Raw genomic sequence first — 48,357 nt, forward strand, 5'->3', positions numbered from 1 at the left:
ACCAAGCCAATCGCTCGGTACGAATCACAACACCATATTTCGTGCCCAATGCTGATTTACTCGAAACGTTAAAGATGACAGCACAACGAGGCATTGACGTTGAACTCATTATTCCACATAAAAATGACTCTATGATGGTGCAATGGGCGTCACGCGCTTTTTATAGTGAGCTCTTGAGTGCAGGGGTCAAGATTTATGAGTTTTATGGTGGTTTGCTGCATACAAAATCTGTCGTAATTGACGACCAATTCTGTTTAGTTGGCACCGTAAACATGGATATGCGCAGCTTGTGGCTGAACTTCGAAGTGACCCTCGCCGTTGATGACGAAGAGTTCACCAAGCAAATGTCTTGGTTACAAGATAGCTATATTAAGCAATCTCACACTGTTGTATTGGAAGAATGGGAGAAAAGGAGCCTATTTTCTCGGTTCTTAGAGCGAGTGTTCTATCTCTTCAACCCACTCCTCTAATACCTCAAATACACAGGCTAAAAAACCTCCAGCGCTACATGCATCCTGCTGGAGGTTTGTTCTTTTAGCTCCCTATCTACACGATACCTCTCGACAGCATTACCTGTTCATCTTGGCTGTTATTGGCTGATATTGGCTGATAGTTGACTTTTCCCTTGCATAACCTACGTCGTCCATGTTTTAAATATTCAAAACCGCAATATTTAAGACAGGGAACTTTTATGTCAGAGGGAAAAAAAACCAAACTCATTACCGCTGGCCGCGATAAAAAGTGGACAAATGGTGTTGTAAACCCACCCGTTCAACGCGCTTCAACCGTGGTATTCAATACCGTTGCAGAAAAGAACCAAGCCACCATTAATCGTGCAAACAAAACATTGTTTTATGGTCGCCGAGGCACCAACACGCACTTTGCTTTCCAAGACGCAATGGTTGAGATTGAAGGTGGAGCTGGTTGCGCGCTTTACCCTTGTGGAACGGCAGCAATTTCAAACGCCATCCTCTCTTTCGTTGAAACTGGCGATCACATTCTAATGGTGGACACTTGTTACGAACCAACTCGTGACTTTTGTAACACCATCATGAAGAAAATGGGCATCGAAACCACCTATTATGACCCAATGATCGGTGAAGGTATCCGAGACTTGATTCAGCCGAATACCAAAGTCCTTTTCTTGGAGTCTCCTGGTTCAATAACCATGGAAGTCCAAGATGTGCCTACATTAGCGCGCATTGCCCACGAGCAAGATATCATCGTGATGCTAGACAACACATGGGGAGCAGGCGTGAACTTCTCTCCTTTCGAGCATGGCGTAGACATTTCCATTCAAGCGGCAACTAAGTATATTGTTGGACATTCAGATGTCATGCTAGGTACTGCTGTGGCTTCTGAAAAGTATTGGGATCAGCTTCGTGAACAAAGCTACCTGATGGGTCAGTGCGTTTCTCCTGACGGCGCATACCTAGGTCTTCGAGGTATTCGCACGTTGGATGTTCGCCTAAGACAGCACGCAGAAAGCAGTTTAAAAGTCGCTCAGTGGCTCGCTTCTCGCCCAGAAGTTGATCATGTCCGCCATCCCGCTTTAGAAACAAATCCTGGCCATGAGTTTTTCAAACGAGACTTCACAGGTGGAAACGGCTTGTTTTCATTTGTTCTCAAAACGTCTTATCCAAAAGCGACGACGGCTCTGCTTGATGGTATGAAACACTTCAGTATGGGTTACTCTTGGGGCGGTTATGAAAGCCTCATTCTAGCTAACGAACCTAAGAGCTTTAACAGCCTGAGAACCATAGCTCACCCACACTTTGAAGGTACTTTGGTTCGTATTCATATTGGCTTAGAAGACGTAAATGACTTGATCGCTGATTTAGAGGCTGGTTTTGCGCGTTATAATGCCTTAATGCTTGAAAAAGAAGCCTCCCTATAACAATGATTGAATCGCCCTGCATTGCGGGGCGTTTTTATAAGCCCCTGACTTAATTAGAATTAACCAACATTCACCCGAACCATTAATTAATGTTAATCATTTGTGTTGTTTTTCAATTGAGCAGTCACAGAATGAAATAATGTGCCACAAATAGGCTTTCCAAATTTAGGGTTTCTCTCCTACTTTTTATCATTCATAAGAGGTCATACCACAAGGAGATAGTTTTGAAACTCAAATTTATAGCGCTAATGCTTTTTACCTTAGTTACCGTCCCAATAACCTCCGTATACGCTGCAACAGGTTATACCCAAACCAAGTATCCGATTGTTCTGGTTCACGGTTTGTTTGGTTTTGATACCCTGGCAGGCGTTGATTACTTTTTCGGAATACCACATTCCTTAACAAAAGATGGCGCTACGGTTTATGTTGCACAGGTATCCGCGACCAATAGCAGCGAAGTTCGAGGGGAGCAACTGCTTGCTCAAGTAGAAACCTTACTTGCAGCAACAGGCGCAGAGAAAGTCAATCTCATTGGTCACAGTCATGGTGGTCCAACAACGCGCTATGTTGCCTCTGTCCGTCCTGACCTAGTCGCATCAGTTACGAGTATAGGAGGCGTTAATAAAGGGTCTAAAGTGGCAGATTTAGTTCGTGGCACCGTATCTGAGGGTTCGGGTAGTGAGCAGCTCGCGGTAAAACTGGCGCAAGGTTTAACCACTCTTATTAATCTTCTATCAGGCGGTTCTGATCTCGACCAAGACCCTTTAGCCTCACTAGCAGCATTAACCACGGAAGGATCATTAGCGTTTAACCAACACTATCCAGAAGGAGTCCCTACCAGTGAATGTGGTAATGGTGACTTGCTGGCTTCAAATGGCGTTTATTACTACTCATGGACCGGATCATCCACTTTTACAAACGTTTTCGATCCGACCGACGCTGCCATGATGGTACTTGGCTTAGCCTTTGATGGGCCAAATGATGGCTTAGTTGGTGCGTGCAGCACACATTTGGGCAAAGTCATACGTGATGATTATCAAATGAACCATTTGGATGAAATTAACGGCCTACTCGGTATTCATCATCTTTTTGAAACCGATCCAGTCACGCTTTATCGCCAACATGCAAATCGTCTCAAACTTCAAGGTTTATAAGAGGTCATCACAATGAAGAAAGTCGCTCTCACCACTTTTATCCTGCTCTCGATATTTGGCGTGGGAGCGCTTTCTCTGTTGCAAAGCGACAAACAACAAGAGATAACCTCTAACCATTCGCAATCTCAGCAAGATATAGCCGCCGATGTCTCTTCTCCAAAAGATTTCTTCGAATATTCTCTTAGCCGGCTGGGCGAAGAAGATCTCGATACGATCAAAGCGGAAGTCAATGATGACACTTTAGCAAAGCAAACTCTGAATATTGATGCCACACTTTTTCAAGCCTACCTTTCCTACAAGCAAGCACTCACTGCATTAGAGCCTTTTGAGCACAACCACCTAACGCTTGAACAGTTAACCATGCTGAATGAAGCAATACTGAACTTACAGCTTCAATACTTTAACGAGGTGCAGATAACCCAATTGTTTGACGAAGAAAACCGACTTCGCCAACTTGCTTTAGAAAAGCTGACGATTAAAACACAGGCATCGGATATCGAGAGTCAAGCACACCTTCTCAATCAAGCGTTATCAGAACAACCGGATTACATACGAGAAAGTGAACGCAATAACGCATTAGCAAAGCAGCTCGAGCAAGCTTCTCAGCTTGATTCACAAGACAAGTACATCGCCCGTGTTGCTCTGGTAGGAGATGCCGGAGCGCAGAGGCTGCAAAAGCTTGATGAGCAAAGAGCATCATTTGAGACTCAACTCGCCACTTATTTAAAGCAGCGTCAAAATATTCTGAATAGAGGTTTTCTAGGGCAAGACGAAAAACAGGCAGAAATCATTGCTTTAAGAAAACAAAGCTTCGATGCCACTCAATGGCGTCGAATCGAAGCTTTGGAACGTATTCATGATAGCCAGAACTAACAACATTAGCTTAATAGCCAAACGTCACTTATTCTGCTTTTTAGGACATCCAACGATATGGTCATCCACCATGCCGACGGCTTGCATGAAAGCATAACAGATGGTTTCACCGACAAACTTGAAGCCTTTCTTTTTTAGGAATTTACTCATGGCTTTGGATTGCTCTGTCGAAGCTGGTACGTCACTCATATGTTGCCATTGATTGACGATTGGTTCACCGTCCACGAACTGCCACAACGCGTCTGATAAACTCCCGTATTCAGCAATTAACGCTTTGGCCGCTTTGGCATTACTGAATACCGAGTTAATCTTTCCGCGATGTCTCACAACATCGAAGTTTTCCACGATGTATTCAGCGCGTTCTTCATTTCTTTGTTCCAACGCATCTAGATCGTAATTCTCGAACGCTTCTCTGTAACCTTCGCGCTTTTTAAGGATGGTGATCCAACTAAGACCAGCTTGCGCACCTTCCAAAGTAATAAACTCAAACAGGACTTGGTCGTCATATACTGGCACGCCCCATTCGGAATCATGATATTCGCGCTCTAATGGGTGATTCATCGCCCACGCACACGTTTTTTGTTCTGTCATTATTCTTCCTTAAAAAGCGCCTCTAACTGATGAGCTAGAGGCGCGATATTTTTCATCGTTATATCAGTAGCACTAAACCTGTTTCGGTACTGCCACTTTATGGAACAAACGATACAACACTGGCACGACAATCAGTGTCAGGACTGTCGCAAAACCCAAACCAAACATAATCGTAACCGCCATTGGTTTGAAGAAAATATCTGGCAACAGTGGGATCATACCAAGGATCGTCGTGATAGCAGCCATACAAACGGGACGGACGCGACTTACCGCAGCATCAACGACCGCGTCATAAGCCTCTTTACCGGACTTCATTTCAATTTCAATTTGGTCCAGTAATACGATGCCATTTTTGAGCACCATTCCCGATAAGCTTAAGAAGCCGAGCAATGCCATAAAACCAAACGGCGTGTTGAGTGCCAACAAACCTGTGGTGACGCCAATTAACGCCAGCGGCACGGTAAGCCAAACAATGAGTGGCTCTTTGATAGAGTTAAATAGGAATACAGTGATCAAGAACATGAACAAGTACCCCATTGGCATGGTAGTAAACAGCGACTCTTGAGCATCACCAGAAGATTCGTATTCACCACCCCACTCTAGTGAATAGCCAGGAGGCATTTGAATCGCTTCGATTTGGGGCTGTAAACGTTTTTGCAACGTCGATGCGGTTTCTTCACCTAGAATATCAGGGTCTGCCATCACAGTGAGCATACGCTTACGGTTCTTACGTACGATGATAGGATCCTCCCAACGCATGTCGTAACCCATTGTGACTTGTTGAAGTGGGATAAACTCACTCTGTGCTGGACTCCATATTTTCATGCCTTCGATGTTACGAATATCAATACGTTCATCTTCAGGTAAGCGAGCCACGATAGGCATGAGCGTCGTGCCGTCTCGGTATAAGCCTATCGTCATTCCAGAGAATGACATGGACAAGAAATCATCGACGTCCGATTTGGTAATGCCATAGCGACGTGCCTGACTCTCGTTAAACTGAGGTTCAAGAACTTGGGTTCGTTCACGCCAATCATGCCTGATATTTGTTGCCTGAGGGTCGGCGTACATGATGTCCTTGACCTGAGCGGCTATCGTGCGAAGGACGGTTGGATCTGAGCCAATAATGCGAGCTTCAATTTTTGCACCACCACCAGGGCCTAACTCAATCTGTTTGAGCTTGTAATTGATTTCTGGGTAGTTGGCTTTTAAATACTCTCGAAACTTCGCCATTAATGGTTTTAACGCTTCGTAATTTTCCATACGAGTGGTTATCTCACCATAAGCCGCATAACTTTTCTCTGGCGCGTACGTTAACATGAAGCGCTGTAAGCCTTTACCCGCGGTCGTCGTGATATGGTCAACATGCTCTTGCTTAGCTAACCAACTTTCTAACTCTTTAAGCGTTGTGTTAGTTGCTCGAATATCAGTTCCTTCTGGCATCCATACATCTAACTGAAAAATCGGCGTTGTCGAAGATGGGAAAAACGCTTGCTTCACAAAGGTGAACCCGTAAACACTTGCCGCTAATCCCGCAATCAGCACCACAACGGTAAACCAAGCACGACGCATACAAAACTGAAGAAACTTTTTATAAATAACGAAAATAACCCCGTTATATGGATCATTTTCTTCCCCTTCACCTTGTTTAATCTTCTGGCCTTTAAAGAAGATGTCAGCAAAGAATGGTGTCAACGAAATAGCGGTAAACCAGCTCAACATTAAAGAGATCAGCAGAACCGTAAATAAAGTGCCACAGTATTCGCCCGTCGAGTCTTCAGACAGTCCAATTGGCGCAAATGCAGTTACCGCAATCACAGTTGCCCCAAGTAATGGCCACTTTGTTTGGGTAACAATGTCGGTCGCTGCTTGGAGTCGAGTTCGCCCTTTTTGAGTACCAATCAAAATCCCCTCAACCACAACGATGGCATTGTCCACCAGCATACCTAACGCGATAACCAAGGCACCTAATGAAATCCGCTGTAAATCTATCGCGAGATACTTCATGAAAATGAACGTACCCAGCACCGTCAGCAGCAAGATTAAACCGATTAGTAGCCCAGAACGTAGCCCCATAAAGAACAGAAGTACGATAATGACGATACCGACAGCTTGAGCCAAGCTCACAACAAAACCGCTAACCGATTTATCCACTTCTTTCGGCTGACTATAGATTTCCGAAATTTCGATACCGACAGGTTGCTGGTACTTTAGCTCGGCAAGGCGATGATCAAATGCTTTTCCGACTTCAACGACGTTGACGCCTTCAGCAAAAGAAACGCCGACGTTTAGTGCAAGACTTCCGTTAAAATTAATAATATTATTCGGGACTTCTACGTAACCACGTTTTATTTCCGCCACATCTTTCAAGAAAATGAGCCCCTGAGCGCCCGACTCAGTAATTAACAAATCACCCAGCTCCTCCACACTCTGGAACTCGCCAGTCGGCTGAATTCTGATGTACTCGTCACCAATTCTGATCGCTCCTGCGTCAGAAACCACGTTTTGCGTCGAAAGAAGATTAAACACGGTATCCGGAGCAAGACCTATACTGCTCAGCTTTTTCATCGATACTTCGATGAAAACTTGTTCTTGCTGTTGCCCGGATACCGAAACTTTACTCACGCCATCAACCAGTTCGAGCTCTCGGCGTAAGTAATCGACGTAATCTAGTAGCTCTTTATAGCTATAACCGTCGCCAGTCACCGCTAACAAAATCCCGTAAACATCACCAAAATCATCGATCACTTGAGGTTCATTCACACCTGGAGGCAACGTCCCTTTAAGGTCGTTCACTTTACGGCGCAACTCATCCCAAATTTGTGGTAGATCATCAGGGCCATAATTGTTCTTCATCGTGACCGTGATTTGAGATAAGCCTCGGCTAGAAATCGAATTTACTTCATCAACATAAGTAAGCTGCTGAATCGCTTTTTCGATTGGGTACGTCACTTCTTCTTCGACTTGTTGCGGTGTCGCACCAGGGTAAGAGGTCACTACCATCGCATCTTTAATAGTAAAAGCAGGGTCCTCAAGACGCCCTAAACCAAAGAATGCGGCGATACCACCAATCAAAAATATCAGTGCGACCATCCAACTGATGACGCGATTTCGGATGAAGTACGCAGCAATACCGGTCACATCATCATCACTTTGAGGCACTGATTTATTAAGATCGCTCATAGACCGGCCTCCTGCGTAGCCATTTCCTGTATCACTTCCACTTTCATGCCATCCCTTAATCGAGAAACACCGGCAATCACAACTTTGTCTTTGAGCATGAGACCATCAAGGATTTGAATGGACGTTTTAGATGCCTTACCTGCTCGCACCTGTTTGCGCGATACCGTATTGTCGTCATTCAGTACCCAAACAAATTTGTTTTCGCGCCCCAGCTCGTCACCATCCGCATTAAAAATGGCTTCGATAGGAACATTAATTCCTAGGTTGAGATCAAGCCCAACATTCTCGTCTTTAGAAGTTACCTCAACAGCCATACCATCTAGGATGTACTCTTCTTCCGGCATAGGAAGCGACAGTGTGACAGTAAACGTACCTGTTGTTGGGTCGGGTTCGGTTGTAAATTCTTTTACCGTCGCGTTATATTCGTTACCACTGGGCACGCGCACTAATGCTTTGATCGCGGTAAGCCTTTCTTCCGTTGGCGGTTGGTTCACATAGAGGCGGTCAGGAAGCTGAATCAACACTTCGACTCGCTCCAAGCTGTGAATATTAACGATATGCTGTCCGACTTGAACATTTTCGAATTGGTCGATATTAACTCGCGAAATAACCCCATCCACGGGCGCTTTTAAGGCAGTAAATGATAGACGAAGTTTGGCTAACTGAAGCTCAGCTAAGGCGATTTGTCGTTGTGCTGCAATTTCATCAAACTGAGACTTAGCTAATAGGCCTTTATCAACCAAAGGGCGTGAGCGGCGATACTGACTGTCGACAACAGAAAAACGCGCACTCGCATTATCTACATCCAACTCATAGTCCGTGGGATCTAGCGTTGCAATAACATCACCCTTCGTGACTTTGTCGCCCTCTTTTACCATGATGCTGCTGACTTCTCCTGCCACTCTGAAGCTCAAATGAGAGCGATCCGCTGCATTCGCAACCGCAGGGAAGTACAAGTTGTCATCCACCTTGTTTCCCGCTAATGACGTAACTCTAACTCGTGGCGTTTCGAGCTCTTTTTCTGGCGCCTTATCCCCACAGCCAACGAGAAAAAGCGTTGAAAGTAAAGTCGCTAGAGAGATGACTCCTTTCATATTACAACCCTCTTTCCTTAATCCACGCTCTTACCTTAATTCCGGGTTCAATTACACTGACACCCGAGATAATGATTTGGTCGCCATCGTTAAGCCCAACTAACACTTGATTTTTGTCATTCATCTCAATTGCGGCTTTGGACACAATGCCTTGCTCATCGACACGCCAAACGTATGTTTTGCCGTTCTCTTCTAGCAACGCGGAGTTAGGAATCTTTGTCGCTCCTGCACTTTTGGACAGGAGGTAAGCATTGCCAGACATTCCCGGCAAAAGGCCTATTTCTGCTGGCCGCTCCATGACCATCGTGACTTTGTAACTGCCCGTTTTAGGGTCGGCTTCTGTATCGATTTCCTGAAAGGTTAAGTCAAAGGCTCGCTCGGGGAACGCATCAAATATCATTCTGGCAGAGACATCGCTCCCCTGCGTGTAACGATTTAGAAGATAGTCTGGGATTTGGAATATCACTTTGAGGAATTGGTTGGACTGAATATTCATCACCCCTTCTTTCGCGGCAACATATTCATGGTTTTCTGCTGGAATGTACGAAATAGTGCCATCATATGGCGCGACAAGTTTGGTATATCTTAAGTTTGCCTTTGCTTGATTCCATTGAGCTTTTGCTGAGTTGTGATTCGCTTTTGCCTCATCAAAATCTTGCTCAGATACTACTTGGTCTTTACGTAGCTTTTGGTATCGCTTGTATTGCACATCTGCGAGCAAAAAATTTGCCCGAGCTTGCTGTTCGAGCAGAGAATATTCATCTGGGTTTAATGACGCCAAAACATCACCTTTACTAACGACTTGACCTTCATTCACTTCTATCGTTTGAAGAAGCCCAGGAACTCGAAATGTCAGTACTGCTCTATCGCCAGCTTCCGTCGTGGCAGGAAAATGTCGCTCAAACTGGGCATTGCCAACAGATACTGTAAATAGCTTCGCAGGACGCGATTCAGGTTCAGGAACAGGAGGAAGTTCTTTACCGCACCCCGACAAGACAGCCGAGATGGCAATAGGAATGAGCAATTTTCTCATTACATTCATCCATAAAAATTGGGGGATTATTTTTAAAGTAGATGAATTTTGAACGAACTTCCAGAGCAGAAAAGATTAATAGTGCTTTAAAATTAGTAATTTGTGATAAAAAAGCAGGCTTTATGCCTGCTTCAGTTAAATCTTCTTTGGATACAAAATGCCTAGAGCTTACTGAATTCTCTGTTCACCCTATATGTATCAGACGTAACATAAGCTTCCATGTTACGAATTTTGCCATCAAGACGGTCAAAATCCCTTTCCAACACACTGAGCAGTTGATCAGGGCTTTGCCCTTTCTGCCAAGGCTTACTTTTGAGCGTATGCTCTTGCTGAGCTCTGATATTTTCAGAATACGTTAATGGTTGCTTTTCTAACATAAACGCCATCGCGATGTACGCTAACAATACCAAAAACGTACCACCTAACAGCGCTGCAGAAATCACTACAATACGAATCAACCAAACTTCTGCACCAAAGTAGTTGGCAATTCCGGCGCAAACACCGGAGATTTTGCCATTTACTGGATCACGATACAGTTCTCGATTATTCATACTTTCGTCTCCATGTTGGTGACTCAGCATCCAAGATGCGCTCCAATGTATCAACTCGGGACTGCATCGCTTCCGCTTTTTCAGATAGTACCTGAAGGCGCTCTAAATCTTGGCTCGACAGTGCACTATCTGTTTTGCGTTTGCTGCGATAGTGTAAGAAGAGCCATAGTGGAGCGACAAAGATTAAAAAGACAATCACTGGTCCTGCTATAAAAAATGCCGACATAAATGGCTCCTTTCTTATTTATCTTTCGATGACATCTGTTCTTTCAGTTTTGCCAACTCTTTTTCAATTTCGTCTTGTGCCTGCAACTCTGCAAACTCTTGTTTTAGCGATTTAGCATTACCAGTTTGAGCATACAGGTCTGCTTCCGCTTCCATTTCATCCACTTTACGTGAGTACTGCTCAAATTTCGCCATCGCTTCATTAGTACGGCTAGTGTGCAGGTGTTTTTGCACATCACGACGGTTAGATGCAGTTTGGTTACGAATTGCTAGTGCTTGCTGTTTTGCGCGCGTTTCAGCAATTTTGCTTTCCAACTTACCAATCTCGCCAGTAAGCTTATCGATCGTTTCTTCCACTAAGGTTTGCTCAGTGTGGAGGCCCTTAATCACTTGCTCTAGCTTTTGCTTTTCAATTAACGCTGCACGAGCTAGATCTTCACGCTCTTTAACTAATGCTAAGCTCGCTTTTTGGCCCCATTCGCCAATTTGCTCTTCTAACGTTTCAACCTTACGAGCCAACTCTTTCTTGTCTGCAATCGCTTTAGCCGAGTTAGTACGCACTTCAACAAGTGTGTCTTCCATTTCTTGAATGATAAGACGGATCATTTTTTCAGGATCTTCCGCCTTGTCCAGTAATGCACTGATGTTTGAGTTAACGATATCTGCAAATCGAGAAAAAATACCCATAACGGAACTCCTCTTTTTTCCTATTAAAACTCGACAAGGTGGTGATTAACCTTGTGTCTCCCTGAATATATAACAAGTAACGTGCCAACTTATAATTTTCTTTTAAATCAGATTGTTATTCATTTTGTTGTCGTTACACACTATTGTGCTATGATGTTTTTCACCAACTGTTGGTGAAATTTACCAACTCTATCTCTAAATCATGGCTCGGCTGTTAAATAAGAAGGACTTTATGAAGCAAAACCTGATTGGTGAATCACCTGCTTTTCTCGCTGTACTAGATAAAGTATCACAACTTGCACCCATTGAGCGCCCTGTCCTCATCATTGGTGAACGAGGTACGGGTAAAGAACTCATCGCTCAGCGTTTGCATTATTTATCAAGACGTTGGGATAAACCACTACTATCACTCAACTGTGCGACATTAAGCGAAGGGCTAATAGATTCCGAATTGTTTGGACATGAATCCGGCTCCTTCACGGGCTCTAAAGGTAAACATAAAGGGCGTTTCGAGCGTGCCGAGGGCGGTACTTTGTTTCTTGACGAACTGGCAACCGCACCACTTTTAGTTCAAGAAAAGCTATTACGTGTCATTGAATATGGTGAATATGAGCGAGTTGGCGGTCATACCGCTCTCAATGCGGATGTTCGACTTGTTTGTGCAACCAATGCCGACCTACCAAAATTGGCAGAGCAAGGTGATTTTCGTGCAGATCTGCTCGACAGGCTAGCCTTCGATGTCATTATGTTGCCGCCTCTTCGCGAGCGCAAAGAAGACATTCTCTCTTTAGCAGAGCACTACGCGATGAAAATGTGTCGTGAACTGCAACTGGAATACTTTGTCGGTTTTACCCCAAAAGCGCAGCAGTCGCTTATTGAATATGAATGGCCCGGTAACGTCCGCGAACTAAAAAACGTGATTGAACGTGCGATTTACCAACATGGTCTGAATGCTCACCCAATTGATGAACTGGTTTTCAATCCTTTTGAAACGGTTTGGCACAGCGCGCTTGGCCATAGTGCAAAACAAGCAGAACAACAAGAAGAGGAAGCATCAAGCAACACCATCCAATTCCCTCTAGACTATAAACAATGGCAAGAGGAACAAGATATCCATTTACTCAATCGTGCATTGGAAGAAGCCAAGTTTAATCAACGACAAGCAGCCGAGCTACTTGGCTTGAGCTATCACCAATTACGAGGGATGGTTAGAAAATATGGTTTGGTCGGACAAAGCTAACTTGACCGAGAGTACTCAATCAATACACGAGCTCGTGACTGCGCTCTAATTCGCATGCATTTATGGCATAACACCTTACAGTGTATGGATTTTATGTTTGGAGCGAGTTCACAAAGGTGATAAATTAGCGAGATCATTTTCGCTTGTTAGCTTTGAAAGAGTAAGATCAAACGAAACGAGCAAGATCCAATGAACATTTCATATTATGAATGCTTTTATAAGATTATCGCTGAGCCTTATTGGGATTAGCCTACTGACCGCTTGCGGCGATGAAATTGACCACAATGATATTCGCAAAGCTGGCTTTGTGTTTTGCGGACAGGGTAAGCCGACCACGTTTAACCCTCAGCTTATTGATAGCGGTATTACCGCAGAGGCTCTGAGCCCGCAGCTGTACGATACGCTGCTCACGCTCGATCCTAAATCACATCAGCCCGTGGCAAGCATCGCCGAGAGTTGGTCAGTAAATGAATCAGGGACGGAATACACGTTTAAGCTTAAACGTGGTGTTCAATTCCAAACCACGCCTTGGTTCACACCCACTCGCCCATTGAATACAAAAGATGTGGTATTTAGCTTCAAGCGAATCATCGATGTAGACCATCCTTTTCACCAAGTAGGTGGTGGTTTTTATCCATGGTTTGCAGGGTTAGATTTTCAAAACCTACTCCAAGACGTGGTTGCAATAGATGAGCATACGGTAAGGTTTACGTTATCTCAGCCAAACTTTTCTTTCTTGGCCAATATTGCCACCAGCCATGCGGTTATCTTGTCTGCGGAGTATGGACAGCAATTGGCAGCAAAAGATCATAAAGAAGAAATCGACCAACTTCCTATCGGTACCGGCCCTTATCAATTAAAAGAGTACCAAGTGAACGATTTGATTCGATTAGAGCGTCATTCTAATTACTGGAAGTCACCAGCAAAAATGGAACAAGTGGTGTTCGATATCTCTCACAGAGGCACGGGTACATTAGCTAAACTTTTAAGAAACGAGTGTGACGTACTCTCTTCACCTATTTCGAGCCAAATACCTGTCATTCAAGAAAATGACAACCTTGAGCTGACGGCTACACCGGCTAACAACGTTTCCTTTATTGCGATAAACACAGAAACCACCGCGCTGAGTGATGCTCGAGTTCGCCAAGCACTTAACTTAGCGATCAACCGTCAAAATATTTTAGATTCGGTTTACTACGGAACTGGCTCCCAAGCTTATACCTTGCTACCACCTAATTCATGGGCTTATCAAAAAGACAGTGTAAAAATTCGTTATGACCGGAATTATGCATTGGCACTACTTCGAGATGCAGGCTACGAAGACGGCCTAGAATTGACCATGTGGGTACCACTTGAACCACGTGCTTTTAACCCAAGCCCTCGTAAGACTGCGGAGTTAATCCAAGCGAATTTTGCCGATATTGGGGTTAAATTAACGCTACTGACCGATGATAGGTTTGAACGTGTGGATTTGGAGAACATCAACGATATCGATTTACTTTTAACTGGTTGGATTGGTGATACCGGGGATCCTGACAACTTTTTCCGCCCTTTATTATCTTGCGAGTCTGACCGCGTTGGCCTTAACGTGTCCATGTGGTGTAACGATGACTTCGATTTCTTGCTCGATTTGGCGTTAGAAACTCAAGAACCGCGTTACCGTTTGAACCTATATCGCCAAGCACAGAACATTTTGAATCAAGAGTTCCCGGTTATTCCTCTGGCGCATGGCGTGCAGTTCCGTGTGCACGACAAATCGCTGACAGGCTTCAAATCAAGCCCTTTCAATGCCCAACCGTTTGATAGAGTTGAGAGAATTCACTGATGTTTTGGTATACCGTTCGACGCTTTAACCTATTTATCATCACTTTGATGATCCTTACATTAGTGGGTTTTTCTCTGCTTCGCCTTGACCCTCTCTCGCACTGGGCAAACGTTGATTTTTGGTCTGGTTGGCAAACTTACTTAATCAACCTTTCTCAGCTTGATTTTGGCATAAGTAAAAACGGCAACGCGATTTATGACGAGCTCGCCGTCGTATTCCCTGCCACTTTGGAACTGTGCTTTTTTGCCTTTTTGGTGTCCCTTTTGATCGGTATTCCACTTGGAACCGTGGCTGGGATGAAGCAAGGTAAATGGCTCGACACCAGCATTTCATTCATGTCGATGTCTGGTTATTCCGCCCCAATTTTTTGGGTAGCTCTGCTACTTATCATGGTCTTTTCATTGGAATACCAACTCTTTCCCGTTGCGGGACGGTATGATTTACTTTACGAAATTGATCATGTAACCGGGTTTGCCATTATCGACGCATTCATGGCGAAAGGCGAATACCGCGCTCACGCACTGCAAAGCGTTATTGAGCATATGGTACTGCCATGTTTGGTGCTCGCTTTGGCTCCAACCACCCAGGTTGTCGGACTAATGCGCTCCTCGGTAGCGGAAGTGATGAGCCAAAACTACATCCGTGCAGCGAGAATCAAAGGTCTTTCGAACCGCGAAATCGTAACTCAACATGTATTGCGGAATGCGATACCGCCTATCATTCCCAAAGTTGGTGTTCAACTTTCGAGTATGATTACCTTAGCTATCATCACGGAGTCTATTTTTAACTGGCCAGGTATTGGTCGTTGGCTTTTAGATGCGCTAGCAAGCCAAGACTATGCATCTATCCAAGCTGGCGTGATGGTACTTGCGACTTTGGTTCTTACCGCTAACATACTCTCGGATTTGATTGGCGCGATGATTAACCCTTTAGTTCGAAAGGAATGGTATGCTAACAAATAACGTTTATCAGGAAGAGCGCATTCCAACACAGTTTGAGCGTTTTTGGCGAAGCTACCGCGCCAACGGACTAGCCATGTTTGGCTTGTGGTGCTTGGTGTTTATCGTCCTTATTACCATTTTTGCGCCCCTACTTGCACCATTTGACGCCCAAGCACAGTCAGGTGAGTTGCTTGTGCCGCCATCATGGGCCCCTGCAGGAACGGTTGATTACTTTTTGGGGACCGATGACTTAGGTAGAGATATTCTTTCGCGCCTGATTATGGGCTCTCAGCTAACATTTGGCGCTGCTGTCGCCATCACCGCAATTGCTGCCGTTGTAGGCTGTTTAATTGGCGTATTGGCAGGTATGACGAAAGGCTTACTGTCGAGTACTCTCAACCACTTGCTCGATACCGTCATGTCTATCCCGTCGCTCTTATTAGCAATCATTTTTGTAGCATTTCTCGGCTTTGGTGGGTTCAATATTTTACTCGCAATCTGCTTGGCATTGATTCCGCGTTTTATTCGCTCTGTTTATATCGCAGTCCACACCGAAGTTGAAAAAGACTACATAATGGCGGCACGCCTTGATGGCGCTAATGATTTCTACTTACTGTGGAGTTCAATTCTTCCTAACATTCTGACGGTCATTGCCGCTGAAATCACACTCGCGCTGTCTGCTGCGATTTTAGATATTACGGCACTGGGTTTTCTTGGCCTAGGTGCACAGGCCCCAAGCACCGAGTGGGGAGCAATATTAGGTGACTCTGTCGAGCTTATTTATATTGCACCTTGGACAGTGACCCTACCCGGCCTGACCATCATGTTTACTGTTATTACCCTAAACTTAGTAGGTGAAGGTGTACGTCAAGCGCTTAATGCGGGGATCGAATAATGCCGTTGTTAGATATTCGACATTTGACCATTGAGATCGAAACACCTCAAGGGTTGGTCAAAGCCGTTGACCGAATGAGCCTAACTTTGAACGAAGGCGAAATTCGTGGTCTTGTAGGTGAGTCTGGTTCAGGGAAAAGCTTAGTTGCAAAAGCGATTGTCGGGGTAAGTAAAGATAACTGGCGCATCACCGCAGACCGTATGCGCCTTGGCAATATTGACTTGCTTCAGCTTACACCAAAAGAGCGTCGGCGCGTCATTGCTCGTGATATTGCGATGATTTTCCAAGAGCCTTCAACTTGTCTTGACCCTTCAGAGGAAGTCGGGCGTCAATTGATTGAATCCATTCCATCTCGCGCATTTGAAGGGAAATGGTGGGAGCGATTTAAATGGCGTAAAAAACAGGCCATCGCGCTTTTGCATAAAGTGGGTATTAAAGATCACAAGCGTTTAATGGGTAGCTACCCTTATGAACTGACTGATGGTGAGTGTCAAAAAGTCATGATTGCCATGGCGATAGCGACCAAACCAAAGTTGCTGATCGCAGATGAGCCAACCAACGACTTAGACCCGATTACTCAATCGCAAATTTTGCGTCTGTTGAGCCGCATGAACCAACTTAATAACACAACCATTTTGCTTATCGGCCACGACTTAGCGACCATAACACAGTGGGCAGGACGTATTACGGTAATGTATTGTGGTCAGTCGGTGGAGTCTGCCGATACCAGTAAAATCATTGCGGCACCCAAGCACCCGTACACCGATGCCTTGCTTAAAGCGATGCCTGACTTTAATGATTGGGTACCACACAAGCAAAAACTCCAATCCCTACCGGGCTCGATTCCGCCATTGCAGCATCTGCCTATCGGTTGTCGCCTCGGACCACGTTGCCCATATGCGCAGAAACAATGTGTAGAAATTCCACACACCAGACGAATTAAGAATCATAAATTTAACTGCCACTTTCCATTGAACACGGAGAAAAAGTCATGAGTGCGTTACTTGAAGTCGATAATTTATCGAAGCAATTTGTTACGCGCTCCCGTCTGTTCAAACGTCAGGTTAATGAGGCAGTTAAACCGGTAAGCTTTACTTTAGAGCCAGGACAAACTATTGGTTTTATTGGTCAAAACGGGTCAGGAAAATCCACACTAGCTCGTATGCTTGCTGGCGTTGTTGAACCAAGCTCCGGAGAGATCCGTGTGAATGGCGAACGATTGGAGCACAAAGATTACGCGACACGCTGCAAGCTCATCCGCATGATTTTCCAAGATCCAAACACATCGTTAAACCCACGTATCCAGATTGGTCGTATTTTAGAAGGTCCGCTAAAGCGAAATACCAACATGCCGCCAGATGCGCGCATGCAGCGTGTAAAGAACACCCTGCTCCGCGTAGGATTGCTGCCTGAGCACGCCTATTTTTATCCACAAATGCTAGCTGCCGGTCAAAAACAGCGCGTATGTTTGGCTCGTGCACTTATTCTTCAACCTTCCATCATTGTCGCTGATGAGGCGTTAAACGGTTTGGATATGGCAATGCGCTCGCAGATCATTAACTTATTCCTCGAGTTGCAAGAAGAGATGGGATTGTCATTTGTGTACGTGTCTCAGCACATTGGCATTGTTAAGCATATTACTGATAAAGTGATGGTGATGCATGAAGGTGAAGTGGTCGAGTTTGGCGAGACCAACCAAGTACTGACTCATCCCGAGCATCCTATTACTCAAAGACTAGTCGAAAGCCACTTTTATAAAGCGCCAAGCCATCAAACAAAATAGCTTATCAAAAATGTAATCGTGCAAATGTAAAGAAGCCTGCTTTAACGCAGGCTTCTTTATTGCATGGGGACTAATCAAAAAACTAACGGCGGCTCGCTTGTTTGCGTAGTTCAAAATCAAACTCGTCAGGAAACAATACGACCCCTTCTTCATTTTGATTTGGGAATACAACAATCGATAGCTCGTCATCCTCTAGACCAGAGGTCCAACGGCTGTGCCACTTGTTTAAAGAGATCGCTTCTGGCTCGCAATCTTCCCAATCACCATTCGCCCATTGCAAAGCAAACTCTTCGTTTGGCCATACTGGTACACAATCATCATCTTCTGTATTTAACATGACACAGCCATGTTCGTCTTTCAGAATCCAAACCTTACGATTCGCCACAATCTCTTTTACGCAGTACTTTAAACGTTGCTCTTCGTTGTAGCGATTAATGGTATCCATCTGCTCTTGGGTCAGTTGCTCAGACATATTCGTCTCCTATTTCCCATAGAAAAATGCCCGCAGCTAAGCGGGCATTTAAAGTATATGCTAGAAAATTAAGCTAGTTCAGTTTGAAGCCAAGGCCAACCTTGCTTCTTACGGCTTAGCGTGTTTTCCATCATTAGCATGCCGTCTTTTTCGTGCTTAACAAGCTTCTCAGCCCACTCACCTTTGTATAGAAGACGAGTTTGAGCAGTCGTGATGTCTGTTAGCATTACAGCAGCGAACGCTAGGTTATCTTTCTCACAACGAGATTCTAGGTCTGCTTCTAGTGCTTCGATCATACCGTCAACTTGCTCAAGAGTTGCAAGTTCAACCTGACCAACCACTACGTCACGACCGTTGAATGGGTAACCTTTAAGGTCTTTCTCAACAAGCTCAGCCGCTGATAGACCTTCGATGTTTGTTTTAGCAATTAGAAGATCTTTAGTGAACGCGTCCACATCTTGTACGTCTGCGATTGCCGCTAATTCAGCAACGGCATCTTTGTCTTTTTGTGTACAAGTTGGAGAAGCAAAACCTACTGTGTCAGATAGAATTGCTGACATCATTAGCTTAGCAATTTGTGGAGTAATCGCGTGGCCTTCAATCTTGAACATGTTGAATAGAACAGTGTTGGTACAACCAACAGGCCAGATCCATGCTTCCATTGGGTTTACTGTCATCACGTCACCTAGACGGTGGTGGTCAACAATACCCGCAATTTCAGCTTCTGCGATATCGTCTGGTGCTTGTGCTAGATCTGAGTAATCTACTAGCCAAACGGTCTCACCCGCAACTGATGTGCGAAGCTCAGGAACTTCAGCGCCAGCAACTTCTAGGATGTGCTGAGTTTCACGGTTGATTTCGCCTTGGCGAATTGGCATAGCTTCAACGCCACGCGCTTTTAGAAGTTCAGTTGCAACGAGTGCACTACAAATACTGTCACTGTCTGGGTTCTTATGACCTACAACTAGAATCATGTTTCTTCCTATTCAAGTCAATTTTATACGCCGCCTAATACAGTTAATTAGGGCGTGTTTGCTCACAAAGGCCGATACTTTACCTGATTTCAAAGAGTTTGACACGAAGAAAAGTTCACAATGCTATTGCGAATAAATCTCATTTACATATAATGATAATTATTCCTATTTGCATTTGAGTAAACGATGAACGCGACCCAATTATTACACTCTGCACAACAGTTGTTTCAGCCTACTCAGTTTCGTTTAGCTTATAAGCGATTGCTGATCCCTATCGTCATGCTCATTTTGCTAGGCAATGAAAATACACGTGACGTAGCCGTACAGACGCTATCCGACTCATTCTGGGCAGTGTCATGCTATGTTGCTGCCACATTGGCTATTTATCATTATCTTTCAAACTTTATGTCGAAAACCAATCGAATTACCGAGCTATATCATCGCTCGCGTAATCATCAGGTTTTCTTTGCTTCTTTGTTGGGTGCTTTGCCTGGCTGTGGTGGCGCTATTGTTGTGACAACGCAATTTATTAGTGGCCGAGTGGGATTTGGTGCGATTGTCGCGGTACTTACTTCAACAATGGGTGACGCTGCCTTTTTACTTCTTGCCGCCAAACCAAGTGTTGGATTAGGCGTGGTTGGATTAGGCATTATCGTGGGTACTCTTTCAGGGTTAGTCGTTAATGCTTTTCATGCTGATAACTTTCTGCGACCAGAACCAAAAGAAGCACCTCAGACACATGCTTGTTGCCAACACCAGACAGACCGACACACGCCTCTTGAACAACGTGCAATCAATCTACAAGGCGCATTTTGGAAATGGCTTATTGTGCCTGCTAGTGTCGTTGCTGTGTTAATGTCTTTCCAAATAGATATTAATCAGTTGCTATCTTTGAAAGCCAACACCATTGAATGGCTGGGCGCTATCTTCGCGGTGATCACAATGTCGTTGTGGGCTATGACAAAAGAGCTCGGCGATTATCAGTCAACGGTCTCTGAAGATGAAAAAATTGTGGACTCGCATCCAATTCAAAAAGCGGCTCAAGACACAAACTTCGTCAGTGCTTGGGTGATCGTCGCTTTTCTGGCGTTTGAACTGACGACCTATTTTTCTGGAATCGACCTCGTAGAAACCTTTTCTCATTGGGGGATATGGATGCCATTAGCTGGCCTAGCCATTGGTATGTTGCCTGGTTGCGGACCGCAAATTTTAGTCACTAGCCTGTACATCTCTGGTGCAGCGCCACTTTCGGCGCAATTGGCAAATGCGATTTCTAACGATGGTGACGCCCTATTCCCCGCCATTGCTATGGCACCGAAAGCTGCTTTGGTCGCGACTATTTATTCGTCCATTCCTGCGTTTATTGTTGGATACGGGTATTACTTTTTATTCGAGTTCTAACGCCCAGAGCATCAAAACGAGAAAGGAGCCGCAATAGGCTCCTTTCTTGATCTTGGTATTAGGCGATTTACTTCACGTTATGCTGTAACGATCGCTTTCGCATTGAGCCCTTTATCCACGCTCACCATTAACAACTGGCAAGGTTCTTGGTTTAGCTTTTCCCCTGTCCAGTAATCATACCAGTCCACCGGTTGATCAGACGTCAGCGTAAATTCCATCGCTCCGTAACTCGCATAATTAAACAAACAATGGAGGTCATTCTTCGTCGTTAGTTTTAAAAACGTGTGATTTAAACTCAAAGCGGTAAACTTTGCAGATTGCTGGTTACGTTGTTGACGTAACATGAGCTTAGCCAGTGTCTTCTTAGCAAACGGCGTAATCTCAGGGAGTGGGTCGCCAGACAGCAGCAAACCACCACTCGCTAATAACACCGTGCGATGAAATTCATACTCTTCTCTGGATGCAGATTGATTAGCTAATGAAGTGAATGTCGCGCAATCCGGGTCAATTTGCCACAGTTTTCGGTGCTGCCAACTACGGTAAAAGGTTTCTCTGGCTATCTGCTCGAATCGACGACTATGACGCTCTACATCGTCAGAAACACGCATTGCATCCACAAGCCCCAGAGATGGCCACATTGGCGCGTTGCAACCTAAAAGCCACGCATCACCAGCGCCTTTGGCAATCGCTTCCATTCCTAAGCGATACGCCTCAACGCCTGTAATACCAGATTGTTTACGAACACCTTTTAAGGTGCCCCAATAGTTCGCGTCTAGCTTGAACAACTCAACGCCCCACTCTTGTCTCATGACAGAGACTACATTCGTCAGATGGTCTTGCACTTCTGGATTTGAGGTATCGAGTATGTACCAAGGTGTGCAGCGCCAACCACCGTATGTGACATCTTCTGCTTTAAGTAAGCTTCCATCTTTGTGGCGAACAAACCAATCTGGATGCTGTTTGAAGATCTCCGACTCAGGCTGAGCAATAAAGGGCGCCATCCAAATCGCCGGCTTTTTGCCTTTTGCACGGATACTATGAATGAGCTCTTTTACGCCACCAGAAAACTTATCTGATGGGGTTAACCAATCGCCCATAAAGGCTTGATAGCCATCATCCAGAAGTACCCACTCCAGGTCTTCGAGCTTATCTTGCATGCAATCAACGTTCTGCATGATGTTTTGCTCTGTCACGTCTGCGTAGTACGCGTACCACGAACACCAACCAACAGGCGCATCTTGTGTCACACCTTGGCGAACAGGATGATGCTTTGCAATCATCTCGCCATAGGTTTGATAAAGCTCGGACACCGATTGACCACAGAGTACCGCCACGGATTCAAGTTGATTACTTTCCCAATCCGCCACTTGAGTCAACTCACCATCAATTGCGGCTGATAAAACCCAATGCCCATCACGCAGCACAACATCAAAATAGCCTGCAAAGCGATGACATGATGTGAAGCCAAATAATGTGTAGCCCGCTGAACCTTCCACCACTAAATAGTTGTAATAACGCTTAGGTGCATTTTTAGGGTAGATTCGATAAGAAGGATTATTGTCTGGGCAGCGACCAATATCAACGGGGTGATTGATCGTTCCCGCCGTTTGCGCCAACATTTGAAAACCATCCCCAATTACGTTGGCCTCGTGCTCGTACAAAAACGGCATTTCGAATAACACTTCACGGTCCGTAAAGGTTTTATTGTGAAGGCCAGCAAAAGAAAAATGTAATTGATTACCCTCGACTTCAACTTGGAAGTCATTGTTATTCACAGTGATCTCAGTGTGATTTGCTAATTGAATGCTCTGAGCCATAAAGAGTCTACTCACTTAATTATTATTGTTTAGCTTGGCGCATTATCTCCTGCTTGTCTCACCCAATTCGTTACCATCATCACGAATACCAGTCTCGTTTAACGTTATGAAGTTACTATTGAGACAACGCTCACTGAAATTTTGATAAAAAAATACCAGCCCTGAGGCTGGTATTTGGATTTATGCAAACTGCACTAATTAAGCAACTTCGATCGGACCACCAAATGAAGTGACTGGCGGCACTTTACCTGTGAACTTCTCGAAGTCTACGATACATGTGTTCGCAGAAGTCGCCTGTGCAAGCTCAGAAGAACCGATGTCTTGCGTTAGGGTGTTAGGATCACCGTAGGTACAGATTGCGCCTTCTTTCTCGTTTAGAGGACCGTACCATGCACCTTCTTCGATACGAATAACGCCACGTGGGTAGCTGTCAGTCAAAACAGCACCAGCTAACAGCTGACCACGACCGTTGAATACACGTACCAAATCACCATCTTTGATACCTTTTGCTTTGGCATCCGCTGGGTTGATGTAAACCGGCTCACGACCTTGTACCGCGTAAGTCGCGCGGAACTCTTCAGACTCACACATTTGAGAGTGAAGACGCTTATCAGGGTGGCAAGACTGCAACCAGAATGGGTATTTATCTGAACCAGGACCACCGTGTGAACGCTCTGATTTTTCGAACCACATTGGGTGCTCTTGACAGTGTTCGTAACCGTAACGGCCGATCTTGCGTGATGTAATCTCGATGAAGCCAGACGGTGTACCTAGTGGGTTAAGCTCAGGGTCTTTACGGAAGTCCGCATGACGAACCCAAGGTTTACCTTCACCGAAGTCTAGTACGCTCTTCTCCCAGAACTCGTTGAATTCTGGCATTTCAAACTTACCTTCGTTCGCTTTTTTACAATCGTTGTAAAGGCTTTCGATCCATTCCATCTCGCTCATACCACGAGTGTATTCTTCGCGGCGACCAAAACGCTGAGTGAGTTCACTCATGATTTGGAAGTCAGGCTTAGATTGGAACAATGGATCAACGAGACGATGCATCGCAATCAGACCTTTGTTCGAGTATGAACCGTATACGTCGATGTCGTTACGTTCCCATTGCGTACACGCCGGTAGAACGATATCTGAGAAACGACATGTCGCAGTCCAAGCAAACTCGATCGTTACAACCGTTTGAAGTTTGCGGAACGCTTTCTTCATGCGGTTACGATCTTGATGGTGGTGCCATGGGTTACAACCCGAGATAACCATCATCTTGAAGTCTGGCAGTTTCACTTTACCGCCGTTGTAGTTGATCTCTTTGCCAGGTTCTAGCAGACAGTCGATCCAACGTGCAACTGGGATAGTACGACTGTAACCGTTAAAGTCGTTGTTGTCCCACATCGGTTTCATACCTTGGTCAAGGTTACGAGGGAAACCACCAGGGCCCGCGAAACCAGTAGAAGGCACACCGATACTTGAGTAATGGTGACCGTAAGAGATACCACCGCCAGGTAGACCGATTTGACCAACCATTGCAGCAACCACAGCCGCTGCCCAGTATGGCTGCTCACCGTGCTCTTGACGCTGGATACACCAACCCATCAGGATCTGTGTACGACCGCTGACTAGCATGCGTGCGAATTCACGGATCTTGTCCGCTTTCACGCCACAAATCGCTGCTGCCCATTCGGGCGTCTTCTCTACTTTGTCTTTTGTCTTACCTTGAACGTATTGAATGAACTCTTCAAAGCCTAGACAGTAAGTATCAATGAATTTCTTATCGTACAGGTTTTCGTTGTACAACACGTGTGCCACAGCGAGCATGAACGCTACGTCTGTCAGCGGGTTGATGTACAAGTGATCGTTCTCTAAGTAGCGCTGAGTTTTGTTCTTCACTGGGTCTACAGATAGAACGTTGATCTCACCTTTCGCCACTTTTTCTTTTAGTTGTGCAAGGTACTTAAACGACTCATGCGTTTCACAGTTCCAACCTACTTGAAGGTTTTTCACTGGGTCGTTAGCCCAAAGAACGATGTTGTCAGAGTTTTCTAGGATCTCAGACCAAGACGTACCTTGTGCATAAACTTCGGTTGAGCCTAGCACGTACGGCATAATGGTTTGACCTGCACCCGTCGAGTAGTCACCTACTTTAGTGATGAAGTTGCCATGCATACCTACTGCACGTTGCATGTGCGCAGTACAGTTGTTAAATGAACCCGTTTGGTTCCAACCTGTTTGACCTGCATGCAGCGCCCATGGGCCGTAGTCTTTTTGAATACGTTCTAGTTCACGGTAGAACAAGTCTAGCGCTTCATCCCAAGTTACTCGGATGAAACGGTTGTTACCGCGAGTATCCGCGCTGTATTTGTGTTTCTTCAACCAATCTAGACGAACCATTGGGTAACGAACACGTGAAGGGCTGTAGATAATACCCTTAATGCCGTTCAACATTTCTGTTGGGTTTTTGTCTAGCTCTAGCGGCTTGATCTCTTGAACTTTACCCGCGTAGATGTGGGCGCGGAACGCGCCCCAGTGAGAACCGGTTACTTTCCAAGTACCTGTTGTCTCAACGGCATTTGCAGAGGCGGACGCCAATAAGCTAGGACCAATTACTGACGCTGCACTTGTGGTTGCTACACCTTTAAGAAAACTTCTTCGTGTAATAGCCATTTAAAATTACTCCAATCCGACGCTTATTAGTGGTGACCTTCAGCATAATCTGAAGAGTGTTTCTGTAGATACTTCAAGATCAGTGCTTCACTGTCTGTATCTAGGTTAACGAACGCCAACATACCGTCGAACATACCTGGCCAGGTGTTCGCGTCGAAGTGCGCTTCCGCAGGTTGAGTGTGACATACAGAACAATTGGTCTTGTAGGCTTCACGAGATTTTTCCCAAACAGGATTGATGTCGTTCAGCATAGACTCTTTCTTAATCCATACTTTCGCCGCTACTTTTTCCCAAGGAAGGCCTGTTAGCTCATCCACTTTTTTCTCACCAGTCGTCACAATGTTGCTGTCTGTTGCTGCTTCTTTCATCAGAGACGCAGTCGCAATGTTCTTACCGAAGTCTTCTTGAATTACACGACCAAAACCTTTTGCTTTGCGCCAACCGTCAATTTCGATCTCAACAAACTCGCCTTTGTCTTCAAGAACTTTAACGGTCGATGCAGGATTAAGAAGACCAGCTTCTTTACTGCCTTGCGCATCAAAGTAAATTGGTAGGTGACGAACGCTCACGAGTTGCTGACCAACGCCGTAATCCGTGTTAGAAGTCATACCCTCTAGATCACCCACGATACCGCCAATGCTGTCCATGCCTGCTGGTAGGTTGTGCGCAATACCCTTGTGACAGTCAACACAGCTTTGATCTTTCTCAGCGGCTTGCTTCATTTGGATACGAGCCGTAGGAGACATTTGCTCGAAATCCATCGATTCGTAGTTGTGACAGTTTTTACACTCCAGAGATTTGTTTGCCGAGAAACGATCCCATTCGTGTTTAGCAAGTTCGATACGACGCTCTTCGAACACACCCGGTTCGTCGTAGTTGCCAAATACTTGTGCAAATACTTCTTTAGAAGCTTGCATCTTACGAGCGATCTTATCTGTCCAGTTATGTGGAACGTGACAATCAGGACAGGTAGCACGAACACCAGAGTGGTTTTTCCAGTGCACCGTTTCTTGTAGCTCAACGTACACGTTGTCACGCATTGTGTGACAACTAATACAGAATTCTTCTGTGTTGGTTGCTTCTAGAGCGGTGTTAAAGCCACCCCAAAAGATAACACCAGCAATAAAGCCGCCCATAGTCAGCACACCTAGGCTGATATGTACAGCTGGGCGCGTCATGGTACGCCACAGTTTAATGATTAATGATTTCATTATTTGCTCTCTTAAAATCTTTTCAAAAGTGTGGTTATGAGCTCACTGGCTTACATGCCGTGCGCGCCTGGAGGTCCAAAGAAGAAGACTTGCAACATCCAAACGATGAACCCGTAGCCGCCAACAAAGGCCACACTCAGAATTGGGAAGAGAACAACTGCAATGAAGAGGAACGACTTCCACTCCAGGGAGCGTTTTTCACCACTCTCAATTTTATTAACATCACTCATACATTTGCCTATTTTGTATCTAGTGTTATTGAAAAGCCCGCGTAACCAAGCTTAAGTTTTTTACAATCTCTAATGGAAAATGTTAGACCATACTAATAGTAGGGTTCAATCAAATAAGCGACCTCAGACCTTGTAATTCAACACTTTTTTGAGCTCATCCAGAGATATGATGGATTGATGTTATTTATTAAAAAACATGAACAGATGTGACAAAATAAGTCTTTTAAGGAGTTGTTAAATAAACAACATTTAAGAAACATCGATCACATTTAAATCGTAATTACCATGCCATAAATCGACTTAAAAACTCCGAAAAAGATAACCACTTGTAAACAGAATGCTGCGTATTAATGTCTAAAATAGCACTCAAGGTTTACTTTAAGAACAGCAAAAAGTGCACATAGTGGTTCATATAAAGGGGAGGCTTAGATACAATTATTCGCGTATTTTCAAGGAGCGATTATGGATAACGTGGTGGATATAAGCTGGGTCAAACTGGCACTGTTTGGTTTGATTTTATTGGTCCCCTTCTTTATCAATGCCCGCTACAAATTAGGGATAGCAAAAGACACGATAATCAGTGTTATCCGAATGACATTTCAGCTCATATTGATTGGCGTGTATTTAGAATATCTTTTTCAATTAAACAGTTTACTTGTCAATATACTTTGGCTTGCCATCATGCTACTGATTGGTGCCAGCTCAATTGCGGGAAAAGCTCAGTTACCTAAAAAGCCACTTATGCTTCCGCTACTAACGGGCCTTACCTGTGGTCTAATACCACTTCTGATTGCAATTACAGCAGGCCTAGTGCAACCATCCCCTATTTACAATGCGCAGTACATGATCCCACTTGCTGGTATGTTATTGGGTAACAGCTTGAGTAGTAATATCATCGCTCTTCAGAATTTGTTTACGGCTTTTGAGCAGAGACAAGCAGAATATGAGGCTGCAATCTCACTTGGAGCCTCTCCTCGCTACGCCTCCTTCCCCTTCATTCAGGAGGCTCTTAGAAAGTCCCTTGCCCCGACTTTAGCTTCTATGGCCACTACAGGGCTGGTTACCTTACCGGGTATGATGACCGGTCAAATTCTAGGTGGCGCGAGCCCGATGGTTGCGATTAAATACCAGTTAGTAATTATGCTGGCTATTTTCGTTATGTTGAGTGCCTCCGTAACCATAACGTTAGAAATGACATTGCGCTGGGTACAAACCAAAGAAGGCCGAATCAAGATAAAAATCGAGCAACCCGAATCGACCAAAACTCACGGTTAGTTGGCGCTTGTGGGTAAAGCCCGTTAAACAACTTATGTTGCCAAGTCGAACGTACTTATAACTGAATAACTCAACTATTCTTCGAGCACTCATCAAGACGCTTTCAGATGAAAAGTCAGGCAGAATTCTTTTTGATATAAGCCTCTAATTTTATGAAATTTTCTTTGCAAGTTTAGATACGCACGACCTTTGATACAGGTTATCCACAGAAAATGTGGATAAGCCCCCAAAACCCATACGCAACCAGAAACATAGCAACATAAGTGATCAATCGAATCGTCATGCATTGATCACGTGACTGACATGTTCTAATTTTAAAGTAAAGGCAGTGACCACAAACTTGGAGAGACGTACATGGATGTCTTAATGATCAAAGAAAATTACGATGAACTCCTGTCCGATGCACCTCTGGATTGGCTCGTTCAAGAACCAAAGGAAGTAACTTCTCATTGGCTCCCAACCGATTTTGGCATCAACGAAGAGTTGATTTAGCATGACTCGACTTATTTGACATTTGCAGAGACAAATAAAAAGAAAGGCGAACCATCTGGTTCGCCTTTCTTGTGATCTTCTAAACTTATCGCAAATGGTTATCTCCATCGCGTAGATAAATCATCCAATACCACATGCCAACAAATACGCCACCACCAATAATGTTTCCTATCGTAACAGGAATTAGGTTGTTTACGATGAACCCCATCATGTTTAAGTCCGCGTAGTTTGCAATATCTGCCCCTGTCATTTGCCAAAACGCTTCTGGCGCAAAGTACTTAATACCAATCGCCATAGGTACTTGGAACATGTTCGCAATACAGTGCTCAAAACCTGCCGACACGAACATAGCCACAGGCAAAATCATGACCGCTATTTTATCTGTCAATGTTCGCCCACTAAACGTCATCCAAACTGCAATACAAACTAATACGTTACACATGATGCCAAGCGCAACAGCAGCAAAGAAACCATGATGTAATTTGTGTTGGGAGATCGCCATCGCGTTAAGACCAACTTGGCCATGATCAAACATATATTGCTTGGTAACTAGCATACAGGCCACGAGCAAAATGGCCCCAACCATATTGCCAAAGTAAACCACCAACCAGTTTTTGATAAGTGCTTGCCAAGAGATTTTTCCACTCGCACGCGCAACTAGTGTCAGTACAGAGCTAGTGAAAAGCTCGCCGCCAGTAACCACCACCAAAATCAAACCAAGGCTAAATGCCAGACCACCAATGAGTCGTGTAATGCCCCAAGGCAGCTCGCCTGCGCCTGTCGTTACTGTGGTATAGAAGATGAAAGCAATACCAATATGAAGCCCCGCAGAAATGGCGAGCAGAAAAGATTTGATTGGAGCTTTCGTTGCTTTGCCTACCCCCACTTCAGCTGCGCGTTCCGCAGCTTGTGGCGGTAATAGTGAGTCAAACTGATTAAAGTTCATTCTGGTGTAACATTTAGAAACATTTAAAGAGGCGCGGATAATCGCTCTATTTCCCTATTTTTTCAAGTGCTATTTGGCGTGTTTACTAAAATCGTTGTTATTGGGAGATCAAGCAATAAATAGCGCCTATCATTCGCTACCGTAAGTATCATTGATACTTAACAAGTATTCGACCTTTCGAACAAAGATCCTGCGTTATATCAGCCTGATAGCGCCATACTTAACACTTCTTGTCGTTGAATGTTGCCCAACGCTACTTTTCAGACTAGCTTGGTAAAAAAAGCGCAAAGGAATCATTTATGAAATATTCAGCTGAACATATCGCCGAATTGAATCTACTTCTTCAGTTCGACCTAAGTAGTGCTGCAACTGGTATTAAAGTTCATACAGACGCGTCAGAAGAAATGCAGGCAGCCGTTGCTCGTCTATATGAGAAGCAACTTTGTACACAGCCTGACGGTGGTTATCTAACAGACGAAGGCATTGAAGTTGCAGAACATGCAGATAAGATTTTAAGAGTTTTGTCTGTGTAATTTGAACAAAAAACGCCACCGAACTCGGTGGCGTTTTTTAGTCCTATATTTTTCCTGTCGATGCCTGCGGCAATAATCGCTTTTTCATTTTGCTAAATGGTTGAACCTTGTCATACAACCAGTTAAAACCAGTAGCATAAAATAGGAAGAAAACGAGGAAGCCGGCTTCCAGCATCAGAGCTTGAAGAAGCGTAATTTCTAAGAACCAGGCAATCACAGGTAGAGAGATAAAGATCAATCCTCCCTCGAAACCAACAGTGTGTCCAAGCCGCATCGCTAAACTTCGCTCAGCTCGATTGCCACCAAACCACTTATCAAAGTACAAGTTGTAGATGTAGTTCCATATCACGGTATACATGCTCAACCCGACCCCAACCAACGCAAGATCACTAGAGCCCTTTCCAGTGATCAATGAAGCCGCTGGTACAATAATCGCGAGTGCGATTAACTCAAAAAGTACTGCATGAAAAATTCGTTCGTTACGAGTCATATTTCTCTGTCCAAATAGTTCTACTCAATGCTTAGAATTTTATCTATTATTTAGATAACCAAAAGTTAGATACCATCGGTTTAAGCGATATGTTTACCATCGAACAACTGCAAGCTTTTATTGCTACATCAGAAGCAGGATCATTTTCAGGAGCAGCTAGAAAACTGGGGCGAGCTCAATCTGTAGTGAGCCAGCACATCATGAATATGGAGATCGACTGTGGCGTTGAGCTTTTTGATCGATCAGGCAGGTACCCTAAATTAACTGAGAATGGCCTCGCGCTCGTACCTTATGCACAAGCAACAATCAGCCAACTCGACCGCCTAAACAATAGGGCATCGCAGCTCTTTTCCACGCCAACGAACAAATTAGTCTTAGCTATTGATGAAGGGATTCCTCTGACTCGCTTGCCGGATGTGCTAAAGAAGTTAGAGCAACGCTTTCCACACTTACAAGTTGAATGCTTAACGGCATCAAGCCCTGATATCATTGAATTGGTTAAGTCGGAACGCGCCACGACTGGGATTATTTTGAGTGATTTACAAATGCCAAGGCACATCGATTTCACCAATCTTGGCAATATTGCATTTGATGTCTATGTCTCTTCAACACATCCTTTAGCAAAGCAGCAAATCACTCACATTGATCAACTAAAACAACATCGTCAATTGGTCATACGATCCAAAAGTGCAGAGCCATGTGGTCTCAATCAAGCATTTAGCCCAGATATCTGGTACGCTGATAACTACTATATTTTGTTGGAATTGGCGAATAAAGGGTTTGGTTGGTGCTTTCTACCACAGCATTTAGTCGCGTATTCACCTAATACATTAAAAAAAGTTGGGGATGATTTCACAAAACTGGCTTGGCAAGTCAATGTTGACCTTATTCAGCACCAGAAATGGCATTCAGATCCCCTCCATCAACAAGCCAAAGCAGAACTGCTCAACCTATTCGGGCAGACATAAGTAAGTAGGAAGACCCAAATGGCAAATACATTGATCGTAGGTGCAGGCTGGCTCGGAACTCCGCTAGCAGAAACATTGATGAAAGATGGCCACTATGTTGTTGTCACTCGTCGTAGCCAAACTCGATTAAAAGAGTTACCCACCTCATTAACTCACTCCGCATTGTTCGATTTCAATCAATTGAACGCCACAGCACGGCTAGATGAGCTGCTCAAACAGCATCAAATTACGCACGTTATCGGTGCTTTTCCTCCAGGATTTCGTAAAGGACGCGGTCAAGAATATGCACAGCAATGGCAAATACTTGCCAACGCAGCTAAGCAAAACAACGTTGAAAAACTTCTCATGATCAGCTCTACAACGGTTTACCCTAACCTTGCTTCCGATATGGAAGAAGCTGACGCGTCAATCTCTTTAGCAGCCGAAAGCCCTTATTTCTCTGACAATGCACGTATTATGCTTCAAGCAGAGCAGCATGTTATCGACTCGAATATTAGCTTTGTTATTCTACGTTGTAGCGGATTAATCGGGCCAGATAGACACCCATCTCGCTTTGCAGCAAGGCTTCAACAAGTTAGTCGTAAAGCACCAGCTAATATGCTTCATCAAGATGATGCTGTCTCGGCTGCGAAATTTGCCTTAGGCAATTTAAGCAACCAAGTCATTAATGTTACGACACCTCATACTGTCAGCAAGGCTGAGTTCTACCAAGCTGCCATAAACAAAATCGGAAGTGAGATACCTCTTCCACCCGTCACAGAGCAAGCTGACAAGCGTATTCTTGCTGACAAACTACTCTCACTTGGTTATCGATTTCACTTCAATTCAACTTTGGATGCGCTATGAGACTCTATAGACATATAGAAACGCTTTGGGATTACATGCAACTTAAACATGAACTGAAGCCTGCGGACTGTTTGTTTGTGATGTGCAGTAATGATGTGCGTGTAGCGGAGCACGCTGCCAAGCTCTACCACCAAAAGTTGGCACCTTTGATTGTATTTTCAGGGGGTGAAGGTCGCTTCACAGATGGACTGTTTGAAAAAAGCGAAGCAGAAACCTTTGCCGAGATTGCAAAGTTGTCGGGCGTTCCAAGCAAAGCAATTTTGCTCGAGACTAAATCCACAAACAGCGGAGAAAACGTCCGCTTTACTGAGCAACGATTAAAAGAGGAAGGAAAACAATGTTCCTCGTTTATTCTGGTACAAAAACCGTTTATGGAGCGTAGAGCAATCGCGACATTTGAAAAACAGTGGCAGTCACCCTACACTCAGCTCCAAGTAAGCTCTGCGGCTCTTCCATTTTTTGAATACATTAATGAAGACATGCCATTAATGATGGTGCTAGAAGCACTAATGGAAGATTTCTCTCGCGTAAAAAGCTATCCAGAGAAAGGATTTCAAACCGAGCAGAACATCCCTCAGCAAGTCGAATCTTCTTACCAGGTTTTACTCGAGCGGTTTGGTTTTGACTTAGTCTAACTTTTTCTAACCGACAACAAAAAGCCACCAAGTTCGGTGGCTTTTATGTATCAATACGGCTTATTTACCGAGCGCTTCTTTGTAATGTTGGCGGCATACGGAGACATACTTATCGTTACCGCCGATCGCAACTTGATCGCCTTCTTTAATTGCCACGCCGTGTTCATCGGTACGAATAACCATATTCGCTTTGCGGCCGCAATGGCAGATTGTTTTGAGCTCAACCAGCTTGTCCGCCCAAGATAATAGATACTTACTGCCTTCAAAAAGTTCGCCTAGAAAATCGGTGCGAAGGCCGTAACACAATACTGGAATATGCAACTTATCAACGACTTCAGTAAGTTGATAAACTTGTTCTTTCGACAAGAACTGACACTCATCAACAAGAATACAGTGACGTTTTTCAACCTCATTCAGAGCTGCGATCTCCTGATACAAATTGGTATCCTGACGAAATAAATGTGCGTCAGATTGAAGACCAATACGAGAGCTCACTTTACCGACACCAAAACGATCATCTAGCGCAGCCGTAAAAATAACTGGCGTCATGCCGCGTTCTTGATAGTTGAAAGAGGATTGAAGAAGCGTTGTTGATTTACCCGCATTCATTGCTGAGTAATAGAAATACATCTGAGCCACAGAGCATTACCTAAAGTTAAAGTTTTAATTTATGGAAATGGAAAATAAAAGGGCTGAATTATCAGCCCTTTAAAAATGAAAATTCAATTACTTACGACGCCACGTTGTGCCTTCTGGACCATCTTCCAGAACAATGCCCATTTCGGTCAGCTTGTCACGAGCCATATCTGCATTCGCCCAATCTTTCGAAGCACGAGAGTCGTTACGCAGCTTGATCAGAGCTTCGATTTCAGCCACTTCATCATCGTTACCCGCATCACCTTTTAGGAAGGCTTCAGGATCTTGGTGAAGAATACCGATCACGTCAGCTAGTTCACGCATTAGCGCACCGAGTTCGCTCGCTTTCTCTAGGTTTTCTGTTTTCAGACGGTTAACTTCTCGCGCCATGTCGAACAGAACTGAGTACGCTTCTGGTGTGTTGAAGTCATCGTTCATCGCTGCAGTGAAGCGAGATACGTACTCTTCACCACCAGCAGGCGCCGCGTTTAGGTCTAAACCACGTAGAGATGTGTACAGGCGCTCAAGCGAAGCACGTGCTTGGTTTAGGTTATCTTCGCTGTAGTTTAACTGGCTACGGTAATGACCAGACATTAGGAAGTAACGCACTGTTTCAGCATCGTAGTGACCAAGAACGTCACGGATAGTAAAGAAGTTACCTAGAGATTTAGACATCTTCTCACGGTCTACCATTACCATGCCGCTGTGCATCCATGTGTTCACGTATTGTGTATCGTGTGCACAGCATGATTGTGCGATTTCATTTTCGTGGTGTGGGAACTGAAGGTCAGAACCGCCGCCGTGAATGTCGAAGTGGTTACCTAGGATTGAAGAGTTCATTGCTGAACACTCTATGTGCCAACCTGGACGACCAGGACCCCATGGTGACTCCCACGTTGGTTCACCCGGCTTAGACATCTTCCAAAGTACAAAGTCTAGAGGGCTGCGTTTTGCTGTTTCGATATCAACGCGCGCGCCAGCTTGAAGCTGATCAAGGTCTTGCTTAGAAAGCTTGCCGTATTCGTTGAACTTACCCACTTCAAACATTACGTCACCGTTATCTGCAACGTATGCAAAACCGCGCTCGATTAGCTTCTCAACCAATTCGATGATTTCAGCAATAAACTGTGTCGCACGAGGTTCAACGTCCGGACGTTTCATGTTCAGCGCATCAAAATCAGCGTGCATTTCACCAATCAAACGCTCAGTCAATGAATCGCAAGACTCACCATTTTCTGCGGCACGTTTGATGATCTTATCGTCGATATCTGTGATGTTACGTACAAACGTCAGATCATAGCCCAAGTAGCGAAGGTAACGTGATACAACGTCAAAAGAGACGAAAGTACGACCGTGACCAATGTGACAGAGATCGTAGATGGTAACTCCACAGACATACATACCGACTTTGCCAGCTGTAATTGGTTTGAATTCCTCTTTCTGTCTTGTGAGTGTGTTATATATCTTTAACATGATCTCTATCTATGATTGTGAATGAATAAAAGAAGATGAGTATATCAACTCCAACCTAGTTAGGTAATAGCAATTAACCGATAAAACGATAATCGGCTAAACTTCAAGCACAAAACGAAGAATTTCCTCTTCCTGAGTTTTTAAAGCACTAGAACTTAGGCTAGAATCTCGGGCTCAACACAACACAGTAAAGGAAAGTAGCATGATCACCCTTCACACTAATTTTGGTGACATCAAGATTCAACTAAACGAAGAGAAAGCGCCAGAGACAAGCGCAAACTTCCTTCAGTACTGCCGCGACGGTTTCTACGACAACACGCTTTTCCACCGTGTTATTGACGGCTTCATGATCCAAGGTGGTGGTATGGAGTCTGGTCTACGTGAAAAAGCGACTCGTGCACCTATCAAGAACGAAGCAAACAACGGCCTAAGCAACAAAGTGGGTACACTTGCTATGGCACGTACTATGGAGCCGCATTCAGCAAGCTCTCAGTTCTTCATCAACGTAAACAACAACACATTCCTAGACTTCCGTAGCGAAAGCCTAGACGGTTGGGGTTACTGTGTGTTCGGTGAAGTAATCGAAGGCATGGACATCGTAAATAAGATCAAAGGCGTTAGCACTGGTTCTTACGGCATGCACCAAGACGTACCTCTAGAAGACGTAGTAATCACTGGTACAACAATTGAAGAGTAATTCTTAGGAATTATTTTTAAAAGATAAGTTAATGGGGAGGCATAGCTTCCCCTTATTTCTATGACGACATTATTTATTTCCGATCTTCACCTTACCCCATCACGTCCTGATATCACGGAATGTTTTGTGACGTTCATGCGAACAGAAGCAACAAAAGCTGATGCACTTTATGTACTCGGCGATCTGTTTGAGTTCTGGATTGGTGACGATGACAACACCCCTTTTGCAGACCAAATCCGTGCAGAATTTAAAGCACTGACGGATGCGGGTGTGCCAACTTTTTTCATCCAAGGCAATCGAGATTTTTTACTCGGCAAACGCTTTTGCAAAGAAACCGGTATGACATTACTCGACGATGTCTGCACGATTGATCTTTATGGTCAAAAAGCCGTAATCCTACATGGCGATACGCTCTGCATTGACGATGTGAAATACCAAGAGTTTAGAAAAACCGTTCACAAGCCATGGCTACAATGGTTGTTTAACCGTATTCCTTGGTTCATTAAGAAGAAAATTGTCTCAAAAGTTCAATCCGATATTCGTGATGATAAAATGAGCAAGTCATTAGATATCATGGACGTCAACCAAAATGAGGTCGAGAAAGTGATGTCTCAGAACTGCGTCAACTTAATGATTCATGGTCACACACATCGCCCGAACACACATTTTTTTGACGTCGATGGCGTTAAAAAGACCCGAATTGTTTTAGGGGATTGGTATACGCAAGGCTCAGTTTTAAAAGTAAATTCTGATAGTTTTGACCTACAAACGAGACCGTTCATACAGAATTTGCGTTAAGCATGTAGAGCGTGTAGAAGATTCACGCTCAAGTCGTAGATATTTTGTAAAAAATCGCTATTATCATAATACTAAGTTAAACAGAACGAAGTACCTAATTGAAGTATTCTTACGTAGCTCGCCAACCGATTCTGGATAGAGAAAAACGAACCATAGGTTACGAACTCCTCTTTCGAGACGGCCCTAAAAATACCTTCCCTGAAGTAGAACCAGAGCTGGCTACTAGTCGACTGCTATCCGATCATTTTTTGTCGACGCATTACAACACATTAGGAAACAAACTTGGCTTTGTTAACTTTCCGCATCAAAGCTTGGTGAACTTGGTCCCAACTTTGTTCCCTAAAGAATCTCTCGTCATTGAAGTCCTTGAAGACTGCGAACCGACAGAAGAACTGTTAGAAGCCATCAAGCACCTTCATGAGTGCGGATACAAAATTGCTCTGGATGATTTTGTTCCGACGAAAGCTTGGAAGCGTTTTCTTCCATACGTTTCCATGATCAAGTTTGATATTAGACTTGTGCCGATCAAGAAAGCTGCCATTTTTATTCAGGCGTTGAGCCCATTTAAAATCGACTTTCTTGCGGAAAAGGTAGAGACCTATGAAGAGTTTGAGCAAGCTCTAGAAGCCGGTTTTAACTATTTTCAAGGGTATTTTTTTAGCAAACCTGAGATGATCCAGAAAAAACGGTTGAACCCCGCGTTTCTTACCGTCATCCAACTTTGTAAAGAGATTGCTGATAAGCCCATCGACTTCAATGAGGTTGAACGTCTGTTTTCGATTGATGTGACGCTGTCATACAAGCTGCTTACTTACGTAAATTCAGGATATACATTAACGACTAAGATCAAATCGTTCAGACAGGCGCTTATTTATCTGGGTGAAGAGCGACTACGACGCTTTATTTCCTTAGTTGCAATTGCGTCCGTTCAAGAAGATAAACCTGACTCTCTTTACTCTTTAGCGATTCAGCGTGCACGAATGTGTGAACTGTTACTTAGTCAAATGAACACTAGGTATGACCCTGGGCAGGCTTTTTTGACAGGCATGTTTTCTTTACTCGGATCTTTGCTCGATCAACCGCTCTCGGATGTCATTGAAGATATCCCCGTTGACGAAGATATAAAACTCGCATTAACCAGTCGAAAAGGCGTACTTGGTCACTTACTTTCGATGACGATCGCCTACGAACAAGCGGACTGGGAGTTAGCCGAGCGATATTGCACCGTTCTTAAATTAACCGAACCTCAATTAGCAGACGCTTTTAATCAATCGACGGAATGGGCTCAAGAACTGCTGTCTCAAACGCCCTAAATCGCTATAATGCCTCACCTCCAGCCTCGCAATTGTGAGGTTGTTTGTTTTTACCGCTTAATTAATCGAGATTTCATTTTATGGCTTCTTCTTGCCCTTGCGGATCTAACCGCACCTACCAACAGTGTTGTGAAATTGCCCACAATAACCACGCTGACGTCACCACTCCAGAGCAGTTAATGCGCTCTCGTTACAGTGCGCATGTGTTAGGTCTAGTCGATTACGTGGTGAACACGTACCACCCAAGCTGTAATGCAGAAGAGCAACGTGAAGACATTGCCCAATCTATCGACAGCGATTGGTGCAAACTTGAAGTTGTAAAAACAGAAGCTGGCAGTAATGACAATGAAGGCTTTGTAGAGTTTAGCGCTTATTTTGATGAAGACGGCAAACGCTACTGCATGACAGAGCGTTCTCGCTTTGTAAAAGAAAATGGGCTTTGGTACTACATTGACGGCACGTTTCCAGAAGAAGAGCTAGAAGAAGAACCAGAACAAGATCCTCGCCTAAACCAACCAGTGAGTAGCCTAAAAGTAGGTCGTAACGACCCGTGTATCTGTGGAAGCGGTAAGAAATTTAAGAAGTGTTGTGGGTAAGATCATCCACTCCTAGCTTATTGAGCTCGATTTAATTGGATTCTTGACTTCGCCTAGGTTCGTTGGAGTGACGTTAATATATGTACCTATTTGAAGTAAATAACTCTACTGCAAGTACCATTAGAAAATATACCGTCATTCTGAACAGCGAGGGACGAGCGTGATTCAGAATCTAATCGCCACCAGCACTGTTGCCGGTTTTTGCCCCGAATCAAGAACACTAAAGTAAAAAGCCCCTAGGCTCGAGAGCATAGGGGCTTTCACTTATCGCAAGCTTACTTATGACGCTCTTTCAGTTTATTCACTACGTCATTCATCGATAAGCCTTGGTCTTGAAGCAATACCATTAAGTGGTAAATCAAATCTGCTGATTCACACACTAACTCCGACTTATCGCCCGACGTCGCCGCAAGCGCGACTTCAACGCCTTCTTCGCCCACTTTTTGCGAAATACGCTTGGTGCCACGGGCATAAAGACTGGCAGTATAAGAGGAATCTGGGTCGGCACTCTTGCGGGCAGCCAGTAACTGCTCAAGTTGATGAAGCCACACCATTTGTGACTCCTCTTGAGGGTCCACATCCCAGCAAGTTGTGTTACCCAGGTGACACGTAGGGCCAATGGGATTAACTTTCACCAGTAGCGTATCGTTGTCGCAATCGAGCTGCATGTTCACCAATTGCAATACGTTGCCAGAAGTCTCACCTTTCGTCCAAAGACGTTGCTTGGTGCGAGAGAAGAACGTCACTTGACCTGTTTCACCCGTTTTTGCCAACGCATCTTGGTTCATGTAACCCATCATCAGCACTTGGCTTGATTGGAAATCTTGTACGATGGCAGGTACCAGACCATCCACCTTTTCCCAGTTGATTCGCTCAGCTAGCGAACTTACTTCGGCGGCTTTCACACTCATAGTCGTACCTCAATGCCTTGTTGTTTCAAATACTGCTTTAGTTCACCAATATTGATGACTTGCTTGTGGAATACCGATGCGGCAAGCGCGCCATCCACATTTGCTTTTTGGTAGGCTTCTGCGAAGTGCTCCATGGCACCAGCACCACCCGATGCAATCAATGGCACGTTACACACTTCACGCACCATATTAAGTTGTTCAATATCGTAGCCGTTACGCACGCCGTCTTGGTTCATCATGTTCAGTACGATTTCACCAGCGCCGCGTTTTTGTACTTCTTGCACCCAATCACGCGTTTCCCATTGAGTTGCTTTGGTGCGTTCTTCATCACCGGTAAACTGGTAAACCTGATACTTACCTGTCTCTTTGTCGTAGTATGAATCGATACCAACGACGATACATTGCACACCAAACTTATCAGCAAGGTCAGTAATCAGTTGCGGGTTCGCCAATGCAGGTGAGTTGATGGACACTTTGTCTGCACCAAACTCAAGAATGCGCGCTGCATCTTCCGCTGATTTAATACCACCAGCCACACAGAAAGGAATATCAATCACTTCTGCAACGCGAGCGACCCAACTTTTATCGACGACACGACCATCACTTGAAGCGGTAATATCGTAGAACACAAGCTCGTCTGCGCCTTCTTCTGCATAACGCTGTGCCAGAGGAACGATATCGCCAATAATTTCATGGTTACGGAACTGAACGCCCTTTACCACTTGTCCATCACGAACATCAAGACATGGAATTATTCGCTTTGCCAACATGCAAACGCCTCCTCTGCTGTGAACTTACCATCTAACAGTGCACGACCAACAATCACACCAGCCACACCGCTGCCTTTTAGCGCTTCGATATCTGCTAATGAGCCAATGCCACCTGAAGATTGAAACTGCACTTGTGGGTACTGTTTGCATAGGTCAACGTAAAGCTCTACGTTTGAGCCTTCTAGCGTACCGTCACGAGAAATGTCCGTACAAAGCACGTGCTGCAAACCTACCGTTAGGTAATCGTTGATCAGAGCTTCGATAGTCACGCCTGAGTCTTCTTGCCAACCAGAGATCGCCACTTTACGCGTGCCGTCTTGATCGATGTTGATGTCTAGCGCGAGAACGATTTTCTCTGCGCCGTATTTTTCCATCCAACATTTCACAAGCTCTGGCTGTTTTACTGCTGTAGAACCAACAACAACACGCTGAGCACCAGCTTCTAGCAGGTCAATCACGTCTTGCTCTGTACGTACGCCGCCACCGATTTGGATGTTCGCTGGCGTGCTTGCTAGTAGCTTTGCAATCAAATCAAGCTGGCGTGCTGTCGTGTCTTTCGCGCCAGTTAAATCCACCAAGTGCAGCCAGTTAGCACCCGCTTGGTGGTACAAGTTGAACTGCTCTGCTGGGTCGACTTTGTACTCGGTTACTTGGCCGTAATCACCTTGATAAAGGCGAACCACCTGTCCTTCAATTAAATCAAGAGCTGGAATAATCACACTAAATCCCTTTTATAATTCTAAGAAGTTTTGAATAAGCTTCGCGCCCGCTTTTGAAGAACGCTCAGGGTGGAATTGCACGCCGTAGTAGTTACCGCTTTGTACTGCTGCTGTGAACGGGTTGCCGTACTCGCATTCCGCAATCGTGTAATCCCCAACAGGCATTGCAAAGCTGTGCACGAAGTAGAAGTACTCACCTTCTTCAATACCTTTGAAAAGTGGATTACCTGCTTTTGCAGACACTGTATTCCAACCCATGTGCGGCAGCGGTAAATCGCCGGTTTGTAGCAACTTCACTTCGCCATCACAAAGTCCAAGACACTCAACCAACTCGTCGGCTTTCTGCCCTTTCTCTTGAGACACTTTGCCCAACAGTTGCATGCCTAAACAGATACCTAGCAATGGCTTTTCTACCTGTTTTACCAAGCTGATAAGATCGCGCTCTTCTAGATTCTTCATCGCTTCGCTGGCGGTTCCCACGCCTGGTAGGAATAGCTTATCTGCCGACAATACAACTTGCGGATCTTTTGAAATAGTTACGTCATAGCCTAGGCGTTTAATAGCAAACTTCACCGAAGAGACGTTGGCACAGCCAGTATCGATAATGACAACTTTCTGTTCTGTCACTGTTTTTCTCCTTGCTAAAGTTAGCCTTAAAGCACGCCTTTACTACTTGGTAGCTCAGTGCCTTCTACTTTGATTGCTTGGCGCAAAGTACGACCAAACGCTTTAAACAAGCTTTCAATGATGTGGTGATCATTGTTGCCCGCAGAAGACAGGTGCAGCGTACACGCTAATGTGTCAGTCAGAGAACGGAAGAAGTGAACCACCATCTCTGTTGAAAGATCACCCACTTGCTCACGGCTGAATTGCGCGTCGAACTTAAGGTAAGGACGACCTGATAGGTCTAGTGCGCATTGCGCCAAACACTCATCCATTGGCAAACTAAAGCCAAAGCGACCAATACCACGCTTGTCACCCAGTGCTTCTTTCAACGCTTGACCCAACGCAAGAGCGGTATCTTCTACTGTGTGGTGATCATCAATGTGCAGGTCACCTTCTACTTTGCACACCATCTGGAACCCGCCGTGTGTCGCGATTTGATCCAGCATGTGGTCGAAGAAGCCAAGACCAGTAGAGATGTCATTGCCGCCTTGTTCGTCAAGATTAACGAATACTTTGATGTCCGTTTCTTTTGTGGTGCGAACCACTTCAGCAACGCGTGCCTTCACCGTGAGATCTTTCAGGATCTGTTTCCAACCCATGGTTTCTGGGTTGTATTGAATGCCACGAATTGCCATGTTTTCTGCAAGTTGAAGATCAGTTTGACGATCGCCAATCACAACAGAATTTTGGAAATCCACTTTGCCACCTTGAAGGTACTCTTTTACCAAGCCCAATTTAGGCTTACGGCAAGAGCAGTTATCTTCATCAAAGTGAGGACAAATCAGCACATCATCAAACTTCACACCTTGAGATTCAAAGATCTCCATCATCATGTTGTGTGGTGCATCAAAATCTTCTTGTGGGTAGCTGTCGGTACCCAAACCATCTTGGTTCGTGACCATCACTAGACGGTATCCTGCATCCTGCAACGACAACAGGCTTGGGATAACAAATGGCTCTAGCTTTAGTTTGTCTAAACGGTCTACTTGAAAATCAATCGGCGGCTCGACAATTAAGGTGCCATCACGATCAATAAAAAGGATTTTTTGTTGTTTGCTCACTCGAACTTCCTTATTGCTATTCTTTTGGCGCTCCCGCTATTGAGCGAGAGCGATAAATTCTGTCTCTATTTATGCGTAGTAGTTTCTGATAAATCCAAGCGTTTTTTCGCACTCGTCACGGTTACCCACACTGATACGCACACAATTTTCAATTGGCGAGTTACGCAAAATAATGCCCGTATCCCAAGCCGCTTTGAAAAGGTCATCGCCATCTGGGAATTTCACCAATAGGTAGTTCCCCCACCCTTCAAACACTTCCAAGCCCGGAATCATTGAAAGGCCAACTTGCAAGTAAGCACGGTTTGCATTCAAATCGAGAACTTGAAACTTCGCTCGCGCTAAACCAGCTTCCGAAAGCGCCTGAGTCGCAATTTCTGCCACTGGAACTGGGACTGGGTAAGGTGCGATAACTTTAAGAAGTACATTAATCAGCTCTTCGTTCGCAAGCGTAAATCCACAACGCAGACCTGCAAGCGCAAAAGCTTTCGACAGAGTACGCAGAATTGCAAGGTTCGGGTATTGCGCCAGCAAATCTACCGTTGACGCTTCTGGACAAAAATCAATATACGCTTCATCCATCACCACGATTGCACGGTCTTTTGTCATCTCAAGCAGAGAGACAATATCTTCACGCTTAACTAAGTTACCTGTTGGATTGTTTGGCGAACATACAAAAACCAGTTTCACGTTATCCAGATTGGCTTCGATACCTGCAAGGTCTAGTTGCCAATCTGACGCTAGCGGCACAGTTTTTCTCTCTACACCAATGGTTTCTGCACTAATGGCGTACATACCGTAAGTTGGTGGACAGTAAAGAATCGCATCTTCGCCCGGCTCACAGAATGCACGAATTAATAACTCAATACCTTCGTCTGCGCCGCGAGAAGTCAGTGTTTGTTCTGGTTTCACACCCGCATAGGCTGCGTAAGCAGAAATCAGTTCTTTCGGCTGACATTCGTTGTAACGATTGAGACGAGCAAAGTCTGTTTTGTATTCATTGTTAAATGGTGATTCGTTGGCATTTAGCCATACGTCACCCGTACCACCGATTCGGCGAGCCGACATATAAGGGGTAAGCTGTTGGACTTGTTTACGCGCTAGCTTTTCCATCTCATTACTCTCTTATTCTTTCTTACTTGCTAATTTTTCTACGCGGATAGTAACAGCACGTTTGTGAGCGTCCAGACCTTCTGCTTCAGCCATCGTGACTACCGTTGGTGCAAGGTTCTTTAAACCATCAGCAGAAAGCTCCTGAACCGTCATTCGTTTAGAGAAATCCGCCAAACCTAAGCTTGAATAAGTACGTGTGTAACCGTAAGTAGGAAGAACGTGGTTAGTCCCCGATGCGTAATCTCCCGCAGATTCAGGCGACCAATCCCCAAGGAAGATAGAGCCTGCATTATCAAGTAGAGGTAGAAGCTCACGAGGGTTCTTAGTCTGAACAACCAAGTGCTCAGGACCGTAGTAATTGGAAATAGAAACTGACTGCGTCATCGACTCGGAAATAATGATCAAGCTTGATGCCAGAGCCTTTTCTGCGATGTCTGCACGAAATAGCTCCTTAAGCTGACGTTGAACCGCATCCGTCACTTGATCAGCAATCACAGGAGAAGGAGTCACAAGTACCACTTGAGAATCAGGACCGTGTTCTGCTTGGCTCAAAAGATCCGCAGCGATGAAGTCTGCATCTGCGGTTTCATCTGCAATCACTAACACTTCTGATGGCCCTGCTGGCATATCAATCGCAGCACCGCGGAAATCATTGCTAACCTGTCGTTTTGCTTCGGTCACGTAAGCGTTGCCCGGACCAAAGATCTTATCTACTTTCGATACAGTCTCAGTGCCATAAGCCATTGCAGCAACTGCTTGGCCACCACCGACGTTGTACACTTCATCAATGCCACACAGTTTCGCGACATAAAGGATCTCATCAGCGATTGGCGGTGGAGAACAAAGAACGACTTTACGACAACCTGCAATTTTTGCAGGAACGCCGAGCATCAAAACAGTCGATGGCAAAGGCGCACTGCCACCAGGAATGTACAAACCCACTTTTTGAATTGGACGTGTTACTTGTTCACAAAGGACACCTGGCTGCGTTTCCACCTTGATCGGTTGCGGCTTTTGCGCTTTGTGGAACTTAGAAATATTGGCGTAAGCTTGCTCTAGTGCGCTCTTCATTGACTCTGACAAACGCTCTGACGCTGCCTTAATTTCCTGAGAAGAAACACGAATGGATTCAGGCTTAACACGGTCAAACTTTTCTGTCAGCTCAATAAGAGCAGAGTCACCTTCTTCTCGAACTTTAGCAATAACTTCGGCCACAGCAGTGGTGATATTGGCTCCTTCTGCAATAGCAGGGCGCTCCAAAATAGAGTCTTGCTGATTCTCACTTAATGATTGCCAAACGACTGTTCTCATGATGCTTACTCCATCATTTTTTCAATTGGTAGAACGAGAATTGAACTTGCGCCCAACTCTTTCAGCTGTTCCATTGTTTCCCAGAACAGGTTTTCAGAACTCACTAAGTGAACAGCCATTTTCTGCTTATCTGCAGAAAGAGGAAGAACAGTTGGGTCTTCAGCACCTGGCAGTAGTGCTTTAATTTGATCTAACTTCTCTGCTGGGGCGTGAAGCATAATGTACTTAGATTCTTTCGCTTGCTGCACGCCTTGCATGCGAGTTAACAGCTTTTCGATTAGCGCCACTTTGTCTGCGTCGAACTCACCTGTGCGTTGAATCAATGTCGCTTTTGATTTGAAGATAATTTCAGCTTCTTTAAGGCCGTTCGCTTCCAGTGTTGCACCTGTAGAAACCAAATCAGCGATAGCATCAGCGAGACCCGCGCGAGGGGCAACTTCTACAGAGCCTGTCAGCATACATGTAGAGAATGGAACGCCGGCTTCATCCATGTACGCTTTTAGAAGTTGAGGATACGTTGTAGCAATACGCTTGCCAGCTAAGTCTTGTGGACCGTTGTACTCTTCGTCCTTGTCGATTGCGATAGATAAACGACAGCCACCAAAATCAAGTCGACGAAGCTGAACAAACTCGCAGGGTTCACCTAATGCTTTGCGGTCAAGGCGAACTTCTTCTAGTTCATTTTCGCCAATAAAGCCAAGGTCAACCACGCCATCCATAATTAAACCTGGGATGTCGTCGTCACGAACCAAGAGTAAATCAATTGGCATATTTTCAGAATGGACAACTAAACGCTCGCCCATTACGTTGAACTTTACGCCGCACTGTTTTAGTAGAGCTTGACTCTCTTTGCTAAGACGACCTTTTTTCTGAATTGCGATTCTTAAACGTTGTGTTTGCATTGCTTTGTCCCTATGCAAGATTTTGATATCTAAGTATTTTTCAAACTAATAAAACTAAAAAACCCTCGGGAGATTGAAGTCTCCCGAGGGTTTAAAATCTGCTTTTACTTTGATTTTACCTCCGGGAGTTTCCTGCCTCCCGGGTATGCGTACATCGCCCGAAAGACTAGATTGGGTGATGATGGTGATGAATGTTAATTACAAAATTACGCATACTTATTTCAAGGCTCTTCTCATTTGCTTTGTTACCAACCACACTAACCAAGCTGATTACTTTTTTCAACCCTTAATTTTAAAAAAATTCGAATTGTATAATACAAATAAAAAAGGAGGCCGAAGCCTCCTACAATTTCACTTTTTAAATCAGTGAATTACGCACTCTGGCAAGACGCTATTTTAGACTTTGAAAGCCATGACAAAATAGCGCAAACGATAACGAATGTTATCGACGCTGCAATGAACGAGAACGCTATTGAAGCAGTCATACCAAGGGCAATAAAGCCGACGCATGAAACAAGCGCGACTGATAATGCATAAGGTAGCTGTGTTGATACGTGATCAATGTGGTTACAACGTGCACCCGTCGATGACAAGATAGTCGTATCTGAGATTGGTGAACAATGGTCACCGAATACCGCACCAGCTAAAACCGCACTCAGCATCGGTAGCATTAGCGCTACGTCTGTTGCGCTAGCCATGTCACCCGCGATTGGTAACATGATACCGAACGTACCCCATGAAGTACCTGTTGAGAACGCCATCAGGCCAGACAACAAGAATAGGATAACTGGTAGCCAGTGCGGGTTAATGTTGCCCTGCGCCATTGTCGAAAGGTAAGTACCAGTCTTCATATCACCGATAACAGAACCAATGGTCCAGGCAAATACTAAGATTAGAATCGCACCAAACATAGACTTAGCACCAATCCAAAGTGTACGTGCGATCTCAGCCATTGGTAGACCTTGCTTCACAACAGTAAACAGTGCAACTGCTAAGCCAAGCAAGCTACCGTAGATTAGTGATGTACCTACATCTGTATTTTCAAAAGCACCAAGAAGCGCAAACTCCTTACCATCAGCAGCCAATGCTTGGCCACCCGTGTAAAGCATTGAAGCGATAGTCGCGATAATAAGCGTCACGATAGGAAGTATCAAATCTGACACTTTACCCTTTTCACTTTCACGGATATCTAGCTCTTCGTTTAGGTCATGCGCTTCTTGCGAGTCATTTTCTTTGTCTTTATCAAAGCCACGACCTTGCGATGCAGAGATTTCATGCTCACGCATTTTACCAATATCAAGACCAAACCACGCAACAGCGAACACCATTAGCAGCGCAAAAACGGCGTAGAAGTTCATTGGAATAAGACGAACATATGCGCCAAGAGCCGAATACTCTGTGATCCCATGTGAGACTAAGATCCCGCCAATAATAGTAATAATGTAAGCACCCCAGCTAGAAGCAGGCATAATTACACACATTGGAGCAGCGGTTGAGTCTAGAATGTACGCAAGCTTAGCGCGAGACACATAAAAGCGATCGGTTACTGGGCGAGAGATCGCACCAACAGCAAGGCTATTAAAGTAATCATCGACAAAAATGAATACGCCTAAAAAGGCGGCAAGAAGTTTGGAGCCGCGTTTACTCTTCACTCGAGATTGTGCCCATTCAGCAAAAGCACGAGTACCGCCAGATAGCGTTAATAAAGCTGTTGTCATACCTAATAAGATTAGGAAACCAACAATGCTCATGTTCCAAGTGTTAATTCCGCCATCTTCAATAAAGACAGAAGAAACTTGAGAACTGACGTAACCTGCGGTGTCGCTGATAGACCAGCTATTAAGTAGCACCGCACCTAGCACGATACCTACACCCAAGGAAACTAATACACGTCGAGTCAAAATCGCCAAAGTCAAAGCGACAATAGGTGGCAATAATGAAACAGGAGAACTAGAAAAATCTATTAAATTCATGATCTTCAAAAACCAAAGTTTGGCTAGAGATCTACTGCAGACAAGTCACGTAGCATACGATACGTGCTCATGTTGAACTTAGCGACAGGGAAGCGAACACTCCACCCAACCCTACAGTAGCGCTCCATAGTTTAATGTGAATATATACTATGGCAGTGTTGTTCCTTTCAGATACAACCCCAGCAAGTAACTTTGATGAGTTACTTACTTCGGCAATCTTCGCCTTCCACTATTATTCATTGGCATCACCCCAATAATAGCTACTCTTCGAGACCGCGCCTCTACGGCAACAACAAACAATTAACCACTAACTGTACAAATTAACAACAAATTGTCTGCAATATTGCATCAGGTGGCAGCCATTGTACTTATGATGAGAGTCAATGCAACACATCAAACCCCGATTTCAGATAATAAGTGCGACATTCATGGAAAGGTGTAGAAGAGGAAGCCAACTGCTGAAAGTGGTACGCTCTTCTCGCCAAAGAAACAAGCAGT

At 44.7% G+C, this 48,357-nt stretch carries 47 protein-coding genes, 1 riboswitch and 1 other annotated feature (1 of these 49 running past the window's edge); of the genes, 21 read left to right on the plus strand and 26 right to left on the minus strand.

Going from position 1 to position 48,357, the window contains the following annotated elements:
- From cls to R7Z77_RS02070, 4 genes are all read left to right on the plus strand, one after another.
- On the plus strand, nucleotides 1-470 hold the 3' end of the coding sequence (gene cls, locus R7Z77_RS02055) for a cardiolipin synthase (protein ID WP_005378105.1). The gene continues 985 nt to the left of window position 1, outside the view; only the last 470 of its 1,455 coding nucleotides appear in the window; its start codon lies off the left edge, out of view; the stop codon is at nucleotides 468-470.
- A 221-nt stretch (nucleotides 471-691) separates the two neighbouring features.
- Nucleotides 692-1,897: a cystathionine beta-lyase gene (locus R7Z77_RS02060; RefSeq protein ID WP_318136588.1), complete on the plus strand. Its 1,206-nt coding sequence runs from the start codon at nucleotides 692-694 to the stop codon at nucleotides 1,895-1,897.
- A gap of 248 nt (nucleotides 1,898-2,145) precedes the next feature.
- Entirely contained in the window at nucleotides 2,146-3,051 is a 906-nt protein-coding gene (locus tag R7Z77_RS02065) for an esterase/lipase family protein (protein WP_017820863.1), read from the plus strand.
- Between the two features lie 12 nt (nucleotides 3,052-3,063).
- Nucleotides 3,064-3,924 (plus strand): lipase secretion chaperone, encoded by an 861-nt coding sequence (locus R7Z77_RS02070; protein WP_213967368.1) that lies wholly within the window; start codon nucleotides 3,064-3,066, stop codon nucleotides 3,922-3,924.
- A gap of 24 nt (nucleotides 3,925-3,948) precedes the next feature.
- On the opposite strand, the gene R7Z77_RS02075 is transcribed toward R7Z77_RS02070, so the two are convergent.
- From R7Z77_RS02075 to pspA, 7 genes are all read right to left on the minus strand, one after another.
- Nucleotides 3,949-4,515 carry a DNA-3-methyladenine glycosylase I gene (locus R7Z77_RS02075; protein ID WP_005378109.1) on the minus strand — a complete coding sequence of 189 codons (567 nt, stop codon included), beginning with the start codon at nucleotides 4,513-4,515 and terminating at the stop codon, nucleotides 3,949-3,951.
- Nucleotides 4,516-4,587: 72 nt separating this feature from the next.
- Entirely contained in the window at nucleotides 4,588-7,698 is a 3,111-nt protein-coding gene (gene vmeI, locus R7Z77_RS02080; RefSeq protein WP_213967367.1) for an efflux RND transporter permease subunit VmeI, read from the minus strand.
- The gene (locus R7Z77_RS02085; RefSeq protein ID WP_064353809.1) at nucleotides 7,695-8,792 is read right to left on the minus strand and encodes an efflux RND transporter periplasmic adaptor subunit; all 1,098 of its coding nucleotides are present in this window, start codon (nucleotides 8,790-8,792) and stop codon (nucleotides 7,695-7,697) included. The genes vmeI and R7Z77_RS02085 overlap by 4 nt, the downstream gene beginning before the upstream one ends.
- A gap of 1 nt (nucleotide 8,793) precedes the next feature.
- Complete coding sequence (locus tag R7Z77_RS02090) at nucleotides 8,794-9,825, minus strand: efflux RND transporter periplasmic adaptor subunit (protein ID WP_064353808.1); 1,032 nt, start codon at nucleotides 9,823-9,825, stop codon at nucleotides 8,794-8,796.
- A 161-nt stretch (nucleotides 9,826-9,986) separates the two neighbouring features.
- Nucleotides 9,987-10,376 (minus strand): envelope stress response membrane protein PspC, encoded by a 390-nt coding sequence (gene pspC, locus R7Z77_RS02095; protein ID WP_064353807.1) that lies wholly within the window; start codon nucleotides 10,374-10,376, stop codon nucleotides 9,987-9,989.
- Nucleotides 10,369-10,602 (minus strand): envelope stress response membrane protein PspB, encoded by a 234-nt coding sequence (gene pspB / locus R7Z77_RS02100; RefSeq protein ID WP_005378117.1) that lies wholly within the window; start codon nucleotides 10,600-10,602, stop codon nucleotides 10,369-10,371. The genes pspC and pspB overlap by 8 nt, the downstream gene beginning before the upstream one ends.
- Before the next feature lie 14 nt (nucleotides 10,603-10,616).
- The gene (gene pspA / locus R7Z77_RS02105; protein ID WP_213967366.1) at nucleotides 10,617-11,288 is read right to left on the minus strand and encodes a phage shock protein PspA; all 672 of its coding nucleotides are present in this window, start codon (nucleotides 11,286-11,288) and stop codon (nucleotides 10,617-10,619) included.
- A 232-nt stretch (nucleotides 11,289-11,520) separates the two neighbouring features.
- Here pspA and pspF point away from each other — a divergent pair, with 232 nt between their 5' ends.
- The 6 genes from pspF (at nucleotide 11,521) to R7Z77_RS02135 (ending at nucleotide 17,972) form a co-directional block, all read left to right on the plus strand.
- A complete protein-coding gene (pspF, locus tag R7Z77_RS02110; protein WP_017820869.1) occupies nucleotides 11,521-12,528 on the plus strand; it encodes a phage shock protein operon transcriptional activator in 1,008 nt (335 codons plus the stop codon).
- A 205-nt stretch (nucleotides 12,529-12,733) separates the two neighbouring features.
- On the plus strand, nucleotides 12,734-14,353 hold the full coding sequence (gene sapA / locus R7Z77_RS02115) for an ABC transporter substrate-binding protein SapA (protein ID WP_064353806.1): 1,620 nt from the start codon (nucleotides 12,734-12,736) through the stop codon (nucleotides 14,351-14,353).
- A complete protein-coding gene (locus R7Z77_RS02120; RefSeq protein WP_005378122.1) occupies nucleotides 14,353-15,315 on the plus strand; it encodes an ABC transporter permease in 963 nt (320 codons plus the stop codon). The genes sapA and R7Z77_RS02120 overlap by 1 nt, the downstream gene beginning before the upstream one ends.
- A complete protein-coding gene (locus R7Z77_RS02125; protein ID WP_005378123.1) occupies nucleotides 15,302-16,189 on the plus strand; it encodes an ABC transporter permease subunit in 888 nt (295 codons plus the stop codon). Before R7Z77_RS02120 ends, R7Z77_RS02125 begins: the two co-directional genes overlap by 14 nt.
- Complete coding sequence (locus tag R7Z77_RS02130; RefSeq protein ID WP_005378126.1) at nucleotides 16,189-17,184, plus strand: oligopeptide/dipeptide ABC transporter ATP-binding protein; 996 nt, start codon at nucleotides 16,189-16,191, stop codon at nucleotides 17,182-17,184. Before R7Z77_RS02125 ends, R7Z77_RS02130 begins: the two co-directional genes overlap by 1 nt.
- Nucleotides 17,181-17,972, plus strand: a complete 792-nt coding sequence (locus R7Z77_RS02135; RefSeq protein ID WP_005393308.1) for an ATP-binding cassette domain-containing protein — start codon at nucleotides 17,181-17,183, stop codon at nucleotides 17,970-17,972. The genes R7Z77_RS02130 and R7Z77_RS02135 overlap by 4 nt, the downstream gene beginning before the upstream one ends.
- A gap of 82 nt (nucleotides 17,973-18,054) precedes the next feature.
- On the opposite strand, the gene R7Z77_RS02140 is transcribed toward R7Z77_RS02135, so the two are convergent.
- Nucleotides 18,055-18,444, minus strand: coding sequence for a DUF2750 domain-containing protein (locus tag R7Z77_RS02140; RefSeq protein WP_005378129.1), 390 nt, complete (start codon nucleotides 18,442-18,444; stop codon nucleotides 18,055-18,057).
- A 68-nt stretch (nucleotides 18,445-18,512) separates the two neighbouring features.
- Complete coding sequence (locus R7Z77_RS02145; protein WP_017634678.1) at nucleotides 18,513-19,418, minus strand: manganese-dependent inorganic pyrophosphatase; 906 nt, start codon at nucleotides 19,416-19,418, stop codon at nucleotides 18,513-18,515.
- A gap of 186 nt (nucleotides 19,419-19,604) precedes the next feature.
- Between R7Z77_RS02145 and R7Z77_RS02150 the strand changes: the two genes are divergently transcribed.
- Nucleotides 19,605-20,819 (plus strand): putative manganese transporter, encoded by a 1,215-nt coding sequence (locus tag R7Z77_RS02150; RefSeq protein WP_025766868.1) that lies wholly within the window; start codon nucleotides 19,605-19,607, stop codon nucleotides 20,817-20,819.
- 77 nt (nucleotides 20,820-20,896) lie between these two features.
- Here R7Z77_RS02150 and R7Z77_RS02155 read toward each other — a convergent pair whose 3' ends face one another.
- The 4 genes from R7Z77_RS02155 to torE form a co-directional block, all read right to left on the minus strand.
- A complete protein-coding gene (locus R7Z77_RS02155; protein ID WP_213967365.1) occupies nucleotides 20,897-22,636 on the minus strand; it encodes a glycoside hydrolase family 36 protein in 1,740 nt (579 codons plus the stop codon).
- Nucleotides 22,637-22,834: 198 nt separating this feature from the next.
- Nucleotides 22,835-25,297 (minus strand): trimethylamine-N-oxide reductase TorA, encoded by a 2,463-nt coding sequence (gene torA, locus R7Z77_RS02160; protein ID WP_213869549.1) that lies wholly within the window; start codon nucleotides 25,295-25,297, stop codon nucleotides 22,835-22,837.
- Between the two features lie 26 nt (nucleotides 25,298-25,323).
- Nucleotides 25,324-26,508 carry a pentaheme c-type cytochrome TorC gene (torC, locus tag R7Z77_RS02165; protein ID WP_005378139.1) on the minus strand — a complete coding sequence of 395 codons (1,185 nt, stop codon included), beginning with the start codon at nucleotides 26,506-26,508 and terminating at the stop codon, nucleotides 25,324-25,326.
- A gap of 50 nt (nucleotides 26,509-26,558) precedes the next feature.
- On the minus strand, nucleotides 26,559-26,738 hold the full coding sequence (gene torE, locus R7Z77_RS02170; RefSeq protein ID WP_005378141.1) for a trimethylamine N-oxide reductase system protein TorE: 180 nt from the start codon (nucleotides 26,736-26,738) through the stop codon (nucleotides 26,559-26,561).
- A 462-nt stretch (nucleotides 26,739-27,200) separates the two neighbouring features.
- Between torE and R7Z77_RS02175 the strand changes: the two genes are divergently transcribed.
- A complete protein-coding gene (locus R7Z77_RS02175) occupies nucleotides 27,201-28,013 on the plus strand; it encodes an ABC transporter permease (RefSeq protein WP_033905097.1) in 813 nt (270 codons plus the stop codon).
- A gap of 354 nt (nucleotides 28,014-28,367) precedes the next feature.
- Nucleotides 28,368-28,505 (plus strand): hypothetical protein, encoded by a 138-nt coding sequence (locus tag R7Z77_RS02180; protein WP_005378145.1) that lies wholly within the window; start codon nucleotides 28,368-28,370, stop codon nucleotides 28,503-28,505.
- Nucleotides 28,506-28,590: 85 nt separating this feature from the next.
- On the opposite strand, the gene focA is transcribed toward R7Z77_RS02180, so the two are convergent.
- Entirely contained in the window at nucleotides 28,591-29,451 is an 861-nt protein-coding gene (gene focA, locus R7Z77_RS02185; protein WP_033905096.1) for a formate transporter FocA, read from the minus strand.
- A 299-nt stretch (nucleotides 29,452-29,750) separates the two neighbouring features.
- On the opposite strand from focA, the gene R7Z77_RS02190 reads away from it, so the two are divergent.
- Nucleotides 29,751-29,984, plus strand: a complete 234-nt coding sequence (locus tag R7Z77_RS02190) for a TIGR02647 family protein (RefSeq protein ID WP_005378148.1) — start codon at nucleotides 29,751-29,753, stop codon at nucleotides 29,982-29,984.
- A 43-nt stretch (nucleotides 29,985-30,027) separates the two neighbouring features.
- Here R7Z77_RS02190 and R7Z77_RS02195 read toward each other — a convergent pair whose 3' ends face one another.
- Nucleotides 30,028-30,474 carry a PACE efflux transporter gene (locus R7Z77_RS02195; protein WP_005378150.1) on the minus strand — a complete coding sequence of 149 codons (447 nt, stop codon included), beginning with the start codon at nucleotides 30,472-30,474 and terminating at the stop codon, nucleotides 30,028-30,030.
- Between the two features lie 89 nt (nucleotides 30,475-30,563).
- Between R7Z77_RS02195 and R7Z77_RS02200 the strand changes: the two genes are divergently transcribed.
- The 3 genes from R7Z77_RS02200 to R7Z77_RS02210 are packed head-to-tail and all read left to right on the plus strand — an operon-like array spanning nucleotide 30,564 to nucleotide 32,923.
- Nucleotides 30,564-31,442 (plus strand): LysR family transcriptional regulator, encoded by an 879-nt coding sequence (locus tag R7Z77_RS02200; RefSeq protein WP_005378151.1) that lies wholly within the window; start codon nucleotides 30,564-30,566, stop codon nucleotides 31,440-31,442.
- An 18-nt stretch (nucleotides 31,443-31,460) separates the two neighbouring features.
- Nucleotides 31,461-32,288 (plus strand): NAD-dependent epimerase/dehydratase family protein, encoded by an 828-nt coding sequence (locus R7Z77_RS02205; RefSeq protein ID WP_017634682.1) that lies wholly within the window; start codon nucleotides 31,461-31,463, stop codon nucleotides 32,286-32,288.
- Nucleotides 32,285-32,923 (plus strand): YdcF family protein, encoded by a 639-nt coding sequence (locus R7Z77_RS02210; RefSeq protein WP_017821723.1) that lies wholly within the window; start codon nucleotides 32,285-32,287, stop codon nucleotides 32,921-32,923. Before R7Z77_RS02205 ends, R7Z77_RS02210 begins: the two co-directional genes overlap by 4 nt.
- Before the next feature lie 60 nt (nucleotides 32,924-32,983).
- Here R7Z77_RS02210 and R7Z77_RS02215 read toward each other — a convergent pair whose 3' ends face one another.
- Complete coding sequence (locus R7Z77_RS02215; RefSeq protein WP_005378154.1) at nucleotides 32,984-33,562, minus strand: thymidine kinase; 579 nt, start codon at nucleotides 33,560-33,562, stop codon at nucleotides 32,984-32,986.
- Between the two features lie 87 nt (nucleotides 33,563-33,649).
- Nucleotides 33,650-35,032, minus strand: a complete 1,383-nt coding sequence (gene cysS / locus R7Z77_RS02220) for a cysteine--tRNA ligase (protein WP_033905095.1) — start codon at nucleotides 35,030-35,032, stop codon at nucleotides 33,650-33,652.
- 202 nt (nucleotides 35,033-35,234) lie between these two features.
- Here cysS and R7Z77_RS02225 point away from each other — a divergent pair, with 202 nt between their 5' ends.
- The 4 genes from R7Z77_RS02225 to R7Z77_RS02240 all read left to right on the plus strand — a co-directional run bounded on the left by R7Z77_RS02225 (nucleotide 35,235) and on the right by R7Z77_RS02240 (nucleotide 38,436).
- Nucleotides 35,235-35,729, plus strand: a complete 495-nt coding sequence (locus R7Z77_RS02225; protein ID WP_005378156.1) for a peptidylprolyl isomerase — start codon at nucleotides 35,235-35,237, stop codon at nucleotides 35,727-35,729.
- 60 nt (nucleotides 35,730-35,789) lie between these two features.
- On the plus strand, nucleotides 35,790-36,527 hold the full coding sequence (gene lpxH, locus R7Z77_RS02230; protein WP_005389817.1) for a UDP-2,3-diacylglucosamine diphosphatase: 738 nt from the start codon (nucleotides 35,790-35,792) through the stop codon (nucleotides 36,525-36,527).
- Nucleotides 36,528-36,625: 98 nt separating this feature from the next.
- Nucleotides 36,626-37,840, plus strand: coding sequence for an EAL and HDOD domain-containing protein (locus R7Z77_RS02235; protein WP_005378158.1), 1,215 nt, complete (start codon nucleotides 36,626-36,628; stop codon nucleotides 37,838-37,840).
- An 80-nt stretch (nucleotides 37,841-37,920) separates the two neighbouring features.
- Nucleotides 37,921-38,436, plus strand: coding sequence for a YchJ family protein (locus R7Z77_RS02240; RefSeq protein WP_033905094.1), 516 nt, complete (start codon nucleotides 37,921-37,923; stop codon nucleotides 38,434-38,436).
- A 275-nt stretch (nucleotides 38,437-38,711) separates the two neighbouring features.
- Here the strand turns inward: R7Z77_RS02240 and hisIE are convergent, their stop codons facing one another.
- The 9 genes from hisIE to tet(35) form a co-directional block, all read right to left on the minus strand.
- Entirely contained in the window at nucleotides 38,712-39,347 is a 636-nt protein-coding gene (gene hisIE / locus R7Z77_RS02245) for a bifunctional phosphoribosyl-AMP cyclohydrolase/phosphoribosyl-ATP diphosphatase HisIE (RefSeq protein ID WP_033905093.1), read from the minus strand.
- Nucleotides 39,344-40,117, minus strand: coding sequence for an imidazole glycerol phosphate synthase subunit HisF (hisF, locus tag R7Z77_RS02250; protein WP_004749837.1), 774 nt, complete (start codon nucleotides 40,115-40,117; stop codon nucleotides 39,344-39,346). The genes hisIE and hisF overlap by 4 nt, the downstream gene beginning before the upstream one ends.
- Nucleotides 40,099-40,836 (minus strand): 1-(5-phosphoribosyl)-5-[(5-phosphoribosylamino)methylideneamino]imidazole-4-carboxamide isomerase, encoded by a 738-nt coding sequence (hisA, locus tag R7Z77_RS02255; protein WP_033905092.1) that lies wholly within the window; start codon nucleotides 40,834-40,836, stop codon nucleotides 40,099-40,101. The genes hisF and hisA overlap by 19 nt, the downstream gene beginning before the upstream one ends.
- A 12-nt stretch (nucleotides 40,837-40,848) precedes the next feature.
- Nucleotides 40,849-41,463, minus strand: coding sequence for an imidazole glycerol phosphate synthase subunit HisH (hisH, locus tag R7Z77_RS02260; protein ID WP_033905091.1), 615 nt, complete (start codon nucleotides 41,461-41,463; stop codon nucleotides 40,849-40,851).
- A 26-nt stretch (nucleotides 41,464-41,489) separates the two neighbouring features.
- On the minus strand, nucleotides 41,490-42,563 hold the full coding sequence (gene hisB / locus R7Z77_RS02265) for a bifunctional histidinol-phosphatase/imidazoleglycerol-phosphate dehydratase HisB (RefSeq protein ID WP_033905090.1): 1,074 nt from the start codon (nucleotides 42,561-42,563) through the stop codon (nucleotides 41,490-41,492).
- Nucleotides 42,564-42,632: 69 nt separating this feature from the next.
- A complete protein-coding gene (gene hisC, locus R7Z77_RS02270; RefSeq protein ID WP_064376953.1) occupies nucleotides 42,633-43,673 on the minus strand; it encodes a histidinol-phosphate transaminase in 1,041 nt (346 codons plus the stop codon).
- 12 nt (nucleotides 43,674-43,685) lie between these two features.
- Complete coding sequence (gene hisD / locus R7Z77_RS02275; RefSeq protein ID WP_064376954.1) at nucleotides 43,686-44,984, minus strand: histidinol dehydrogenase; 1,299 nt, start codon at nucleotides 44,982-44,984, stop codon at nucleotides 43,686-43,688.
- Nucleotides 44,985-44,989: 5 nt separating this feature from the next.
- Complete coding sequence (gene hisG / locus R7Z77_RS02280) at nucleotides 44,990-45,886, minus strand: ATP phosphoribosyltransferase (protein ID WP_005378180.1); 897 nt, start codon at nucleotides 45,884-45,886, stop codon at nucleotides 44,990-44,992.
- Nucleotides 45,887-45,939: 53 nt separating this feature from the next.
- Nucleotides 45,940-46,077, minus strand: a sequence feature (His leader region).
- A 180-nt stretch (nucleotides 46,078-46,257) separates the two neighbouring features.
- Nucleotides 46,258-47,859, minus strand: coding sequence for a tetracycline efflux Na+/H+ antiporter family transporter Tet(35) (tet(35), locus tag R7Z77_RS02285; RefSeq protein WP_064376956.1), 1,602 nt, complete (start codon nucleotides 47,857-47,859; stop codon nucleotides 46,258-46,260).
- 109 nt (nucleotides 47,860-47,968) lie between these two features.
- Nucleotides 47,969-48,151, minus strand: a riboswitch (Lysine riboswitch).
- Nucleotides 48,152-48,357 lie beyond the last annotated feature (206 nt).

The sequence above is a fragment of the Vibrio sp. 1401 genome, from assembly GCF_033340295.1.

Coding starts and splice junctions, on each gene's coding strand:
- pspC (WP_064353807.1), bottom strand. CDS start 10,376: ATGAATAATCGAGAACTGTATCGTGATCCAGTAAATGGCAAAATCTCC.
- R7Z77_RS02155 (WP_213967365.1), bottom strand. CDS start 22,636: ATGGCTCAGAGCATTCAATTAGCAAATCACACTGAGATCACTGTGAAT.
- R7Z77_RS02205 (WP_017634682.1), top strand. CDS start 31,461: ATGGCAAATACATTGATCGTAGGTGCAGGCTGGCTCGGAACTCCGCTA.
- R7Z77_RS02195 (WP_005378150.1), bottom strand. CDS start 30,474: ATGACTCGTAACGAACGAATTTTTCATGCAGTACTTTTTGAGTTAATC.
- R7Z77_RS02150 (WP_025766868.1), top strand. CDS start 19,605: ATGAACGCGACCCAATTATTACACTCTGCACAACAGTTGTTTCAGCCT.
- hisD (WP_064376954.1), bottom strand. CDS start 44,984: ATGAGAACAGTCGTTTGGCAATCATTAAGTGAGAATCAGCAAGACTCT.
- R7Z77_RS02130 (WP_005378126.1), top strand. CDS start 16,189: ATGCCGTTGTTAGATATTCGACATTTGACCATTGAGATCGAAACACCT.
- lpxH (WP_005389817.1), top strand. CDS start 35,790: ATGACGACATTATTTATTTCCGATCTTCACCTTACCCCATCACGTCCT.
- R7Z77_RS02060 (WP_318136588.1), top strand. CDS start 692: ATGTCAGAGGGAAAAAAAACCAAACTCATTACCGCTGGCCGCGATAAA.
- R7Z77_RS02065 (WP_017820863.1), top strand. CDS start 2,146: ATGCTTTTTACCTTAGTTACCGTCCCAATAACCTCCGTATACGCTGCA.
- vmeI (WP_213967367.1), bottom strand. CDS start 7,698: ATGAGCGATCTTAATAAATCAGTGCCTCAAAGTGATGATGATGTGACC.
- R7Z77_RS02190 (WP_005378148.1), top strand. CDS start 29,751: ATGAAATATTCAGCTGAACATATCGCCGAATTGAATCTACTTCTTCAG.
- R7Z77_RS02085 (WP_064353809.1), bottom strand. CDS start 8,792: ATGAAAGGAGTCATCTCTCTAGCGACTTTACTTTCAACGCTTTTTCTC.
- cysS (WP_033905095.1), bottom strand. CDS start 35,032: ATGTTAAAGATATATAACACACTCACAAGACAGAAAGAGGAATTCAAA.
- R7Z77_RS02125 (WP_005378123.1), top strand. CDS start 15,302: ATGCTAACAAATAACGTTTATCAGGAAGAGCGCATTCCAACACAGTTT.
- sapA (WP_064353806.1), top strand. CDS start 12,734: ATGAATGCTTTTATAAGATTATCGCTGAGCCTTATTGGGATTAGCCTA.
- R7Z77_RS02070 (WP_213967368.1), top strand. CDS start 3,064: ATGAAGAAAGTCGCTCTCACCACTTTTATCCTGCTCTCGATATTTGGC.
- pspF (WP_017820869.1), top strand. CDS start 11,521: ATGAAGCAAAACCTGATTGGTGAATCACCTGCTTTTCTCGCTGTACTA.
- R7Z77_RS02180 (WP_005378145.1), top strand. CDS start 28,368: ATGGATGTCTTAATGATCAAAGAAAATTACGATGAACTCCTGTCCGAT.
- R7Z77_RS02075 (WP_005378109.1), bottom strand. CDS start 4,515: ATGACAGAACAAAAAACGTGTGCGTGGGCGATGAATCACCCATTAGAG.
- R7Z77_RS02225 (WP_005378156.1), top strand. CDS start 35,235: ATGATCACCCTTCACACTAATTTTGGTGACATCAAGATTCAACTAAAC.
- R7Z77_RS02135 (WP_005393308.1), top strand. CDS start 17,181: ATGAGTGCGTTACTTGAAGTCGATAATTTATCGAAGCAATTTGTTACG.
- R7Z77_RS02200 (WP_005378151.1), top strand. CDS start 30,564: ATGTTTACCATCGAACAACTGCAAGCTTTTATTGCTACATCAGAAGCA.
- pspA (WP_213967366.1), bottom strand. CDS start 11,288: ATGGGTATTTTTTCTCGATTTGCAGATATCGTTAACTCAAACATCAGT.
- R7Z77_RS02140 (WP_005378129.1), bottom strand. CDS start 18,444: ATGTCTGAGCAACTGACCCAAGAGCAGATGGATACCATTAATCGCTAC.
- R7Z77_RS02120 (WP_005378122.1), top strand. CDS start 14,353: ATGTTTTGGTATACCGTTCGACGCTTTAACCTATTTATCATCACTTTG.
- torE (WP_005378141.1), bottom strand. CDS start 26,738: ATGAGTGATGTTAATAAAATTGAGAGTGGTGAAAAACGCTCCCTGGAG.
- torC (WP_005378139.1), bottom strand. CDS start 26,508: ATGAAATCATTAATCATTAAACTGTGGCGTACCATGACGCGCCCAGCT.
- torA (WP_213869549.1), bottom strand. CDS start 25,297: ATGGCTATTACACGAAGAAGTTTTCTTAAAGGTGTAGCAACCACAAGT.
- hisG (WP_005378180.1), bottom strand. CDS start 45,886: ATGCAAACACAACGTTTAAGAATCGCAATTCAGAAAAAAGGTCGTCTT.
- R7Z77_RS02145 (WP_017634678.1), bottom strand. CDS start 19,418: ATGATTCTAGTTGTAGGTCATAAGAACCCAGACAGTGACAGTATTTGT.
- R7Z77_RS02240 (WP_033905094.1), top strand. CDS start 37,921: ATGGCTTCTTCTTGCCCTTGCGGATCTAACCGCACCTACCAACAGTGT.
- R7Z77_RS02210 (WP_017821723.1), top strand. CDS start 32,285: ATGAGACTCTATAGACATATAGAAACGCTTTGGGATTACATGCAACTT.
- focA (WP_033905096.1), bottom strand. CDS start 29,451: ATGAACTTTAATCAGTTTGACTCACTATTACCGCCACAAGCTGCGGAA.
- hisC (WP_064376953.1), bottom strand. CDS start 43,673: ATGGAAAAGCTAGCGCGTAAACAAGTCCAACAGCTTACCCCTTATATG.
- R7Z77_RS02175 (WP_033905097.1), top strand. CDS start 27,201: ATGGATAACGTGGTGGATATAAGCTGGGTCAAACTGGCACTGTTTGGT.
- R7Z77_RS02090 (WP_064353808.1), bottom strand. CDS start 9,825: ATGAGAAAATTGCTCATTCCTATTGCCATCTCGGCTGTCTTGTCGGGG.
- hisIE (WP_033905093.1), bottom strand. CDS start 39,347: ATGAGTGTGAAAGCCGCCGAAGTAAGTTCGCTAGCTGAGCGAATCAAC.
- pspB (WP_005378117.1), bottom strand. CDS start 10,602: ATGTCGGCATTTTTTATAGCAGGACCAGTGATTGTCTTTTTAATCTTT.
- hisF (WP_004749837.1), bottom strand. CDS start 40,117: ATGTTGGCAAAGCGAATAATTCCATGTCTTGATGTTCGTGATGGACAA.